Consider the following 54,863-nt stretch of genomic DNA (forward strand, 5'->3'; position numbering starts at 1 on the left):
ACCGCTTTGGATGTCGGACTGATACTTCCTCCCGCCCCTGCCGATGTGCTAACCGCATAACTGTTCAGGCTAAAACTGGCACTCACGGCACAAGCTCCCGTGATCCCCCCTGTGGTGTAAGTCGTTCCACTTAACGTGCCACCACAACCACTGACTGCACTGATGTGATAACCAGTACTCGGGGTCACTGTAAAACTGGTGCTGCTGCCATGAGTGACCGCTTTGGACGTCGGACTGATGCTTCCTCCCGCCCCTGCCGATGCACTGACTGCATAACTGTTCAGGCTAAAACTGGCGCTCACTGTACAAGCCGCTGAAATAGCTCCGGTCGTATAAGTGCTGCCACTGAGCGTTCCGCCACAGCCACTGACTGCCCCAATGCTATAGCCAGTATTGGGAGTCACCGTAAAACTGGTGCTGCTGCCATGAGTGACCACTTTGGATGTCGGACTGATACTTCCCCCCGTCCCTGCCGATGTGCTAACCGCATAACTGTTCAGACTAAAACTGGCACTCACAGCACAAGCTCCCGTGATCCCCCCGGTGGTATAAGTCGTTCCACTTAACGTGCCACCACAACCACTGACTGCACTGATGTGATAACCAGTACTCGGGGTCACTGTAAAACTGGTGGTACTGCCATGAGTGACCACTTTGGACGCCGGGCTGATGCTTCCTCCCGCCCCTGCCGATGCACTGACTGCATAACTGTTCAGGCTAAAACTGGCGCTCACTGTACAAGCCGCTGAAATAGCTCCGGTCGTATAAGTGCTGCCACTGAGCGTTCCGCCACAGCCACTGACTGCCCCAATGCTATAGCCAGTATTGGGAGTCACCGTAAAACTGGTGCTGCTGCCATGATTCACCGCTTTGGATGTCGGGCTGATGCTTCCTCCCGCCCCTGCCGATGTGCTAACCGCATAACTGTTCAGGCTAAAACTGGCACTCACGGTACAAGCTCCCGTGATCCCCCCTGTGGTATAAGTCGTTCCACTTAACGTGCCACCACAACCACTGACTGCACTGATGTGATAACCAGTACTCGGGGTCACTGTAAAACTGGTGCTGCTGCCATGAGTGACCACTTTGGACGTCGGGCTGATGCTTCCTCCCGCCCCTGCCGATGCACTGACTGCATAACTCTTCAGGCTAAAACTGGCGCTTACTGTACAAGCCGCTGAAATAGCTCCGGTCGTATAAGTGCTGCCACTGAGCGTTCCGCCACAGCCAGTGACCGACTGGATCGAATACCCCACCGCTGGTGTCACCGTAAATGTAGTAGTTCCTCCATTAGCTACAGTCCGGCTTGAGGGACTGAAGCTACCTCCACTGCCTGCAGATGTGCTCACCTGGTAATGAATAGTGTAAACTGCTGCGTTTTCAAAGCTGTCAAGCATGCCAGATTTATATGCTACCGCGCGTAAAGTCGCTGTCTGGCTTAATACCACTGGACCGCTGTACACCGGAGAACTGGCAGAAACCTGAGTATTGTTCGTTGTATAACGAATGGTCGCTCCAGCCGTACTTGTTGACAACGACACACTGACTGAGTTGGTATAAGTACCCGCTGCTACCGAAAGTGCTGGCTGTACCACCCTGGCCATAATAACAAACGGGGTACTCAACTCTGAATTAAACGAGCATTCACCTAACGAGTCACAAGCATTCACTACATATTGGTAAGTATTGCCCTCAACTCCAACAAATACGGCTCCAGGACTACTAACTGTCTGGACAAGAAACCATTGCCCATTTTTATACTGAATCACATTATAACTGACAGCCTTATTCACAGCATTCCATGAAACATTCATAGAGTTCGCTGCAACTCCAGCCGATACTGTAGGTTTTTGTGGCGCCACAGGCACAGACAACGCATGAAACGAAACAAAAATAAGGAAAAATAATGAGGTAAAACGGCAAACCGAATAAATCAGCTTCATAAGACATCCCTGTTACAGATTGTTATTTCAAGCAGCGCAAGGTTACGACGTTTTTTTGAAAATTTAATATCGTTTTTGCTTGTAACCTTTAGCGAAACCAACATAGTTAGTTTCGTCTGCCAAGTTAGCTAAACTGCTTATTGACCAACATAAAAAAATGAAAGCTCGCACCTTGCAACTTCATGCGCGCACTATTTTTAAATAAAATTTTTTAGAAAAAATTTAACAAAGAATTACTTGCCAATCAAAAATTATTCAAACTATCACAAACACATGCAAAATTAACAGAAAATTATCGTCAGTGATAAAAAAAACACATTAGGCAAACACTTCGCTTACGAAACATCGATTAGGAGGAACATTGACTCAAAACACACTCTATCAATGATCCCTTTTCGGATACACCTTGAGTTCTATCCTTCATAAGTACCATTACTCACTAATCAACCCCTTTTAGTTCCAGTAAAACTCACATCTCTGGTATCGCTTTGATTTTTCTCTTGCTTTGGCACCTCAGGCACATAGTATCAGCGCCAAAAAAGGCATTGCCAACATGAATGCCAGAGCGTCAGCTAGAACAGTTATGCGAACTACACAGCGTTTTTCAATCAATAGCAATAACCTGATCATCAGTCAGCATAGAATCAAAGCTTCACTATTCAATTAAGTCTGACTTCACCAAAACTTTCAAAAACATAACAACCAGAAATCACTGTGCAAAGTTTCAAAACAGCAAATCTAATAATTGATAGGTAATTTTGGTGTGTTGACGAGGTTCACCGATGCTTAAAATGTGTTCAGAGAATACGTTCAGGTTCACGGAGTTACAGTTCAAAAAAGGCAGTATCTGGTATTAAGCTAGTGTTTTGGTCAGTTGCTAGCTACCCACCGCAGGGCAAGATCGCGAACGTTTTTTTAAGCAGTTTCAGCTCGTGGTTTGTGTATTTTTGGGACGAAACAGGCACGTTTAGCTTCGTCTTTTCCGTTAGCTAGATCGTTTGTTAAACAACCTGAATAAAAAATTAACACTCACGCTCTAGCCCTGCGACCCACCGGGGTAGACCGAAAACATCCAGAGGTAGATTGGCCGCATCAACATAATCGCAGCTGCCTGCGTTGAGGATAACTAAATCCAGAGCCGGAATTTGTTGTGCAAGCTGTTCTATAGCAGCAGACAGCAACTCTGTGTCAGTTAAATCTAACGGAAAAGCATGAATACTACTGTGTTGTTGATGCAACTCGTTCAACGCATTAACTGAACGGGCCACAGCTATCACTTGCCAGCCAGCATCAGCATATTGGATAGCCAGCTCGCGACCTAAGCCTGAACTGGCACCTGTAATTAAACAATAACGAGCCATATACACAAACTCCTGAATTGGATGCTTGTATATACGTTCAGCAGCTGTTTTTGGATCCTTTAGTGCGACACAGCAAGCTGCGACTGATCAACAGCTTGTGTCTGGCGGCTCAGGCTACGGATCAACAGCACAAAGCCAGTAGAGAGCAATAAGGTAAATACAGCAGCCCAAATCAGCTTGTCCACCGAAGGGTTATAACAGAGGAAATACAGTAGCTGAGCAATATTCAGCACAGCTATCGCATACAACATAATTTCTTTATTAATTCGATGCAGTACATAAGCCCCCAGAGGCGCCATCAGCAATACCACAGGGTAGGCACATAACCAGGTTTGCACCTGATAGCCGGTTAAACCCTGATCAACAAAATGCCTGTAGGCGTAACCCAAAACACTGATAGCAGCCATCAGCATAATACTCATATGAGTGGCCACTTTTTCCTGCATGCGAAAACGGGTCACCAGCAAAGTGTACAAAATAATATCTGCGCCTGTGCCAAACAAGCTGGCACACATGCCACCTGCCAGTAGCATCAGCAGCAACAACACAAAATCCATAGGTTTATTCGGATCTAAAGTGGCTTTGCTGCCTCTGTGTTTGCCAAAGCTGTAGACCACAGAAAAACTGGTGATCAGGCTTAAAAACAGCGCCTGCATAATGTACACAGGCAGTTGTTGCAGCAGTTGCATGCCCAAAACGAAACCAACAAAAGCAACAGGGATAAACACCAATAAAGGCCTGTAGGTTTTTAGTCGGTTAGCTTTGTGAGTTAAGATAAAAATACTGGCACTGGTCATGCCAATACTTTGGATCATCAGGCTAAAATCCCGCGCCATAGTGCGGTCTATATTGAGGAAAATATTCAGCACCGGAAAAGCGACGGCTCCACCGCCTTCAGGAGTGACACCTGCGACAAAAGCACCGGCAACCATAATGGCCGGATAATACCAATGCTCTATTAAGAAACTGAGTTGATTAAACTGGCTAAAAAGCACAACCCACACCGCCAAAGCAGCAATAAACCACAATCGAAATACCTTGCTGTCAAACATCAGCGCCATCCATTTTTATTATTAAAAGACAGCATAAAACACAATAAAAATACTTTCATTGGTTTTGTAGTTATGAATTTTGAACTAATTGTTTCAGAGAGGAATTTAGACTTAAGCGTACAGATCCAGACTAAACATTTGCTGAACTTTTTCGCGTTTATCCTGATTGGCAAACATTTCGTAGGCATCTAAAGCCTGTTGATTACGCTGTTTGGGCTGGTCGTACATAGTACGTTTTTGCGCTTCCTGCTCGTCCAGCATAGACAAAGCTTCAGCATCAACACGCACACCGGAACCTGATGGCACCAGTGTGGTTTTATTTTGTGGTTCAGCCTCAACGGCTTTAGTTTTATTGCCCTGAAATACCAGCCCAACATGAGGACTTTGGGGTACATCACGGCTAACGGCTATTGTCATAACTGCTCGCAATCTGCCTTTATTTGATGCCAGTATAACTTAGCAAAAAATTTCGCCAAGTCGCTTTTGTTAAATCTTCATCCCCTAACCCATTCCCGTTGCAGCAAAGCGACGCTGGGGCTGGGCTTGTCCCCGCCCGTCTTGAATTCAAAGTCACTATTGCCGGCTTTACCTCCCGGGTAATTTTTGCCAGGTCACTTCGTCTCTGACATAGGTGGGTTCTGCCGTTTCTGCGGCAATAAACTGCCCCTGCCGGAACGGAATTGCCGCCAGACTCAACATATCCTGCGCTGAAGGGTACAGAATCACAGGACTATGGTGAACCGCAGCAAGATCCTCTGATCCACTGTTGCCAGTTTTGTGCCAGTCTTCCAACTGTTGTGGATAGGTTTGCCAACCTGTTCCTACAGCGCAAATATGGCCTTTTAAGACCGGACCAGGCAAGGCGGTTGGTTTAGCTGCAACTTCAGTACTTAACGCCTGCATTACACCCTGATCATCCAGCTGAAAACTGGCCAGATAAACTTCATTCATCCGGGCATCTATGGCAGATACCACCTGATGGGCCTGATGCAATCTGTGCGCGGCCTGCGCCATAGCGGCCAGCGTCGATACCCCATAAACGGGCAAATCAGCGCCAAAAGCCAGACCCTGACATACACCAACACCTATCCGCACACCGGTAAAACTGCCAGGGCCTTTGCCAAATACCAAACCATCCAGTTGCTGCAAAGTTAAACCAGCTTCAGACAATAGCTGTTGCACCATAGGCAAAATACGTTTGCTGTGCTGCTGCGGGCAAACCTCGTCTAAAGTCCAGATTTTGCCATCAACAGTTAAAGCCACTGAACAAGCTTCGGTTGAGGTATCTAATGCCAGTAATTTCAACAGACTACTCCTTTCTACATTTTTATTTGGGTAAATCTTCTAAAAACTTCACTGCAGCCTGTAAATCCCGGCTGCGGCGCATCGGCGGTAAGCTTTTCAAAAACACAGAGCCATAAGGCCGGGTGACTAATCTGTTATCACAAATCACCAAGACACCACGGTCTGATACATCACGAATTAGACGGCCAACGCCTTGTTTTAAGGTGATCACAGCTTGTGGCAATTGCACTAAAGCAAAAGGGTCCAGCCCCTTCATCTGACAATCTTCGTTGCGTGCCTGTAATAAAGGGTCGTCAGGCGATGCAAAAGGCAGCTTGTCGATGATGACGCAGCTTAAGGTATCGCCCCGTACATCAACACCTTCCCAAAAACTGCCGGTTCCAAGCAGTACCGCATGTTTGGTTTCAACAAACTGTTCCAGCAATAATCGTTTACTGGTGGTGCCCTGCACCAGCACTGGCAAAGACAAATGCTGTGGCAGTTCGTTCGCCATCCACTGCAGCATACGGTGGCTGGTAAAGAGGAAAAAACAGCGGCCCTGATTGGCTTCAATTAAAGGCACAGCCAATTTTAGCAGCGCTTTGCCCATACGGGCATCGTTGGGTTCAGGTAAATAACGAGGCACCAGCAACATGGCCTGTTGTTCATAATCAAAAGGGCTGTCGAGCAACAAGGTGTCGGCCTGCTGCAAGCCCATTTGCTCAATATAGTGGGCAAACCCCTGATCCACCGACAAAGTCGCTGAGGTAAAAATCCAGCTGCGTTTTTCTGCAAAAACCAACTCTCGGAATTTATCGGCAATACTCAAAGGTGTTAAATGCAGGCTAATGTGTTGCCGGGTGGTTTCATACCAAAAACTGACGCCGGTTTTACTGACATCCTGTAGCTTTTCCAGCTGAGTTTTAGCTAAAGCCAGCCGCTCAAAACAGTGATCCACCACTTCGTTACGGCCTAGACTGCCTTTCAATACCTGATACAACATGCCCATGGCTTCAGATACCCGGGTTAACGCCAGCTGCACATCAGGTCTTTTGCTGCTGTCCCGCCAGTTACCCCGTTCAGGTTCGTCGGACCATAACAGTCGCCAGTCCCGCACTAATGTCGCCAGCTTGTCTGCTGTTTTGCTTAACTGTGGATGATCCCTAAGCTCTGTTTTACAAATCAGTTCCAGTTCTTTACAGAGCTCCAGCAAAGTACGGCTGGACAAGGTTTCGCCAAAATACTCACTGGCGATATCGGGAATTTGGTGGGCTTCATCAAAGATCACCACATCCATATTGGGCAACAACTCACCAAAACCTGTGTCTTTCAGTGCCATATCAGCAAAAAACAAATGGTGGTTCACTACCACTAAATCGGCCTGCATGGCCTTTTTACGAGCACGTAACAGATAACAATCTTCATAGGATGGACAGTCTTTACCTAAGCAATTGTCAGTCGTACTGGTCACAAGCGGTAAAGCTTTGGAGTCTTCAGCTATATAAGTCAGCTCGCCTATATCGCCACTTTGGGTTTCGTTGGACCATTTTTTGATCAGGCTTAAATCATTAATCACAGCAGCATCTGCGGTTGGCACATGCTGGTAATGCTGATCTAAGCGAAATAAACATAAATAGTTGGAACGGCCTTTTAATAACGACGTATCGACCGGCAAAGCCAGAGCTTTTAATACTGTAGGTAAATCACGGAAATACAGCTGTTCCTGCAGGTTTTTAGTACCAGTGGATAAAATGACTTTTTTGCCGGATAACAAAGCCGGTACTAAGTAGGCATAGGTTTTACCTGTACCAGTACCAGCCTCTACCAATAACGCATTGCCGTTTTCAATAGATTTAGTGACAGAAGCTGCCATCAGCTTTTGTGGTTCACGGGCTTTAAAACCTTCAATAGCTTTAGATAAAGCTCCTTGTTCGGCAAAAGCCTGCTGCACTTGTTTTAACATAAGCAAAAAGACAAGTCAGAGATAAAGGATGAAACAGCAGACAACAGCATAAACAAGACCCGGCAAGAATTTGCGCTATTATGCCTTGGCTAGACAAAAATATCTAAGTGTCCTTCGTCATCTGCGTGTTGCTCCTCTTCCGGCGTGGTTTCTGGCGCAGCCGGATAATCGTCAGAACGGCGTCTGTCCTGACGTTTTTTTTGCTGATCTTTCAGTAAAATCAGAAAACGTTTTTCCTCTTTTTCATAAGCGCTGATTTTGGCATCTTTAAACACAGGCGCGATCATAGGTCCAGGCTGTCCAGCCGGCGTGCCTGGTGGTCGGTATAAATAGGGAAACAATACGTCCATAAACCCCTCCTCTGCCCTGTTATCGGCAGCAGATTAAATAACTTTATCTATACAACCTGATTATTTTTCACTCTATCTGTTAGAGTCTTTTTTTTATAACTTATTCAGCTTTTATCGTAAAATATTGTATAGACAACCAAATTAACCATACAAAACAAACTGATAGAACAATTTCCGAATTAAAATAAAATACAGCTGAAGCAAAAAATTCAGTTGCCTGAACGACAAAAAGCCGTTAGCTTGTATACATCTTAACGAGGAGTCACTTTCATGATTATCAACATCCACTGGCATCATCACCATCATTTATCCGACTAGCCGGTCCGTGTTGACATTGGAGGCTAGGTTATAACCAGCCTCTGGTGGAAAAGTGCAAACCAATTCCAACTGAACCCCGGGGCTAAAATCCCGGGGTTTTTGTTTTAAAATTTTTATAAGGTAATAAATAACATGACAGTCACTACCAATAGATTACGTATCGCCATTCAGAAGTCAGGCCGCCTGTCGCAAGACTCTCAGGCGCTGCTGACCAACTGCGGTTTAAAAATCAACTTACGTGAACAACGTCTGATCGCTCATGTAGAAAACATGGATATCGACTTATTGCGGGTACGTGATGATGATATTCCGGGTTTAGTGATGGATGGTGTCTGTGATTTAGGTTTTGTTGGCGAAAACGTGCTGGAAGAAGTATCACTGCAGCGCCAACTGGATAACGAAAGCTACGATTACACTGTTTTGGCCCGTCTGGATTTCGGTGGCTGCCGCTTGTCCATTGCTGTGCCGCAGGAAGAAGATTACCAGTCAATCAAAGATTTAGAAGGCCGTACTATTGCTACTACTTACCCACGTTTACTGAATCGCTATCTAAAACAAAAGGGCGTCAATTGCCGTATCGTCAATTTAAAAGGCTCGGTTGAAGTGGCTCCACGGGCAGGTTTAGCCGACGCCATTTGTGATTTAGTCTCCACTGGCGCTACGTTAGAAGCCAATGGTTTAAAAGAAGTGGAAGTGATTTACCGCTCCAAAGCCGTACTGATCCAGCGCCGCGATTTAGCAGATGAAAAACAACTGAAACTGATTAAAAAACTGATGCCACGAATTCAGGGCGTGATGCAGGCCAATGAAAGCAAATACATTATGTTGCACGCGCCACGCGCTCGTTTGCAGGAAGTGATAGCTCTGCTGCCAGGCGCAGAAAACCCAACTTTATTACCGCTGGCTGGCAATGATGATTTAGTGGCTTTGCATGTGGTCAGCAGCGAAACTTTGTTCTGGGAAACCATGGAGCAACTCAAAGGCTTAGGTGCCAGCTCTATTTTAGTATTACCCATTGAAAAGATGATGGAGTAAGGCATGTTGTATCCGATCAGCAACTGGCAACAACTGGATAAAACAACACAGCAGGCTTTATTAGAGCGCCCACTGCAGCAGGAATCCGACAGTTTAAAACAAACTGTGCGGGATATTATCCGTGCTGTGCGAAGCGAAGGTGATGTTGCTTTGCTGCGGTTTAGCCGCGAATTTGACAAGCTGCAAAGCAACCCTTTGCGTTTGGCTGATGAGCTGCAACAAAGCTTAATTGCCTCTTTATCTGATGAGCTAAAAACTGCTATTCAGATTGCGTATCGTAATATTCGCACCTTTCATGCGGCTCAGTTGCCAGAAAATATCCGTATTGAAACTCAGCCGGGAGTGGTTTGCGAGCTCAATTACAGCGCTTTGGATCAGGTCGGTTTATATGTGCCTGGTGGCAGCGCACCTTTGCCTTCGACTGTGTTAATGCTGGGTGTGCCAGCTCAACTGGCCGGTTGCCGCCGAGTGGTGTTAGTGACACCTCCGGGTCAGCCGTCGGCTTCTGATATTGCTGCTGAGATTGTTTATGCAGCATCACTTTGTGGCATTACGGAGATTTATACTTTAGGTGGCGCGCAGGCTATTGCTGCTTTGGCCTATGGCACAGAAAGTATCGGCAAAGTGGATAAGATTTTTGGCCCTGGCAACAGGTTTGTCACCGAAGCTAAACAGCAAGTCAGTCAGGATGCCCGTGGTGCTGCTATTGATATGCCAGCTGGCCCTTCTGAAGTGCTGGTGATTGCCGATGACAACGCCAATCCGGTCTTTGTGGCGGCAGATTTATTATCCCAGGCCGAACACGGCCCAGACTCACAAGTGGTGTTGGTAAGCCCTTCTGAAGCTTTACTGGTCAATACCATCAGCGAATTAAAACGTCAGACCGCTTTATTACCTCGGGCTGAAATTGCGAAAAAAGCCCTTGCCAACAGCAGGCTGATTTTAACGCCGGATTTAGCGACAGCGGCTTTGGTCAGTAACCAATACGCACCAGAGCATTTAATTATTCAAACCGCTGACGATCAGGCCTTACTTGGCAAACTGACCAACGCTGCCAGTATTTTTGTTGGCCCTTACACGCCAGAATCGGCAGGTGATTATGCCAGTGGTACTAACCACGTATTGCCGACTTATGGCTACAGCCGTAATCACAGCAGTTTAAGTCTGGCCGACTTTTATCGTCGCTATACAGTGCAGACTTTAACAGCATCTGGCATGCGCGATTTAGGCCCAACTATTGTCAAACTGGCCAAGGCCGAAGGTTTGGATGCACACGCCAATGCGGTGTCGTATCGTTTAGCAGAGTTAGAGCTTTCAGCACAAATTTCAGAGGAAAATCCATCATGAGCCGTATCAGTTCTTTAGCCAGGCAAAAAGTACAACAACTGGTGCCTTATGCCTCAGCCCGTTTAAGCATGAGCGGCGGCTCGGTCTGGCTGAATGCCAACGAAAACTCTATGGCAACAGACTATACACTTTCAGGCCAATACAACAGATACCCGGATTGTCAGCCAAAAGAGCTGATCAGCGCTTATGCATCTTATGCTGGCGTAGAAACCAATCAAGTGCTGACCAGTCGTGGCGCGGACGAAGGCATTGAACTGTTAATTCGTAGCTTCTGTGAACCTGGCCAGGATGCCATCAGCATTTGCCCGCCGACTTATGGCATGTACAAAATCAGCGCTGAAAGCCAGCTGGTGGATGTAAACATAGTGCCTTTAACCCAAGAGTTGACTTTGGATCTGCCGACCTTATTTGCACAAAAAGCCAATGTAAAATTGGTGTTTATTTGTAGCCCTAATAACCCAACAGGCGATTTAATACCCCGTCAGCAAATTGTCGATGTGCTGGAATTTTATAAAGATAAAGCTTTAGTGGTAGTCGATGAAGCTTACATTGAGTTTGCACCAGAAGCTTCTGTGGCTGGTTTATTAAACCAATACAGCAACTTAGTGGTGCTGCGCACTTTATCTAAAGCTTTTGCGTTGGCAGGCCTGCGTTGTGGCTTTACTTTGGCTGAGCCTTCAGTCATTGCAGCACTTCGCCAGATGATAGCGCCCTACCCTGTGCCAGCTCCTGTGGCTGAAATTGCAGTGTTGGCGTTATCAAGCCAGGGCCAGCAAAAAATGCGCGCCACAGTGGAGCAAATCCACAGCTTACGCGACAGCTTCAGTGCTTTTGCCAAAGATCTGAACTATGTCAGCTTTGTGTATCCTTCGAAAGCCAACTATGTGCTACTGGCTGTGCCTGATGCGGCTGAACTGGTCAGCTTTATTGCAGAGCAAGGTGTGCTTATCCGCAACCAATCCAGTCAGCTGGGTTTAGGCCAGGTGGTGCGTGTCTCCATTGGCAATGCCGCTGAAATGGCGCAGCTACAACAAATTATGTCATCTTATTCTTTATCAAAAACACAGGAGTCTTTATGAGTGCCAAAGCTATTTTATTTATCGACCGTGACGGCACTATGGTGGAAGAACCTGCTGTAGATAAACAACTGGATTCACTGGAAAAACTGGCTTACGAGCCAGATTTGGTGCCTTCATTACTCAAGTTACAGGCCGCAGGTTATTCATTGGTGATGGTAACCAATCAGGATGGCCTTGGCACCAGCAGTTTCCCGCGTGAAACTTTTGATGCACCACAAGAAAAAATGATGCAGTTGCTCAATTCGCAGGGCATTCGTTTTGATGATATTTTGATCTGCCCACACTTTGATAAAGACAACTGCAGCTGCCGTAAACCTAAGCTGGGTTTAGTTAAAGATTATCTGCAGCAAGGCAAAGTGGATTTCACCAACTCTTTTGTCATTGGCGACCGTTTAACAGACGTGCAACTTGCCGAAAATATGGGCCTGCCTTCGTTCCGTTATGACCGCGAAACCTTAGGCTGGAAAGAAATCACCAAACAGCTGTTAAGCAAAGGCCGTAAAGGCAACGTCAATCGTGTTACCCGCGAAACTGATATTCAGGTGAATGTCGATTTAGACCAACAAGGCGGCAACGTCATTGAAACCGGCGTTGGCTTTTTTGACCATATGCTGGATCAAATTGCCACCCACGGTGGTTTTAGCCTGCAATTAAAAGTGAAAGGCGACTTACACATTGACGATCACCACAGTGTGGAAGACACAGCGCTGGCTTTAGGTCAGGCGTTAAAGCAAGCACTTGGCAATAAAAAAGGCATTACCCGCTTTGGTTTTGTCCTGCCTATGGATGAATGCCGCGCAGAATGTGTGCTGGATTTATCCGGCCGTCCGCTGCTGAAGTTTGATGCCGATTTAGGCCAGGGTTCTGTTGGCACGATGAACCTGGAGATGGTGCACCACTTCTTCCGCTCTTTAAGTGATGCCATGCTGATGACGCTGCACTTATCCGTCAGCCCTGGCAATAAACACCATATGGTGGAAGGTTTATTTAAAGCCTTTGGCCGGGCCTTGGGTCAGGCTATTAAAGTGTCAGGTGAAGCGCTGCCAAGCAGTAAAGGAGTGCTTTAATGTCGCTCGTGATTGTAGACACCGGCTGTGCCAATATCAGCTCTGTGTACTGTGCTTTTCAACGTTTAGGTGTGGATGCCAAAGTCAGCCGCGATTTAAGCGTGATTAAAAACGCCAGCCGTTTATTAGTGCCTGGCGTGGGTGCTGCCCGTCAGGCGATGGCGAACTTGCGTGAACGCGATTTAATAGCCACTTTACAACAGGCAGAGCAGCCACTTTTGGGCATTTGCCTGGGCATGCAGCTTTTAACTGACCGCAGTGAAGAAGGTGATGTCGACTGTTTAGGTTTAATACCAGGTCAGGTGAAACGCATGCAAGTCGGTGATTTACGTTTACCTCATATGGGCTGGAACACCTTGCAGGTGGAAGAGAGTGCACAAAATCACCCGCTGCTTAAAGGCATAGGCGAAAAAGACTATCTGTATTTTGTCCATAGTTTTGCGGTAGCGCCGTCCGATACCACCTTAGCCCGCTGCAATTACGGCAGTGATTTTGCCGCTGTGATTGGCAAAGGAAATAAGCTGGGCGCGCAATTTCACCCTGAACGTTCAGGTGCTGTGGGCGCTCGTTTATTGCAGAACTTTTTAAATTTCAACGGTTAACCTTCTCTCTTCGGCACTGCCGTTACAGGATTAAAAGTGATTATTCCAGCTATAGATTTAATACAAGGTAAAACAGTGCGGCTCTACCAGGGCAGCTACGATAAAACCACTGAATATCAGCAAACCCCATTGCAGCTGCGTGATTTATACGCTGAAGCTGGCGCAGGTATTCTACATCTGGTGGATTTAACAGGGGCAAAAAATGCCGCTGACCGCCAGCTTGAGCTGTTAACAACCTTAATGAAAAACGCGCCTCTGCCAGTCCAGGTCGGTGGTGGTGTGCGCACAGTCGCCGATGTAGAGCAGTTACTGGCTGCCGGTGCCAGCCGTGTTGTGGTAGGCAGTGTGGCTATTCGGGAACCAGAAACAGTGCAAGCTTGGTTAAGAACTTATGGCGGCGACAAAATAGTTCTGGCGCTTGATGTATCAATTAATGCAAAAGGCGACAAAACTCTGCCAAGCCACGGCTGGATTGAAGAATCAACTATTACGCTTGAGCAGGTGCTGGATGGCTTTATTGCGGCAGGTGCGAAACATGTACTGTGCACCGATATCAGCAAAGACGGCACTTTGCAGGGCCCAAATGTGGCTTTGTATACCGAGCTGGTGCAAAAGTACCCACAAATTCAGTGGCAAGCCTCTGGTGGTGTTGGCTCTTTAGCTGACATCAAGGCCTTAAAGCCAACTGGCGTGGCTGGAGTGATTTTAGGCCGTGCCTTGCTGGAAGGTAAGTTCACCGCAGAGGAGGCAATACAATGCTGGCAAAACGTTTAATTCCTTGTTTAGACGTGCGCGATGGCAAAGTGGTCAAGGGCGTGCAGTTTCGTAACCACGAAATCATTGGCGATATAGTACCGCTGGCCAAAGCTTATGCCGAACAAGGCGCCGACGAGCTGGTATTTTACGATATTACCGCGTCCAGCGATGGCCGTGTGGTCGATAAAAGCTGGGTGCGCCGCATTGCAGAGGTGATCGACATTCCTTTTTGTGTCGCCGGTGGTATTAAATCTGTCGCTGACGCCGGATTAATTCTGGAAATGGGCGCAGATAAAATCTCTGTGAATAGCCCTGCTTTAGCGCGACCAGAACTGATTAGCGAGCTGGAACATAGCTTTGGTCAGCAATGTGTGGTGATTGGTATCGACAGCTTTTTTGATAAAGAAACAGGCCAATATCAGGTCTATCAGTTCACAGGCGATGAAAGCCGCACCCAAAAAACCCGCTGGCAAACGCTTGACTGGTTAAAGGGGGTGCAAGAGCTGGGCGCTGGTGAAATAGTACTGAACTGTATGAATCAGGATGGCGTGCGCCAGGGTTATGATTTAACTCAGTTACAACTGATACGAAACTCCTGCAAAGTGCCACTGATTGCCAGTGGTGGCGCGGGTAGCATGCAGCATTTTGCAGATGTATTTGAACAAGCCGATGTAGACGGTGCTTTAGCCGCTTCGGTATTTCACAAAGGCATTATTGCTATACCAGAGCTAAAAGCATTTTTATTAGAACGTAAGCTGGAGATCAGGCCATGAAACTGAATTTAACCAACCTGGACCAGCTGGATTTCAGCAAAGGTGATGGCTTGTTGCCAGTCATAGTGCAGCACGCCCGCTCCGGCAAAGTGCTGATGCAGGGTTTTGCTAATAAAGAGGCGCTGCAAAAAAGCCTGGAAACTGGTGATCTGACCTTTTTCAGCCGCAGTAAAAACCGCTTATGGACCAAAGGCGAAAGCTCAGGTCATACACTGAAGTTACACAGCATGGCAGCAGATTGCGACCAGGACAGTATTCTGGCTTTGGTCCTGCCTATTGGCCCCACTTGTCATGTTGGCACCGAAAGTTGCTGGCATGCAGCAGACGCCAATCAGCCCGACTTAGCCTTTTTAGACCAACTGGAACAAGTGATCCACAGCCGCTACGGCGCTGACCCAAGTTCCAGCTACACAGCCTCTTTATTTGCCAAAGGCGTAAAACGTATAGCGCAAAAAGTCGGGGAAGAAGGAGTTGAAACCGCCTTAGCAGCCACTGTAGGCGATAGAGAAGAGCTAAAAAACGAAGCTGCGGATTTGATCTATCACTTGTTGGTGTTACTGAAAAGTCAGGATCTGGCTTTGCATGATGTACTCGAGGTATTAAAACAGCGGCATCAGAAAAAAAGCTGAAGCTGAGTCTCGGATCAGTTTTTTACAAGGGCATTTATACAAGGGCATTTTCACAATGCCCTTTTTCCTGCTCGCCATTTCTCCTCATTTACAGCTATGCTCTGAAGACAAGTTTTTGTTGGAGCCGTTCAGGCATGAAGTTCAGCTGTCTTATTGTTTTTTTTAGCCTTTTTAGTTCGGCCATCTTCGCTACAGAAAAAGCCACAGACTGCATTTTATCAGCGCAAATTACCGAACAACATTATCAAAACAGCAAAGAACCAGGTTTATGGCATTTTTTGCATCTGGAATTGCTTGAGCTCTTAGCCACTACAGCCGACTGCAAACTGCAGTTAGTAAAAGTGCCCTGGTCCAGAGGACTGAGTATGTTGCAGGAAGGCCAGCTCGATTTAATGATGACTATGTCAAAAAGCCCGGAACGGGAGCTGTTTGCAGATTTTATTGGCAGTCATTATGTGGAAGAAGCTGTATTAGTGCTGCATAAAGATTATCAGATCAAAACCCAAACTCTGTCCGACATAAAGCTATTACCCGGACAAATTGGCGTGTTGCGGGAAGCCTTTTATGGTGAAGAATATCAACGGTTACAACAAAACCCGGATTTTGCCAAAAAGCTGCTGGATGCCAACACCATCTCACATAAATTGGGTTTTCTGGAGCGCAACAGAGTGCTGGGTGTAATTGAAGACAGAGCTCAGTATCAGGAATGGGCGAAAAAGCACCCGGATATAGCCAGGTTGTACAGCGAACATTTAGTGGTCAACCGCAATCCGGTGTATTTTGCCGCCAGTCGCAGTGGCATGACGCAACAGCAGCGGGATCATTTACGTCAAAGTTGGGCCAAAGTCTATGGCAGCGAAGTCCATATGGCTATATTGGCTAAATATGGCTGGTCTTTGCAGCTGGAATAAGTACAGCCCGCTCTTAATACATACGATGAAGTCAGAGTTTCACTACAGATCTCTGGAAAAATCGTCCCAAGCTAGCGTATGTTATGAACACTTCTGTTCTGAGTTTTTCTGATGAAATATAAAATTAAACAAAAGATATTCAGCCTGACTGACAGCTTTATTATTGAAGATGAACAGGGCAACGCGGCTTTTAGTGTTAAAGGGAAGTTTTTCAGTATCTCCAGCAGCCAAACCCTGTTTGACAACCGGGGTGTTGAGCTTTTAAAAATCAAACGTAAATACCTGACCATCATGCCAACCTGCCGGCTGCTCTGTGCCGATGGCAGTGAGTGGCTTATTCGTAAATGCTTTTGGCCCTTCTGGACCAGCCGTTTTACTGTTACAGGTCCAGCTGGTGAACTGGAAATGCATGGTAATTTATGGCAACACGAATACAAAATCAGCCAAAAAGGCAAAGTAGTGGCTGAAGTGTCGAAGTCCTGGTTCAGTTGGTCAGATACTTATGGTGTGGATATTTTTGCTCCCAAGCTGACAGCTCAATTGCTTGCAGCAGTGATTGTGATAGACCGTATTCAGCACTCAGGTAAAAATTCGACAATAGATGATGATTAACACAGGACAAACAAATAGTGGGGATGTTTGGGTGGCGACCTCACCAGCCGACATCCCGGCACATACGTTATCCGCTTTGGCTGCTTCCTTCCGGATCTGACCAGGTGAACGAATTAGTATTGCGGGAGGACCGATGAGGCCACCATTGAAGGTACCAGTAAAACTGGTGCGCGCATTATGCTGAAAAGCTTTTCGCTGTGCAAGAACTTAAGCGTTTTCCGGATACTTTGCGGTCATTTGCTGAAAAAATGTGCACATCTGCTGTAAATCATCGTCGAAATTTTCACCCGTAGTAAAACATGGGCCAAACACCAGTTGCTTGTGCTGGTAATCCAGTCCGACTAAACACACAGGCACATTGGCTTGCCTGGCGATAAACCAAAAACCTGAGCGCCAATGCTCCACTTTTTTACGACTGCCTTCAGGGGATAAGCCTAATAACAGCGAATCACTTTGCTCAAACTCTGCTACCACTTGCCCTACCACGCCATGCGGGTGGCTGCGGTCTACAGCTATGCCGCCTAAAGACAACAAAAGCCCTTTGAAGGGCCAGACAAAAATACTGTGTTTACCTAAAAAACGGATTTTAAGATCAAGCGCGAGAGCTGCGGCTATACCAACAAAAAAATCCTGATTTGAGGTATGAGGGGCGACAGCTATCACCATTTTTTTATGTGCGGGCAGCTCCCCCTGAATACTCCAGCCCCCCAGTAGTTTCAGCAACCAGAGGCCAAGTTTCTGGCCCAGGTTGCTGTGACGCCGTGGCAAAGTAGCAGGAACAGAGGGTAAAGCTGACATTAAGGCTGAGCCAGTACCAATTGATGGGCTTCTAATACCCGTTTCAGGCGTTTTTGATTGTCTGGACCTAAGCGGATCATCTGACGTTGCGCCAATGGTAAAGCTTCAAGTTCCGGATCAGCATAAGTGTAATAGACGTTAGGCCTGGCCAGTGTCATAGGAGGTGCTACTTCTGGTGTGGCCAACAGCACTTTAATAGCGTCCTGCAAACGCACACGGAACTGAGCATCGGTGTAACCTAACTCTGCATAAGCTTCCTGCATCAACGGATAGTAGTATTCAAATAAACGTTTCACTTCAGTCACTGAGACACTTTCCAGCAATTGCAGATAAGGCTCATAACGTTCGAAGTTAGTAGGATCAAGCTGTACAGCTCCATCTTGCGCAGCTACAGTGGCAAATTTGACTGTGATGGGCTGAAACAGTGGCTGACCTTTTGGCAGAGTGCCCTGGGCTATATTGTCTACATTCACCACAAAACGGCGGATCATATCTTCAGTGACAAAAAGTGATGCCAAGCCAGCCTTCCAGCGTAATCCCAACAAACCGGTTTTCACTTCTGTATCTGACTCATCCAGGCTGGGTAATTTGACTGTAGGCTCAACAGCCACCGCATCATCCAGCGGCGTTTCCTGCAAAGGAGTTTCATCCTGGGCCTGCACTGTTAAACTGTCTACAGGTTCCTGATCCGCTGTTAATACATCAGCAGGAGCTGGTTGCTGCAATGTAGGTACCGGAGTTGGTTCAGCATCCGGCACTACTGCATCATCGGATCGGAAGAAAAACCAGACAATAGCAATCAGGGTCACAGCCACTACAGCTAAACCTATGTAATATTGTTGCTGGCCTGCGCCAGGAGCCTTCTCGGTCATTTCTGTTTTTTCCTTTCACTAATTCGGATAACTGATATTTAAGCCGTTGAAAAACTGGCTATAGCGTTGCATTTATTTTGCTTTTCAGCAATATATAAACAGAGAGTCTGTAAAGAGTTAAGAAGTTTCAGTGACTGATAGTAAAAAAGATGAAAACACCACTAAAAAAGTTGCCTTGCTGCTAACCGGGGGGGGCGCAAGAGCTGCTTATCAGGTTGGAGTGCTCAAAGCTTTGGCTTTGCATTACCCACGCAACAGTAAAATTCCATTTGAAATTATTTGTGGCACTTCAGCAGGAGCCATCAATGCCACAGGTATTGCCTGCTATGCCTCATGTTTTCACTTAGGGGTTAGAAAAATCGAGTGGGTCTGGCGCAATTTCCATACACATCATGTGTATTATTCGGATTATCTGCGTTTAGGCTGGCATTTATTACGTGGTTTTTTAACTGCCTTTCAGGCCGACTACGCCAATAAAAAACCTGTCAGCTTACTGGACAATAAACCCCTGCGTTTACTGCTGCACAACATTCTTGATTTGCAGCGTATAGACCGCAATATTCAGGGCGGCTATTTATCCAGTGTATCTGTTACAGCGTCCAGTTATAACACAGGCGATTCCATCACCTTTTTCCAGGGCAATGACGCCAAAGAATGGCGCAGAGCAAAACGTTGTGGTCAAAGAACCTTATTAGGTATCCATCATTTATTGGCTTCAGCTTCTATACCCCTGGTATTCCCCTCAGTTCGTATTCACCAGCATTATTACGGCGATGGTTCCGTCAATCAGTTATCTCCGCTCAGCGCACCTATTCATTTAGGTGCGGATAAAATACTGATTATAGGTTTAGAACAACCCCGATCTCATGATTTAAGCCATGCTATGCCGCATCATCCGGGTTTAGCCACTGTAGCTGGCCACTTGCTGGATACCATTTTTTCGGACACTTTAAATGCCGATTTAGAGCGAATGACCAGGATCAATAAAACCATTGATACCTTAAAAGCGAACAATATTCCTACTGACTTAAAAAAGGTCGACAGCTTTTTAATCAACCCCAGCGTTAATTTTAACGAAATTGCCAGCCAGCACTTTTTAAAACTGCCCATGGCGGTTCGAAGTTTATTGCGGTTAATTGGCATTACTCAACATTCGGAATCCAGCTTAACCAGTTACCTGTTGTTTGAAAAATCCTACACCAAACGTCTGATAGAAATTGGCTATCAGGATGCGATGCAACAGATGCCGGAACTGCTGGATTTTCTGCGCACTGAGTGAAGGGCAATTTTTAGCCAGCTATTGCCGTCAAAAAAGCGTCAGTTCAAACTGCATAATTGAAAAAATCAATAAGATCATCCACTTATTAAACTGGCACAATACCTGCAAATTCCAGTCATCTTAGATCTTGTCTGGAGTATCGGCAGTGGAATTATTTGGCTTACAAGATATGGCATTAAGTGGCACCAGTTACGCTGGCATCACCAGTCAGCCACATTGGTCTGGTTTGTCTGCAGATCCGGCAACTCTGCCCGAACAGCTACAAACCAGTCTGGATCTGGCAGATCAACTACAAATTTATTCAATGGCCGCTGGCAAAGTTTTGCCTCTGCGTTCCATTCAGTTACAAACCGCAGTAGGTAAATACCTGGCTCCGGGTTCAGAAGATGGCAGTTTTGAGCATCGCAGTGTGTTGATGCTGAACGATCAATGTCTGGCTGAGTTAAGTTATCAGTCAGAACAAGCCTTTACTCCGATGATCCAGCATCAGCTGTGGCAATTGGAGCGGCAATGGTTGTATCCGCTGCGTAATACGCTGGTGGTGGTTCGTTTACAGCAATTGGCGTTAAAAGACAGTCTGACAGACCTTGGCAACAGACGGAATTTTGACGATCAGTTTGAACGGGCCGTACAGCTTGCCAACAGACGTCAGGAAGCCTGCGCTCTAATTTTGTTGGACCTGGATAATTTTAAACACACCAATGATAACTTTGGCCATCCAGCCGGTGATGATGTGCTGATTGCTGTGGCTGATGCGATGCGCCAGACTTTAAGAGCAAGCGATTGTTTATTCCGTTTCGGCGGAGATGAATTTGCTGTATTGCTGACGGCAGAAGATGCGCTGGCCGCTGAGCTGGTCGCTCATCGTCTGGTCAAAGCTATTAACCAGCATCATATCTGTAGCCAGTTTGCCGTAACCGCAAGCGCTGGCCTGGCTCATCTGGCACCTAACCAAAAATCTGCTTTATTATTCAGCCGTGCTGATGAAGCTTTATCACAAGCTAAACAGGCAGGTAAAAACGCGGTGAAAGTGGCTCTGCTTAATCAGGCTTAGAGAAGTCTGGTCTGAACCAGTTTTAGTCGTCGTACATTAGGGCTAAAGGACAGAAGATCCAAAAGCCCTTTTTTTTGCCCCCTATTTGGTTCAGCTTCGCTTTAACTTTTTTGCCAGTCGATAAAGGCATTGGCCTGCTCTGGTTCGGTATTTGACGCTAAACCAAGCACCGCCACCACCTGATTATTTTGCACCAGCACAGGTAACTGCAGACGTTGCCATGGCGGTATAGCCCATAACTTCAACCATTGTTTCAGCGCTTTGCTGTGCTTCTGACCAGCCGGTTTAAAAGGCAAACTAAACAAGCCGAAGACCAGATACAAAGGATCGTCTGTAGCCAGCAGTGCCATCCCTTTGTTTTGCTGGTTCAAACAAAACAGACCTGAATCGGTATTCACTGCCTGTCCTGGTTTTAGTTCAACAAAAACTCCGGCAGCAGGAATCTCAGTACTGTGAGTGATATAAGCTTTGTCGGCAAAACGACGGATCTGTTTGCCATCGAGTTCCAATAAAGGCTGAGCATCTGCTTTGGCGCCAATCAGCCCGGTAAAAAATCGTTCCAGCCAGTCCGTCGATGGATTAAGCGCGCTTAAAGCCAGCCAGCGGCGCACCAGCAGTTTTTGCGTAGTGAAGTCTTGCTCGGTCAAGAGTTTTAAATCTAATTCAGCTCCGTGCATTACAGCAGGTAATAGCTGCTGCAGCTGTTTTTCGACAAATTGCTGTTGTTGCTGGATATGAGTGACAGACCGAAGCGCATTTTGCCGGAATGCTGGCCAGCGCTGTTGTAACAACGGCATGATCTGCAGCCGTAAAAAGTTACGGTCAAAGCGGGTATCGCTATTGCTTTCATCTTCAATCCACTCCAGCTGTTGCTCTTTGGCAAAAACTTCCAGCTGCTCGCGGCTAAAATCCAGCAAAGGTCGTAACAACCAGCCAGCAGCAAAAGACTGCAAAGCTGCAATACCGGATAAACCGGCAGGACCGGCGCCACGTTTTAATGCCAGCAGTAAAGTTTCCAGCTGATCGTCGGCATGATGAGCTGTTAATAACGCAGTCTGTGGAGTAATAACAAAAGCAGCTAAAGCCGAATAACGGGCAGTACGGGCCTGAGCTTCAATATTGGCTGCAGGGTTCAGTTGTACTTTTTGCACTTCAAAAGCAATGTGGCGTCTAAGGCACTGCTGCTGGCAAAAATCAGCCCACTGATCGGCATTGGCACTTAAGCCATGATGAATATACACAGCTTTGAGCCCAATGCCTGTGTCTTGGGTAAGCTGATGGCATAACTCCAGCAGCACCATAGAATCCAGCCCACCGGATAACCCCAGCACCAACTGGTTTAAACCAAGCTGTTGGATAGGCTGACGCAGTGAGACTGTGAACTCTAAGCTCATAAAAACCATAGATCCTAAACAACAAAACCGCCTTGCGGCGGCTTTTATACCCTAAGTAATTGATGTTGCAGCGAGGCGACTGTAGGGGCGGGGTTTATCCCCGCCCGTTACTTTCCATGCTCGCTGACCAGCTGCAGCTTCAAGTACGACGGGTATATTAGCAATAACCAAAAGACATTAAACGTTTATAGCGTCTGTCCAGCAAGTCTTCAATACTTAACTTTTCCAGCTTGGCTAAGTCACGTAATAAGGCCTGCTTTAAGCTTTGTGCCATTTGTTCATGATTACGGTGCGCACCACCTAAAGGCTCGCTGACGATGTCATCAATCAGGTTCAGCTCTTTTAAACGTGGCGCTGTAATACCCATAGCATCAGCAGCTATAGGGGCTTTATCAGCACTCTTCCACAATATAGAAGCACAACCTTCTGGCGAAATCACCGAGTAGGTGCTGTATTGCAGCATGTTGACCTGATCGCCGACGCCTATGGCTAAAGCACCACCAGAACCCCCCTCACCTATCACAGTACAAAGCACCGGCACTTTCAGGCCAGCCATCACTTTGAGGTTACGGGCAATAGCTTCACTTTGACCACGTTCTTCAGCGCCTACACCAGGATAAGCACCAGGCGTGTCGATAAAGGTGATAATAGGCAAATTAAAACGTTCAGCCATTTCCATCATACGTAAAGCTTTGCGGTAGCCTTCAGGTTTTGGCATACCAAAGTTACGTTTGATTTTCTCTGAGGTGTCACGGCCTTTTTGATGACCAATCACCATCACAGTTTTGTCACCTAAACGGGCTGTACCGCAGACAATAGCGGTATCGTTAGCAAAAGTACGGTCACCGGCAAACTCGTCAAAGTCAGTGAAAATATGTTTGATGTAATCCAGCGTGTAAGGACGCAGCGGATGACGGGCTAACTGAGCAACCTGCCAGGCACCTAATTCTGAGAAGATCTTTTTTGTCAGAGTTAAGCTCTTTTCCTTCAGCTTGTTTACTTCTTCTTCAAGGCCGAGATCAAACTCGCCATTGCGGCTTACTTTGCGAAGTTCTTCTATTTTGGCTTCAAGTTCCGCAATCGGTTGCTCAAACTCTAAATAATTCAGCATCATCGACTGTCACTACCTAATTAATGAAAATCCAGTTGTATTGTTGCTAATTGTCGCAGTTGATGCAACAAAGCATCGGTAGGTGTTACCCACCACTCGGTGCCCAATGCCACTGTGATTTGACCTTCGTCACGCTGGTACACCAGCTTCACAGGCACTGTGCCTAATTTAAATTCGTGCATAGCTTGCTGCAGTTTTTGCAGATAATCCAGCCCCATTTGCTGCTGATGTACAGTTAAGGTCAAGGATTTTAAGCATTTTTCCCGTGCAGCTATGATGTCCACTACTTCGCGGCCGGACATTGTAAGGCCACCACTGAAATCATCAAAGCTGACCTGTCCCGACACCACCAATATTTTGTCTTTTTGCAGCAAATGCTCGAAGTTTTCGAACTGTTCGGGGAAAAAACGAACATCTAAGCGCGCAGATTTATCATCTAAAGTGACAATAGCCCAACGTCTGCCCTTTTTATTGATCATAGTGCGCACTGCTAAGACTAAACCTGCAGCATGCACCACCTGATCACGACGGCCCGGTTGCATATCCACTAAACGGCCGGAACTGTAATGCGGTAACTCAACCAGATATCGGTTGATTGGGTGACCTGTCAGGTATAAACCTAAGGTTTCCCTTTCCCCTTCCAACCAGACTTCATCCGGCCAAATTGGCACTTGCTTAAAGGCACTGGCTGCATGTTCAGGCTCTGGTGCCATTAAACCAAACAAATCAGACTGGCCCATAGCTTCAGCCTTGGCCTGTTGCTCCGCGCCTTTTATCGCTTCTTCTAAAGTTGCCATCATAGCAGCGCGGTGTGGGCCTAACTGGTCCATAGCGCCTGACAAAATCAGCTTTTCAATGACACGGCGGTTCAGCTGTTTTAAATCAACTTTATTACAGAAATCGAACAGATCCGTGAAGGTTCCATGTTTAGCGCGCGCCGTTAAGATTGCTTCAACCGGGCCTTCACCTACACCTTTGATAGCGCCTATGCCATAGACAATATGGCCCTGACGGTTGACGGTGAATTTATACAATCCTGAATTGACATCAGGCGGAATAAGTTTGAGCTTCATATGCTCACATTCATCCACCAGAATCACTATTTTATCGGTGTTATCCATATCGGCAGACATGACGGCGGCCATAAATTCAGCCGGATAATGCGCCTTCATCCACAAAGTCTGGTACGACACCAGCGCATAAGCAGCGGAGTGAGATTTGTTAAAACCGTAGCCTGCGAACTTCTCTACCAAATCGAAGATCTTCATCGACAGTTCGGCGTCAACACCGTTTTCGACAGCGCCATCACGGAAGGTATCACGCTGTTTGGCCATCTCTTCTGGTTTCTTTTTACCCATAGCACGGCGTAATAAGTCAGCGCCGCCCAGCGAATAACCAGACAAGACCTGGGCGATTTGCATCACCTGTTCCTGGTACAGAATAATGCCGTAAGTAGGTTCCAGAATAGGGATTAACGAGTCATGTTGCCAGGTAGAATCCGGATAAGATATTTCTTCACGGCCACGTTTACGGTCGATAAAGTTATCTACCATGCCTGATTGCAAAGGACCAGGCCGGAACAGCGCCACCAGGGCTATCATATCTTCGAAGCAGTCAGGTTGCAGACGACGGATTAAATCTTTCATGCCGCGGGATTCAAGCTGGAATACCGCTGTAGTATCAGCCTTCATCAGCACGTCAAAACTTTTTCGGTCGGTCAGCGGAATAGTATTGATGTCCACCAGCGGCTTGCCTTCGCGGGCCAGACGCTCATTGGTCATATTCACAGCCCACTGCAATATGGTCAGTGTGCGTAATCCCAGGAAGTCGAACTTGACCAGACCTGCATATTCCACGTCGTTTTTATCAAACTGAGTGACGGGGTTATTGCCTTCAGCGTCACAATACACAGGTGCAAAATCGGTAATTTTAGTGGGCGCTATCACCACGCCACCGGCGTGTTTACCGGCGTTTCGGGTTACACCTTCGAGCTGACGCGCCATGTCGATCAGATCTTTTACTTCCTGATCAGCAGCATACAATTCAGGTAAACGTGGCTCTTCTTTAAAAGCCTGTTCCAGTGTCATACCCGGAGTGGGTGGGATCAGCTTAGAGATACGGTCAACAAAACCATAAGGATGGCCCAGCACCCGGCCTACGTCGCGGACCACAGCCTTAGCAGCCATAGTACCGAAGGTGATAATTTGCGATACAGCTTCGCGGCCATACATGTCAGAGACGTGTTCTATCACCTCGTCGCGTCTGTCCATACAGAAGTCGACGTCAAAGTCAGGCATGGAGACCCGTTCAGGGTTTAAGAAACGTTCGAACAGTAAGTCAAATTCTAAGGGGTCAAGGTCGGTAATACTCAGGGCATAAGCCACTAAAGAACCGGCACCAGAACCACGGCCTGGGCCTACCGGAATATCGTTGTCCTTACTCCACTGGATAAACTCCATAACCACCAGGAAGTAACCGGGGAAACCCATCTGGTTGATTACGCCCAGTTCAATATCCAAACGTTCGTCGTATTCAACACGTTTTACTTTACGTACTTCTGGATCAGGAAATAACTGCAGCAAGCGTTTTTCCAGACCTTCCTGAGATTTTAACACTAAAAAGTCAGCGTCGGACAAACCACCTGTCGGGAAAGCCGGCAGGAAGTATTCACCTAAACGTATAGTGACATTACAACGTTTGGCGATTTCAACTGAGTTTTGTAACGCCTCCGGAATATCAGAAAACAGCTCAAGCATTTCTTCTGCTGAACGCAGGTATTGCTGTTCGCTGTAGTTCTTAGGCCGTCTTTTATCTTCTAAAGTGTAACCATCATGAATAGCAACCCGGATTTCATGAGCTGAAAAATCGTCAGGGCTTAACATCACCACTTCATTGGTGGCAACCACAGGTAACTGCTCTCGTTCTGCCAGTTCAACTGCAGCCTGAATATAAGTTTCTTCGTCAGGACGACCAGTGCGGGTCAGCTCAATAAAAAACCGGTTGGGGAAATGTTCACGATAAAACTGCACCAAAGCCAAAGCGCTGGGCGCATTGCCTTTAATTAAGGCTTTACCTAAAGGGCCGTCTTTAGCGCCCGACAATACAATCAGGCCTTCTTTGTATTCCACCAGCCAGTCGTGATCAATCTGCGGTTTGTGATGCACATGGCCGCGCAAATAGGCCTTGGAAAGCAACATGGTCAGGTTCTGGTAACCCATATTGTCGGACGCCAAAATCAATAAACGACAGGCATCCCCCGGAAATAGCGGATGCTGCACCCACAAATCAGCGCCAACTATCGGCTTAATACCAGCGTCATGCGCTGTACTGTAAAAACGCACCAGACCACACATATTCATCTGATCTGTTAAAGCAAGCGCAGGCATATTTAGCTCTTTCGCCGCTTTGACTATAGGCTTTATTTTTTTGATGCCATCGATCATCGAAAAATCGCTGTGCACCCTTAAATGAATAAAACCCGGATCAGCCATGAGCTGCCCCCGTAAGTGACTCCAACACATCCCTGACAGGTTTAAAACTGCGTCTGTGCTCGTTAATCACACCATGAGTTTTAATAGCGGCTAAGTGTTGTGCAGTGGGATACCCTTTGTGGCCGGCAAAACCATAGTGCGGATAAGCAGCATCAAGCTGCTGCATTTCCTGATCCCGCGCCACTTTGGCCAAAATAGAGGCAGCACTGATTTCCGGCACTAAGGCATCGCCTTTCACCACAGCACTGGCCTGAACACCTATATCTTTAGGCACACGGTTGCCGTCTATCAAAGCCCATTCAGGCTTGATATGAAGGCCCTGCACAGCACGGGTCATGGCCAGCATAGTGGCGTGGAGAATATTTAAACTATCAATTTCATGCACTTCAGCCCGGCCTAAGCTCCAGCTTAAGGCTTTGGCTTTAATTTCTTCAGCAAGCTGCAGACGTTTTTTTTCTGACAGTTTTTTAGAATCGTTTAAGCCAACAATAGGATTATTTGGATCAAGGATCACAGCAGCAGTCACTACAGCACCAACCAGCGGGCCACGCCCTACTTCGTCGACACCACAAATAAACTGCACTTGCGGTCTTTGATAAGTTTCAGCATTCAGAGCTTTACTACTCATACGGATGCTTCCATCACTTTTGCTATAGCTGCAGCAGCTTGTTCACTGGCATTACAGCGGATTAACTGATGCAGTTCAGTGAATCGACTGATACAAGCTTCTTGCGCTACAGGGTTTTGCAGCAAAGGCGCCATAGCTTTGACTAAGTTGTCGACTGTGACCTGCTCTTGCAGCAGTTCAGTCACTAAAGCTTGATCCGCCAATAAATTCGGCAGGCTGAAAAACTTCAGTGTCACTAACCATTTTGCAATCTGATGTGTCAGCCAGTTCATCTTATAGCCCACCACCATAGCGGTTTTAGCCAGCATGGCTTCTAAGGTGGCAGTCCCTGAGGCGATAAACACCGCATCAGCCGCAGTTAAGGTAGTGCGGGCTTTGCCGATTTCCAACTGCACCACTAAATCCGGAGCAACCTGCTGCTTAATCTGGTTGAAAACTTGCGCTTTTTGTTCTGTCACCATATTACAAATCAGCTGTAAATCAGGTTGCTGACGTTTCAGCTCTGCTGCAGCAAGCAGATAATCTGCCGCCAATAATTTGATTTCATTGGTTCTGCTACCCGGCATTATCGCCAGCACTGGTGCTTCAGGTTTTAAACCCAGTTCAGTCTTGGCAGCAGCTTTATCAGGTTGCAAAGGCATTTGGTCTGCCAGCGTATGGCCGACAAAGCTACAAGGCACAGCAAATTTGTCGTAAAAGGCTTTTTCAAAAGGCAATAACGCCAACACCATGTTGGTGGCTTTGGCTATTTTAAAAATACGTTTTTGTCGCCAGGCCCAAACTGAAGGGCTGACATAATGCACAGTTTTGATACCAGCAGCTTTGAGTTTTAACTCCACCGGAATATTAAAATCAGGGGCGTCTATACCAATAAACACATCAGGCTGAGTGGCAGTAAGATGCTGCAGAAGCTCTTTACGAACCTGCAGCAAACGTGGCAAGCGGCCTAACACTTCCACTATGCCCATCACTGCCAGTTCTTCCATATCAAACAAAGCGCTAAAGCCTTCGGCTTTCATGCGCTCGCCACCTATGCCATAAAATTCAGCATTTGGGTAAAGCTGCTTTAAAGCCCGGATTAAATCAGCACCTAAAATATCGCCGGAATGTTCTCCGGCGACTAAGGCGATTTTCACTGAATAAGGAGCCACTTTGGATTGCAACTCCCCCATCAGCGGATAATGCCACGGCTGGAGTTGGCGATAAAATCAGTGAAGGCTTTGACTTCCGGAAATTCAGCGGATTTTTCAGCCAGAGCATCCAAAGCTTCCTGCACTGTTAAACCTTTACGATACACTTCTTTATAAGCGCGGCGCACTTCTAAAATCGCATCGCTGCTAAAACCACGACGCTTTAAGCCCTCTAGATTTAAACCTGCTGGTACAGCATGAGAGCCATGTGCCATCAGATAAGGAGGTACATCTTTAACTACGATAGAACCACCGCCGATAAAGGCATGTGCGCCTATATGGCAGAACTGATGGATACCTGTCATACCACCTAAAATGGCCCAATCCCCAACATGCACATGACCAGCGGATTGAGCGCCGCTGGCAAATATCACGTTATCACCAATCACGCAGTCGTGGGCGACATGGGTGTTATTCATAAAGAGGTTGTTTGAACCAATACGGGTGACGCCTTTGTCCTGCACTGTGCCACGATGCACTGTACAGTTTTCACGGAACACATTGTTGTCGCCTATGATCAGTTCAGTGGGCTCGCCATTGTATTTTTTGTCCTGGCAGTCTTCGCCTATGCTGGTGAACTGGTAAAAATGATTGCCTTTCCCAATGACTGTGGGGCCTTTGAGCACCACATGAGATTCCAACACCGTATTGTCCCCTATCACCACATTAGCGGCGATGTAACAAAAGGGCCCAACTTTTACGTTCTGGCCAAGTACGGCACCTGTTTCTATCACAGCGGAAGCATGGATCATATTAAAGCTCTCTTCTGGCACACATCAGTTCAGCACAACACACAACCTGGCCATCCACTTTGGCTTCACCATAAAACTTCCACAAATTACGACGTTCTTTTAAAAATTTCACTTCCAGCACCAGTTGATCACCTGGTACCACTGGTTTTTTAAAACGTGCTTCGTCTATGGCAGCAAATAAATACAACTCGTTTTCTGAGCGTTCAGTCACTGTCTTAAAACCTAAAATGCCTGTGGCCTGAGCCAGAGCTTCCAAAATTAACACGCCGGGAAAAATAGGCATATTAGGGAAGTGACCGGTAAAAATTGGTTCGTTAATAGTGACATTTTTGATAGCTGTTAATGATTCGCCAGGAGTGTAATCCAACACTCTGTCGATCATTAAAAATGGATAGCGGTGTGGCAGCAAGGCCATGATTTCCTGTATTTCAAGGATATTCAATTGGTTAGCCAAAGTGAACCTCTTATATTTTATTCGTCTTTTGAAGGCGGCAGGGACAAAGCGGCCATTTGCTGCTCAAGTTCCCGTAGTTTTTGATACATCTGGTCCAGTTGACGAAACCGGACGCTATTTTTCCGCCATTCCAGATTAGTGCTGGCCGGAGTACCGGATGAATAGATACCTTTTTCGGTAATAGATTTAATAATCATCGACATGCCGGTGATTTGCACACCATCACAAATTTCCATATGACCATTAATAGCGCAAGCACCACCAATAATACAATAACGGCCAATTTTAGTGCTGCCGGCCACAACTGTGCAACCTGCAATGGCCGTGTGATCGCCAATCTGCACGTTGTGAGCAATTTGTACCTGATTGTCCAGAATCACGTTTCTGCCAATCACTGTGTCGCCTAAAGCGCCGCGGTCTATGGTGGTATTGGCGCCCACTTCAGTATCGTCCCCTATGATGACAGTACCGACCTGAGGAATTTTTAACCAGTTGCCACGTTCATTGGCAAAACCAAAACCATCTGCACCTATCACAGCACCGCTATGGATCAGACAATTTTTACCCAGCCTTACGCCATGGTAAAAGGTGACGTTAGGCCAGACCTTACACTGTTCACCTATCTGAACCTGTTCGCCAATAAAACAACCAGCGCCAATTTGGGTATTTTCACCTATCACAGCGCCAGCGGAAATGACCACGTTGGGGCCTATTACGACTGAATCAGGCACTGTAGCTGAAGGGTCTATCACTATATTCTGCCCCCGCCCATAAGCGGCAGCAGGTGTTGAATCTAATAACTGAGCTATTTTGGCAAAAGCCACATAAGGGTCATTCACTATCAGTGCATTGACCGGACAATAGCTTTGATCATCTGCTTTAATCAGCACAGCACCAGCTTGAGTGGACTGCAAAAATTTGCGGTACTTGCTGTTGGATAAAAAGCTGATCTGATGACTTGTTGCATCTTCCAAAGTACCAACGGCACTAATCAGTGCCGTGGCGTCTCCAACTAGCTGAGCATTTAGCTGCTCAGCTATAAAGGCCAGAGTAAGCTTTGCCATTATTTGGCTTTGCTCACCTGAGCTACAACAGCATTAGAGATGTCATATTCAGGCTTAACAAACACACCAGCCTGAGCACTTAAGATCAGGTCGTAGTTGTCTTTTTTCGCAAGAGCGTCAATGGCAGTTTTCACTAAAGCCATCAGCTTGTTACGCTCTTCGGCCTGACGATTACGGTAGTCTTCATCCAAAGGACGAGCTAACTGCTCGTAGCTGCGCATTTGCTTTTCCATTTCGTCTTGCAGATCTTTTTTCTGCTTGTCGTTCATGGTCGCGCCATCACGCTTTAATTTTTCCTGATTAAAAGCGATGTCTTTCTCCAGCTTTTGCACTGCAGCAATACGGCCTTCGAACTCAGCTTTTAATGTATTTTGAATAGTGGTGGTCTGAGGTAACTGAGCAACAATAGCTTGCACATCCACTAAACCAATTTTCATTTCTTTTGCCGCAGCAGTACCAGCCATCAACAGGCCAGCCATCAATACCAATGCAGTTTTTGCTAAGCTTTGCTTAAACATGTGTTTCCCTTTCCCATAAAATTAGAATGTAGTACCAATATTGAAACTAAAGTTCTCTTGCTCATCACCCTCTTCTTTGCGGATGACTTTCGCCAAACTGAATGTCAATGGACCCATAGGCGAAATCCATTGCACTGACACACCAGCCGAAACACGAATTAAACCAGCGTCAGAGTAATCAAGTAGCGGTGGGCTGTTGAATCCCTGGCTATTAGCCGGACTTAAATTCTTGTAACGACTAAGGTCAAACTCTGTGTCCCAGACGTTACCCGCATCCACAAACAAGCTGGTGCGTATCTGGTTCACATAATCCTCACCAACAAAAGGTGTTGGTGTGATTAACTCAAGGGTAGCAATTGCCATAGCATTACCACCCGTTGACCGTGGAGACACTAAGTAAGTGTCGAAGTTCGGAGCAGTAGGTAACCCATTGACAGGTCTGCCAACAGGATCAGGCAATCCAGGCACTGTGGTTATGGTACGGTAAATCGCATGTGGACCTACAATACGGGCTTCAAAACCACGTAAATTCTGACCACCTGCATAAAAGTTATCGGTAAATGGCAAAGTATAATCATAACCATCTTTATCACCGTAACCATTACCATAACCCAGTTCCAGCTTGCTTAAGAATGACCAGCGATGATCATTGCTCAGCGGGATATAGTTACGAGCCGAGAAAGTAGTCTTGTAATACTGCAAATCTGAGTTTGGTGTGGTCACACGGCCACTTAATACCATCTCATGACCTGCAGTAGGAAATAAACCACGGTTTAAGGTGCTTTGGATCCAACTGGCAATCAGCTCGTAGTTGGTAAACTTATAACCGCCATCCGGGTCGTTTTTATCTACAAGCACAGCTCTGAAATGACGCAACTGGTCGTATTCAGATAAGGAGTTAATTTCATTCACGGCATAGTTGGTACCGAAGTTTAGTCTGTTGTATTCATTGATCGGATAACCCACTGAAGCGCCAAAACCATAACGTTTTTGTTTATAAGCTTCTAAGTTAGACGACAAACTGGAGTAGTCCGTATCCGAATAAAATACCTGGCCACCTAAACTGATTGCATCCAGCGTGAAATAAGGGTCAGTGACAGACAACTGAATTTGTCTATTGTATTTGTTGGTACTTAAGCTGATACCAGCAGAATTCCCTGTACCAAAGAAGTTTTGCTGCTCAACACCGATCTGGAATGATAAACCCTGGAAGTCACCATAGGAAATACCGGCATTAAAGTTACCCGAAGGCTGTTCTTTAATTTTGTAAGTGACGTCTACTTTGTCATCCACACCTGGCACTTCTTTGGTTTCAAAACTTACTTTCTCTATATAAGATAATCGTTGAATACGGTCTTTTGACAATTCCAGCGCATCATTGGATAACCAGGCGCCTTCCATTTGTCGGATTTCACGGCGTATCACTTCATCTTTAGTTGACGCATTACCTGTAACGTCAAGACGACGCACATAAACACGTTTACCCGGGTCAACACTGATGGTCAAAGCAACTTCTTTGGTATCGTCATCAATATTTGGAATAGTCCGGACTTTAGAGTTGGCGTAACCAAAACGTGCCAGTAACCTGGCAATGCTTTCTTCGGTGTAAGTCACCAAAGCACCGTTATACAACTGACCCGCTTTTAAAGGTAACAACGCCTTGATAAAAGCGTCCTGACCAATTAAATCACCGACAAAATCAACATCAGTAATAGTGTATTGCTCACCTTCGGTCACGTTCAGAGTCACGTAGACAGAGGTTTTATCCGTGCTGACTGACACCTGATTGGCATCAATGTTAAAACGCAGGTAACCACGGTCTAAGTAGTAACTGCGAATTTTTTCGAAGTCACCCTGTAAGGTTTGCTTCTGGTAACGATCTGAAGATAAAAAGCGCCACCATGGCAAATCGTATTTGGACTCGATATTTTTCAGCAACTCGTCGTCACCGAATATCTCGTTACCTACAATATTGATCTGACGAACAGAGGCAGCGTCACCTTCTTCAAACTCGATTTTCAGGTTGACCCTGTTGCGAGGCAGGTAGGTCACCTTCACTTCAACTTCAGCGTTGTATTTACCTACGCCGTGGTAAAACTCTGTTAAACCGTTTTCAACTTCTTTGATTACGGTTTTATCTAAAGGCTCACCCACTATAATTTTTTGACCCATTAAACTTTCGTTCAACTGGTCTTCTTTGATGTCTTTGTTGCCATCAAACTCAATGTTGTTGATGGTTGGACGCTCTTTTAAGCGATAAATAACAGCGTTGCCATCACGAAACACCTGAATGTCGTCAAAATGGCCAGCCGCATACAGACTTTTAATACTGCGTGATAAAGTCGCATCTGTGATGGTATCGCCGATATTAAACGGCAAATTATTTAATGCTGCACCAAGCGCAACACGCTGCAAGCCTTCAACCTGAATGTCTTGCACAGTAAATGATTGTTCAGCGAGCACCGAGTTACTTAAACCAGCAAGTAACATCGCAGCTACTAATCGTTTAATTGTCATTGTTTTGGACTACTTTTGATTAGTTTATTACAAACGAGAAATATCGTTGAGCAGCGCAATTCCCATTAATGTCAGCAGCAACAGAGCTCCGATCCGGAAACCCAGCTCCTGCGCCTTCTCAGAGACAGGTTTGCCGCGTATTAGTTCCAGCACAAGATACATTAAATGGCCACCATCCAAAATAGGCAGAGGCAGTAAATTTATCACCCCAAGGTTGACGCTAATCAGTGCTAAAAAGGAGATAAAGGCGATCAAGCCAATATCTGCGCTGCTTCCAGCGCCTTGCGCTATCGAAATTGGTCCGCTTAAATGTTTGACAGAAATATCACCAAAAATGAATTTTCCAATCATAGAGAAGCTTAATCGTACCAATTGCCAAGTCTTTTCTACCCCAACCCAGGCCGCCTGTACAGGGCCATATTGCTGAGTGAACAATAAATGTTCAGGCCAGGGCAATACTTTGGGACTGACACCAAGATAACCCTGATGAAAACCATCTGCTGTTTCACGGCTTTGTGGGGTCACCAGAATATCCATCGACTGGCCTGCACGTTCAATACCAAACAGCAAGGGTCGTTCCGGACTATTCTGAACCAGACTTACCACAGAATTCCAGTCAGATACGGTTTTGCCATCAACAGAAAGCAGTTTGTCACCCAACTGCAAGCCCGCGGCTTGTGCTGCTGAGTCAGGCTGGATTTGACTGATTTCATTCAGCACCTCTGGTCTTAATGGCTCCAAGCCTAAACTGCCAAATACGCTTTGTGTATCAGGGTCAAACACCCATTGGGTTAAATCCAGTTGATAACTCTGGTCGCTGCCTTCCAGTTGCTGCACCGTAATATCAACAACTGAACTGCCCACCTGTTCCACCAGCAACAAACTGACAGCACGCCAGTCTTCGGCCTTTTCACCATTGACTGCAACAATCTGAGCATTTGACGGCACACCAGCTTTAGCGGCAATAGATTCAGCCGTAACCTGGCCTATCATCGGCTTGATATTGGGCACACCTATCAGGTACATGCCCCATAACAGCAAGATGGCAAACAGGAAATTAGCTATGGGGCCCGCCGCAATAATAGCCATACGTTGCCAGACCGTTTTGCTGTTAAAGCTCAAATTTTTGTGTTGAGGTAATACAGGATCAACCCGCTCGTCCAGCATGCGGACATAACCGCCTAAAGGGATCATCGCAATGACAAACTCTGTACCTTGTTTGTCACGCCAGCGGTAAAGTGCTTTGCCAAAACCTATAGAAAAGCGTTTTACTAACACATTATTTTTACGTGCCACCCAGAAATGGCCAAACTCATGCACTGTGACCAGTAAGCCAATAGCGACCACAAAACTGATTAAATTCCAGACAAAACCCGACATTAACTCACCTTTTTCAGTTGGTCTTGCATGTATATTCTTGCTTCTTGGTCCAGAGCCAGAATGCTTTCTAAATCAGGCGCTTTTATAGTGGCAAAACGCTCCAATGCTTTTTCGTTTAATAGTGCTATATCGGTAAACCGAATTTGCCCTGCCAAAAATGCGGCCACTGTCATTTCATTTGCTGCATTTAATGCTGTTGTTGCGCCCTGACCATAACCACAGGCTGCTATGGCCAAATATAAATTCGGGTAACGCCCAGGTTCTGGTCTGGAGAAGCTAAAGTCGACCAGTTCGAAGAAGTTCAGCGGTTTTACTTGGGTTTGAATACGTTTTGGGAAAGCCAAAGCATGAGCTATAGGAGTGCGCATGTCAGGCTGGCCTAATTGTGCCAGTACAGAACCGTCTGTGTATTGCACCATTGAATGGATAATACTCTGAGGGTGGATCACCACCTGAATATCGTCAGCGGCACAGTTAAACAACCAGCGGGCTTCAATAAACTCCAGACCTTTATTCATCATAGTGGCGCTATCGACAGAGATTTTCTGTCCCATCACCCAGTTTGGATGTGCCACAGCCTGAGCTGGCGTAATGCTTGCGAACTCTGTCAGCTCTTTACGTAAAAATGGACCACCACTGCCTGTCAGCAATAGCTTACTGATACCGTAATCAGACAATTTCTGGGTTGCAGTGTTCTGTTGTAATGCAGAAGGTAAACATTGAAAAATGGCATTATGTTCGCTGTCTATTGGCAATAAAGTAGCACCATGATGTTGCACTTTATTGATAAAAAGCTCGCCACTCATCACCAGCGCTTCTTTGTTCGCAAGTAATACAGTTTTGCCTTGTTCGACGGCAGCTAATGTAGGCAATAAACCTGCAGCGCCAACAATAGCGGCCATCACAATATCGGCGTCAGTATGGGCAGCTAAATCACAAAGCGCCCCAATACCAGCCCAGACTTCTGTACTAAGCCCGGCATCTTTGACCAGCTGTTTTAATTTATTTGCTGCCTGTAAGTCCGTCATCACGGCATAACGTGGCTTAAACTGCTGAATTTGGGCGAACAGCTTTTCAACCTGAGTTGCACCTGTCAACCCAAGCACCTGATAGTCATCCGGGTGCAGTGCCACAACATCTAAAGTGCTGCAGCCAATGGAACCCGTAGCGCCCAGGATCACGAGCGTCCGCATTACGCGAAACCTCCAATCAGAGCCACTAATACAGCATAAAGTGGCGCTGTGGCCGTCAGGCTGTCAATACGGTCTAATATGCCGCCATGACCAGGAATAATGGAGCCGCTATCTTTTAAGCCTGCCACACGTTTAAACATACTTTCGCTTAAATCACCGAAAACTGATAACACCGTCAGTACTAAAGCCGCCAGATACCAGGTGGCAACCTCTTCTGGAAAACCATGGTAATAAGCCACAGCAGTCACCAGCAGCATAACAAAGCCAACACCACCTAACATACCCTCCAGGGTTTTTCCCGGACTGACAGCTGGCAATAGTTTACGTTTGCCAAAAGGTTTGCCAATAAAATAGCCACCTATATCAGCAGCCCAAACCAAACCCAACAACAAACAAATCAACCAGGCACCTGTGTAGCTGGATTGATGAAAATCAACAGAACGTATCAATAACAAGGCGGTCCAGGCAGGAACCAAAGTCAGCCAGCCCATCAAAGCACGACGAATATTGCCTTTAGCCCAGCTTTGGCTGCTACGTGGGTAACTTAATACCAAAAGTACAGCAATCAGCCACCAGACCACGCCCAGGGCCAATAAGCTGTTGCTCAGTACATCCATTTGAAATGGCCAGTACCTTGTATCTGGTAACTGCCAATAAATCAGTGCCATGCTTGCTGCAATCACAGTAACAAAAGTGTATTGGCTGGCTTTGGTGCTGTAGCCACAAAACAGACTCCACTCCCAGGCGCCAATCAGAAAAGCAGCAGCAATAAAAATAGCGAAATAGTGTAAAGGAAGAAAAAAAACTGCGGCTAACGCTAAAGGCGCCATGATCAGGGCTGTAATAACTCGTTGCTTAAACAAATTGGTTATCCTTGTATCGGACGCATTGCCAGCTCACGGATTTGTGCTCCGGTACAACCAAAACGCCGTTCTCTGCTGGCGTAGGTTGCCAAAGCTTCCGAAAACACCTGATCATCAAAGTCAGGCCATAAAGTTTCGGTAAACCATAACTCAGCATAAGCAGCTTGCCACAACAAAAAGTTACTGATGCGTACATCACCACCGGTACGGATCATCAGATCCAGTTCCGGCTGGTCGTGCATTTGCATGCAGCCTGATAACAATTGTTCGTCAATCTGTGCAGCAGTCATTTCACCATCAGCTACTTTTTGAGCTAATTGCTGTGCCGCCTGCACTATGTCCCAGCGTCCGCCGTAATTAGCGGCAACATTCAGGGTCAAAGCTGTATTTTGAGCTGTAAGCTGTTGCGCCTCTTTAATATGTTGTTTGAGTTTGTCGCTAAAAGGAGACAAGTCTCCAATAATATTCAGCCGTACATTATTCTTATGTAGGGTTTTCACTTCCTGCTGTAACACCAGTAAAAACAGTTGCATCAAACCACTGACTTCGTCTTCAGGCCGACGCCAGTTTTCACTGCTAAAAGCAAATAAGGTAAGAGACTGGATGCCTAATTTACGGCAAAAGCTCACAGCACGACGCACTGCGTCAACGCCTTTTTTATGACCCCATACCCGGGGTCTGCCTTGCCGTTCAGCCCAGCGTCCGTTGCCGTCCATGATAATGGCGACATGTTGTGGCAACGCGTTTTGTAACGCGGTTTGCACTTCTGTCATCTGAATCTGACCTTGTCACAATAATAAAAAACGCCGCGAAGTATACCCTACACGGCGCTGTTTCCCTAATCAGGGCTGGGTTGATTAAACTTCCATCAACTCTTTTTCTTTGTCAGCTAAAACCTCGTCAACCTTCTTTACAAAGGCGTCAGTCAGCTTCTGAACTTCGTCTGCGGCTTTACGCTCATCGTCTTCACCAATTTCTTTATCTTTTAATAAAGATTTCAGTTCAGCATTAGCGTCACGACGAATGTTGCGCACCGCAACACGGGCACCTTCAGCTTCGTTACGCACTACTTTGACTAAGTCACGACGACGCTCTTCAGTCAGTGCAGGCAAAGGCACACGAATAGTAGTACCAGCGCTCATTGGGTTTAACCCCAAATCTGACTGCATAATGGCTTTTTCAACAGGCTGAACCAGAGTTTTATCAAACACACTGATGCTCAGAGTACGGGCGTCTTCCACCGACACGTTAGCAACCTGGCGTAATGGGGTGTTCGCACCGTAATAAGACACCTGAATGCCGTCTAATAAACTTGGATGAGCACGGCCGGTACGGATTTTTGACAATTGGCTTTTCAGCGCATCAACGCTTTTTTCCATCCGGGTTTTGCTGTCTTTGAGAATATCGTTAATCACTTTGGCTATTCCTTTTTTTGCTACACCAAAAAAGTGGCAGTTAGTTTACTGTAATTTTTCAGCGTGGTCGATCACTGTGCCTTCTTCTTCACCCAGCACCACACGTTTCAGTGCGCCAGGTGTATTCATATTGAATACACGAATTTGCATATTATGGTCGCGAGCCAGCGTAAATGCGGCTAAATCCATAACTTTTAATTCTTTTTCCAGTACTTCTGTATAGCTCAACTTGCTATACAGTGTTGCTGTAGGGTCTTTCACCGGGTCCGCTGAATAGACACCATCTACTTTAGTGGCTTTTAAAACCGCATCGGCTTCAATCTCAATGCCACGTAAACAGGCTGCTGAATCTGTCGTGAAAAACGGGTTACCAGTACCGGCAGAGAAAATCACCACACGGCCAGACTTTAACAGACTAATGGCTTCGGCCCAGCTGTAATTGTCACATACACCATTTAAAGGGATGGCAGACATCAAACGGGCGTTCACAAAAGCACGGTGCAGCGCATCACGCATTGCCAGACCGTTCATCACTGTAGCTAACATACCCATATGGTCACCGACCACGCGGTTCATACCCGCTTTGGCCAGGCCTTCACCACGGAAAATATTGCCACCACCTATCACTATGGCGACTTGAATACCTAATTCAACCAGCTCTTTGATTTCCTGAGCCATCCGATCCAACACTTTTGGATCTATGCCAAAGCCTTCTTCACCCATCAGGGCTTCACCACTGAGTTTTAATAAAATTCTTCTATAGGCGAGTTTTGGATTGCTCATGTGGTCCTCTTTAATCTGGAAGGTATAACCTTGCTGTTGGTCAATTTTATATACATGGGCTTATACAACAAACCCGACATACTGTACATCGTCGAAAAATTGCTCCTGCATTTTCGACGTACCGTACATCCTGTACATAAAAAAAACCGCGACAGACGAAGGTCAGGTCGCGGTTATTCTAGCTGGTTTCAAAGCATTGCTAAAGCGTAAATTACTTCTTAGCAGCAGCGATTTGAGCAGCAACTTCAGCAGCGAAATCAGTTTCAGCTTTTTCGATGCCTTCACCAACTTCTAAACGGATGTAGCTAACAGCTTTAGCACCGTTTTGCTTCAGGAATTCACCAGTAGTGATTGAAGGATCTTTTACGAACATCTGGCCAGTTAAAGAAACTTCACCAGTGAACTTGGTCATACGACCAGCAACCATCTTCTCTGCGATTTCTTTTGGCTTGCCGCTGTTGATAGCGATTTCGATCTGGATTTCCTGCTCTTTCGCAACAACTTCAGCTGGCACTGACTCTGGAGTCAGGAATGAAGGGTTGTTAGCAGCAACGTGCATAGCAACGTCTTTAGCGATATCTTCGTTACCGCCTTCCAGTACCACTAACACGCCGATACGGCCTGAGTGAGTGTACTGACCAATCACGTCACCCTGAACTACAGAGATACGACGGATGTTGATGTTTTCACCGATTTTAGTCACCAGTGTAGCGCGTGCTTCTTCAACTGTAGTGTCACCCAGCTTCGCAGCAGACAGCTCTTCAACAGTGAACAGCTTGTTGGCGTGAGCCAGATCAGCAGCAGCGTTAGAGAAAGCCAGGAAGCTTGCGTCACGACCTACGAAATCTGTTTCACAGTTAAATTCGATTGCAACAGCGTAACCGTTACCAACGCGAGTGATTACAGTACCTTCAGCAGCAATACGGCCAGCTTTCTTGGCAGCTTTAGCCTGACCGTTTTTGCGCATTAATTCGATTGCGCCTTCGATGTCACCTGCAGTTTCTTCTAAAGCTTTTTTGCAGTCCATCATGCCAGCGCCAGTGCGCTCGCGTAATTCTTTTACCATACCGGCAGTTACAGCCATGGGGAGTTCCTCGCAAAATTTTTTCGTGGACAAACAGGGGCAATTTAACTGCCCCTGTAAGTTTAAACTTGCTTTATGTAGCCTTGGTTACAAGGCTACAGAGACAATGCAATTACTCAGCAGCTACGAAGTTTTCAGATTCAGCCTGAACTTCGATGTTTTTGCTGCGGCCTTCAGTGATGGCCTGATTTACTGCGGCCAGGTATAACTGGATAGCGCGGATAGCGTCATCGTTACCTGGGATCACATAGTCAACACCTTTCGGATCAGAGTTAGTATCAACGATAGATACAACAGGGATGCCCAGGTTGTTGGCTTCTTTAATTGCAATGTGTTCGTGGTCGGCGTCGATCACAAACAGAACATCAGGCAAGCCGCCCATGTCTTTGATACCGCCTAAGCTTTTTTCCAGCTTGTCCATTTCACGGGTACGGTCTAAAGCTTCTTTTTTAGTCAGCTTGTCGAAAGTACCGTCCTGGCTTTGAGATTCCAGGTCTTTTAAACGCTTGATAGACTGGCGAACAGTTTTCCAGTTAGTCAGCATGCCACCTAACCAACGGTGGTTTACATAGTACTGGTCAACTTGAGAAGCAGCTTCTTTGATCGCTTCAGAGGCAGCGCGCTTAGTACCAACAAACAGGATTTTGCCTTTTTTAGCAGCAACAGACTGAATGAAAGACAGAGCATCGTTCATCATAGGAACAGTTTGTTCCAGGTTGATGATATGAACACGGTTACGAGCGCCGAAAATGAATGGCTTCATTTTTGGGTTCCAGTAACGTGTTTGGTGACCGAAATGTACGCCCGCCTGGAGCATATCGCGCATAGAAACTTTTGCCATTATAAATATTCCTTAGTAATGGGGTTGGGCCTCCATACACCCCATAAAACCGACCGAAACTCAATGAGTTACAGCACCCCGGATTATGTGTCGATGTATGTGTGTTGTTTAGTTAATTGCAGTTTTAATCTGCGTTTTGCGTTTTTAGCAGAATCTGATTTGCCAAATCGCGGCGCGCTTTATACCATAGACACCCTTGAAACACAATGAAATGTGTATTTTTACAGCAGAGAGAGATGGCATGGCCGCGATTATTAAAACAGCAGATCAGATCGAAAAAATGCGTGTGGCAGGCAAATTAGCAGCCGAAGTATTAGAGATGATTGAGCCATACGTCAAAGCCGGTGTCACCACCGAAGAGCTGAACACCATTTGCCACAACTATATTGTGGATGTGCAGCAAGCTATCCCTGCCCCACTGAATTACCACGGCTTTCCCAAATCCATCTGTACTTCAGTCAATCAGGTGATTTGCCATGGTATTCCGTCTGCGGAGAAAAAGCTCAAAGAAGGCGACATTATCAATATAGATATCACTGTGATTAAAGATGGTTTTCACGGTGATACCTCAAAAATGTTTGTTATTGGCAAACCCAGCATTCTGGCGGACCGTTTAATTCGTGTGACACAGGAATGTCTGTATATGGGCATTCGTAAAGTGAAGAACGGCGCCCGTTTAGGTGATATTGGTTTTGTTATTCAGCAACATGCCGAAAAACACAGCTACTCAGTAGTGCGTGAATACTGTGGTCATGGCATAGGTCAGGTGTTCCATGAAGACCCACAAGTGCTGCATTATGGCCGCCCGGGCACAGGCGATACGCTAAAAACCGGTATGTGTTTAACCATAGAGCCAATGATCAACGCAGGTGAGCGTCATAGCAAATTGTTAAAAGACGGCTGGACGGTTGTAACTAAAGATCGTAGTTTATCAGCGCAGTTTGAACACACTATTGTCGTCACAGAAACTGGCTGCGAAATTTTAACTCTGAGATCCGACGACACCATAGAACGAATAGTTACGGCCGAATAAGTCGGGTTCAGACTAAAGGCGGCCGTTTAAGATTTGAGGTAAAGCAAATGAACATGGCTCTGGCGTTTAATAAGTCTTTACCTGGTTTATGTACTCTTGATAGTTATAAAAAACATTTTGTCGAGTTTAACGACTGGCTGAAACATGCCTTTGAGCATCAGACAGTGGGCAGTCTGGTCAAAGCCCGCGCCCGTTTTATCGACGAGGTGCTGGTGTCCTTATGGCAGCATTTTGATCTGCATAAACATAAAAAAATCAGTCTGATAGCCGTAGGTGGTTATGGCCGGGGTGAATTGCACCCCTGCTCTGATATCGACTTATTACTGCTGACAGACAGCCGGCTGGATAACACGCAAAAAGAACAAATCAGCCAGTTTATTACCCTGCTGTGGGACTTACGTTTAGAAGTGGGTCACAGTGTACGCAGCGTCAAAGAATCTGTCAGCCTGGGCAAAGAAGACATCACTATAGCCACCAACCTGATGGAAATGCGCCTGCTGACGGGTAGTAAAGAGCTGTTTGATGAGCTGCAGCTGCAGGTTTGTAAAGACAGTTTCTGGACGTCTCAGGCATTTTTTCAGGCCAAACGTGATGAGCAACAACAACGTCATGCCCAATACCACGGCACCGCCTACAACTTAGAGCCGAATTTAAAAGCCAACCCTGGTGGTTTACGTGATATTCAAACCATAGGCTGGGTGGCAAAAAAACACTTTAATACCAGAACCATGCGTGAACTGGTGGCTTATCAATACCTGACCGAAGATGAATATCAGGAGCTGATGGAGTGTGAAGCTTATTTGTGGCAAATGCGTTTTGCTTTGCACGTAGAATCTGGCCGTAACGAAAACCGTATTTTGTTTGACTATCAGCCAGCCGTCGCCAAACGTTTAGGTTTTGGTGATGACGGCAAAGCGTCCGTTGAGCGCATGATGAAGCGGTTTTTCCAGACGGTGCAACGGGTGACTGAGCTAAACGATATGCTGCTGCAGCATTTTGACGGCAGTATTCTTAACAGCCAAAGCAAGCTGAAACAGCAAAAGTTGGATGACTTTTTTGAGCTGACAGGTCATTTAATCCGCGCCACCGACAATGCCGTTTTTGCCCGTCGTGAAAATATCCTGCGTCTGTTCTGGCATATAGCGAACAACTCCAATATCACTGGCATTCACTCTGACACTATTCGTTTATTACGTTTAGTCAGGCGCCGTCTGATGGGCGACTTGCAGGATTATGAAGCCTGTCGTCAGCTGTTTATGAGCATTATCCGCCATCCACGTGGCATGGACAGAGCCATTACATTGATGCATCGCCACGGTATTCTGGCTTCCTATTTACCGGCCTGGCGCAATATTGTTGGTCAGATGCAGTTCGATTTGTTCCATGCTTATACAGTGGATGAACACACTCACCGTGTGCTGAAAAACTTATACCGTTACTCACAAGCAGGTTTCGAAAACGAATTTCCACTGTGCACCGACATAGTTAAACGCATGGAAAAACCGGAGATTTTATATCTGGCTGGTATTTTCCATGATATTGCCAAAGGCAGAGGTGGTGATCACTCAGAACTTGGCTCCCTTGATGCACGTGAATTTGGCAAGCTGCATAAACTAAGTGACTTTGACAGCAAACTGCTGGCCTGGCTGGTCGAAAGTCATTTATTAATGTCAGTGACAGCGCAGCGTCGTGATATTCACGACCCGGCAGTCATTGCTGAATTTGCCGATAAAGTGCGGGACGAAACCCGGCTGAATTACCTCTATTGCCTGACCTTGGCCGATATTCGCGCCACTAATGACAATTTATGGAATGACTGGAAAGGCTCGTTATTACGTGAACTTTATTTAGGCACACAAAAAGCTTTCCGCCGTGGCCTCGAAAAGCCAATGGATTTACGCGATTTGATTCGCGAAAATCAGGCCGAAGCCATGAAACTGTTGCAAAAACAAGGCTTTAGCGAACAAGAGGTGCTGCAGTTGTGGGGCCGGATCAAAGCGGATTATTTTGCCCGCTATAACCCTAAACAAATTGTCTGGCACTGCGAACATATTCTGCGTCATAAAGATCCGTTAGAACCTTTAGTGCTGGTGGATAAAACACCGTTTCGCGGCAGCACTCAGGTTTTTATCTATACACCGGATCAGGACAACTTATTTGCCCATTTAGTGGCAGCTCTGGACAGCAAAAAGGTCAACATTTTTGACGCCCAAATCATGACCAACAAAGACGGTTATGCCATGGATACCTTTGTGGTGCTGGAGCAAAATGGTGAGCCTGTTACTTCGCCTTCACGCTTACAAAGCCTGAAGCGGGCACTGGAAACTTATATTAGCGGCAAACCGGAGCTGTCACGCGGTAAACCCCGTTTATCCCGTCAGATGCGGCCCTTTAATATAGCGCCCAAAGTGGTGTTTATTCCGGGAGCTAATAAACATCGTACTATGGTGGAAATTACCGCCTTAGATATGCCGGGATTGCTGGCTGATATAGGTTCGGTATTTCAGCAGTGTGAAATCAGTATTCACGCTGCCAAAATCACCACTATAGGCGAAAAAGCCGAAGACTTTTTTATGATTTCAACGAGACAGGATCAGGCGCTTGATGCTGATCAACAATCACAATTGCGCCGTGTTCTTGTCGAACAATTAACTCATGTGACAGAGGGATAAAGTTTTGTCAGATTTAAAATCCATTATCGAAGCCGCGTTTGAACAACGTGCATCCATTACTCCGGCCACAGTCACTGCAGAAGTGAAAGCGGCAGTGACTGCTGCTATTGAACTTTTGGACAGCGGCAAAGCCCGTGTTGCCGAAAAAGTAGCAGGCGAATGGGTCACGCACCAGTGGCTGAAAAAAGCCGTGTTATTATCCTTCCGTATCAATGACAATCAGGTGATGGACGGCGCAGAAAACCGTTTCTTCGATAAAGTACCGATGAAATTTGCCGACTACACGCACGAGCGTTTTGTGGCTGAAGGTGTGCGTGTTGTACCTCCTGCCGCAGTACGTAAAGGCAGTTTTATCGATAAAAACGTGGTGCTGATGCCTTCATACGTCAATATCGGCGCTTATGTAGGTGAAGGCACTATGGTGGATACATGGGCAACAGTAGGCTCCTGTGCTCAGATTGGTAAAAACGTACATTTATCAGGTGGCGTAGGCATTGGTGGTGTATTAGAACCACTGCAAGCCAACCCAACCATTATTGAAGACAACTGTTTTATCGGTGCCCGCTCTGAAGTAGTGGAAGGCGTGATTATCGAAGAAGGCGCTGTGCTTTCTATGGGTGTGTATATCAGCCAGTCGACCCGTATTTACGACCGTGAAACCGGCGAAATCAGCTATGGCCGAGTGCCTGCAGGCGCAGTAGTAGTGCCAGGTTCTATTCCATCAAAAGATGGTACACACAGCCTGTACGCCGCTATTATCGTCAAAAAAGTAGATGCCCAGACCCGGGCTAAAGTAGGGATAAACGCTCTGCTGCGCAGCATCGACTAAAAGCCTTCATACTTGAAGCTGCCGCTTCGTTGACCGCACTCTTTCGCCCCAGTCACATAGGTTAACTATGCTCCTGGGGCCTCTCTCGTTTGTCGCCTTGCTGCAACTCCAATTATTTTGGCTTTGCGTTGGCGAAAGCGAAAACACAAACTCCAAAGTTGAAATTAAAACTGCTGTTCTATCCAGGGTAAAGCTATATCTTCTGCCTGTAAGGTTTCGCCTGCATCAATCTCTAAGGCCGGTGCTAACGCTGTGCCTTGTAATTCTGCCAATAATTCAGAGAATTGCTTACCAGCACCACAAAAGGTATCGCCATAACCGCTGTCCCCCAAACAAATCACAGCGTAGTGTTTGCCTGTTAATAATGGGAATCTGTCTTTTACGTCGATAAAAAATGGCAGCAAGTTATCCGGAATATCGCCCTGCCCTGTGGTGGAGGTGATCACCAACCAGATATCAGGCGCAAAAGCTAATACATCATTGAGTTTAGGTTCGGCATTTAACTGAGTACTATAACCTTTGCCTTGTAAAATTTTTTCCGCTTCTTCGGCAACAAATTGAGCACCGCCGTATACCGTGCCCACCATAATAGCTACTTTTTTCATACATCCTCTGCTTTATAACTGTCATTTTATAGCGGCGTCAAAACACTAAGCTCTGACTGCTCAAAAAAATTGCTGTACCAGCTGTCATCCGCAGGCCAACTGAATTCTGTAAATAACTGTTCTACTTCACCAAGCGGTGCTTCGATCACTAAATCGATACCTGTCACCGGATGTTTTAATTCCAGTCGCTTGGCAACCAGCAACAATCTGTGGCTATTAAAATGCTCGGCAAATAAGCGGTTGTGTTTGCCTTCACCATGAGTAGTGTCTCCCACTATTGGATGGCGTAAGTGCGATAAATGCCGGCGCAGCTGATGCTTCCGCCCCGTTAAAGGCTGCAACGCGACCAGGGAATAACGTGCCACCGGATATTTACCTATAGCTATGGGCAACTCCACCTGGGCCAAAGGCCATAAAGCCGTCACAGCTTCCTGCTTGTCTTTGTCCTGACTGGCGAGTTTGTCGGCTATTTTATCCAGTTGCTCTTTTAACGGATAATCCAAAATGCCCGCTTGTTTAACAAAGCCGCGGCAAACCGCCAGATAAAACTTGCGCCAGTGCTGCTCTGTTAACTGTTCTGTCAGTAAACGGGCAACATCGGCAGATAACGCAAATAACAACACACCAGAGGTGGGTCTGTCGAGCCGGTGTACTGGAAACACATGCTGACCTATCTGGTTACGCAAGGTTTGCATCACAAATACAGTTTCGTGTCGGTCTAAAAAAGAGCGATGCACCAGCATGCCAGCAGGTTTATCGATCGCTACCAGATACTGATCCTGGTATAAAATCGTCAGTACAGGAACTGCTATTAACTCAGGCTCTGGCACTACTTTGCTCACGTTTACCACTTAATAATTCATCCAAATCCGCAATACGATTAATCAGCAACAAAGTACGATGATCTAAATGTTTAAACGCCTCTTCGGCCATAGGGCAGACCGCAATTTGTTGCGGCAAAGGCAAACGCCCTTCCACTAAAGCACGCATACGCGGTAAAAATACAAACTGCAGCCAGTTTTCCAATGGCATGGTATCGCAAAAAAATGGCGCTGTGCTTTGCATAGCTTCAACACTGGGTGCAGTTAAGGTCCAAAGCCCGCAAGACTTTAACTCTGCCTCAATCTGATTTAGCAATATGGCGACCTGGGTATACATTATTCTGCTCGTCCGGCGAAAATTCCGGTTGATTTTATCACAGCCAACACCAGACCCGCCTTGCAAAAACACCTGCCCGTCGCCATTATGCTTGTTCATAACAAAGGAGTCGTGATGGATTTTGTCTGGTTATTATTGTTAGGTATGGCTTTTGTCTATGCGTTTTTACTGCAACGTAAGCAGGATGAAACAGCTGTGAAGCTCGCCAAACATCTGTGTAAGCAACAGGAATTACAGTTTCTGGAATGCGCCAGAGGCAAACATCAGTTTTCAAAACTGGATAACAGATGGCGCTGGTTTACCAGCTATCAGGTAGATTTTAGTGGCGATGGCGAAAGTCGGTATCAAGCCGAATTACGTTTATCCGGCCTGCGTTACCTGAGTTTTCAATTGCCACCCTACAGAGTTTAAGGCAACTGCTGTAATTTCTGCTCCAGCTTTCCGGTCAGAAAATCCTTATACATCACCCAATCCGCTGCCAGACTATAAAAGGGATATTTAAAGGTGGCGGGTTTATTATGTTCAAACTTAAAGTGGCCAACCCATGCAAAACCATAACCAGCCACTAACATCAGCCACCAGTAACTCCATAAGCCTGTAACTAACAAAGTGGCCAAAATCGCCAGCACTAAAGTAGAGCCTATGTAATGCAAAAGGCGACAAACTGGATTTTTATGTTCAGATAAATAATAGGGATAAAACTCAGAAAAACTACGAAAGCCAGACATCTGTTATGACTCCACCAACGTTAAAGGGCTACTTTGCCTTGGTCTGAACATTAAAGTACCTTTGACTTTGCTGAAACTCAACTCTGTGACCTGCTGATAATGATCCGAACTAAAAAAAGCTTTGTTTTTATCCAGAGTCACAAAAACGCCAATGCCCAAAGAAGCCGGATTTTGTTCTACTATTGAATCCACGGCATGCATTAAATAATGGCCTAAACCCAGATGCTGATACTTGGGAGCAATAGCGATAAAAGCCAGCATATGGTAATGCTTTACCGGCATAGCTGCATGAATTCGTTGTTCTTTTTCCAATAGCTGTTTGGTTGAGACAAAACCTGCAGTCAGTAACATTTTTAGCCGCCAATGCCAGAATCTGTCACCACTCAATTTAGAACCTGGTTCTGTAACACAAGCCACACCTAACAACTGCTGATCAATAAAAATACCTATCACAGGTTGCTCTTCCTGCCAGAACACATTCAGCTCTTCACGGATGGCCGCTCTTAAGCGTTGTTCATAGTCACCTTTGTCAGATTGAAAAATATCCATAAAGACTGGATCGTCGTGATAAGACTGATACAACAAAGAAGCTGCTATTTTCAGTTCATCGGGGGTTAACAACTGTGCTTTAAGCTGGCTAAGATCAAGAGCAGGTTGGTTTGGCATCATATGTCCCTGTTATTTATTGTAGTTTGAGTATCAACATAGCAGCGAAGAGACGGATTGCCAATGCGTCGGCCCGATCAACCAACTATAGTAAACAGAACACAACAGAGGGATTTCATTATGGATATGACCACTCACGATATGGCCACTTTATTTGCTCAGCTTGGTTTGGAGAATAGCCCTTCCGCCATCACAGCTTTTATCGCCAATCATAAACTTCCCGCAGAATTATCTTTATCTGAAGCTGCTTTCTGGACAGAGGCTCAGGCAAACTTTCTTAAAGAAAACTGGAGGCAGGACGCTGACTGGTGTGCTGTGATTGATCAGTTAAATGTGCAGTTAAGGCATTAGGCCGCTGATAAAGGGAAGTGCAGCCGTAGTGGCAACACTTCCCTGGTCCGGGGATTGTTACAGCTGGCGATAGGCTTTTTCACCCCAACCAGTTAACACAGCGTTTTTAAATACCAACGGAGTGCATTCATCTTTAGTGGTTTCACCGTCGCTATGCTGGTGATGAGTGCGGTAAAACAGCACTACAGTTTCGTTGTCGCCTTCTCGGAACGACTCACTGAAATCAGGTGTGCCTAACTGACCACGCACTGAATCTAATGCAGTGCCCAAATTTAACTGGCTGATCACCTGATTATTTAATTTTTGCGCCTTTTTCCAGGACGAATTATTGCTGCTGCTATTCTCGTCCTTGCCACCTATAGCCACAACACAACCAGATAATGCCATCATGGCTGTAGCTACTGTTAATACCTTTAAATAGTTCATTGCTTGTCCTTAGAGTTTTAACTTGTTGATAGCCAAAAGCAAAACTGGGGCCAACTTTTAAAATCATTACAAAACAACAACTTAAAAAATCACACTAGTGATGAAAGCAATTTAGGTGGTAAATTTCACTAAAATTTAGCGAAATAAGAAAATAATGGAACAACTTAGCCAACAAGTCGCAAAAATTGCTGCTCAACTGCAGCAAGAAGGTAAAGAACCCAGTCTGGCTTTAGTTAAAGCCCGTTTAGGCATAGCCACTATGAGCCCGGCTTTATTACAGGCCTATCAGGCCTGGCGTAATGGGGTTGTTAGTGTACCAAACACTGCTGAGCCGCTGAGTGAACAGCCTTCAGATCTGCAGGCAGATCTGGCACGCATTGAAGCCAAACTTGATTTGATTATCAAAAAGCTGGGGATCTGATGTTAGTTGCAGAGCTGGAATTTAAAATTATTGCCGACACCAGCTTTGACCAGGCGGAACAGGGTATTCGCCGCTATCTGGAAAAGTTGATTTTTCAGGGCCAAATTTTAGGCCGTGAATTCCCGACTTACCAGGCCAAAGACAGTTTTTTCAGCCGTGTCGTCTTGCCACAAGCTGATGCTTTGGATAAAAAATCGCACAGCACAGCTGGCCTCAGTGCTTTAGAGCAACTGCAACAGGTGGGGTTAAGTTATCCCAAGCTGACGGTTCTTGGCGATGATTTAATGTCAAATCATACCGACCCCTGCCCCAGTCACTCTGCTTTGATTTTATTTTGTAGTTTTTCTGCCACCAACTCGGTGCTGTACTGCGCTGAACATTTTGCCCCTGTGCCTTTGTATCAAGCAGGCAGAAGCAGTGGTGAAGATTTTGAGCCCTTAGTACGTTGGCAATTGCAGTATCAGGCGCTGGATGAAATTCAGATGCAGGAAACAAGAGTGCTGTTTAAAAGTGCAGAACAAAGTGTGCAGGGTTTTTACAGTGGCCTAAACCAACAAGGTTATAAACAGGCCAAAGCGCTGAGCAAAGAGCTGAACAAGCCGGTTTATTATTATCTGTACAGTGGCAGCAGTGCCGACTGTGCAACTGAAGCAGAGAAAAAATGCCCTTGTTGTGGCGCAGACTGGAAATTAGCTCAGAGCTGGCATGGCCTGTTTGATTTTTGCTGTGAACCTTGCCAACTGATATCGAATATAGCTTTTGACTGTCAGCCTTAAGACTTGGATCAGAAACTTAGCTGCTGTAAAAAAGTGGCTAAGTCCGGTGCCAGCAGGTCTTTAACTTCCATACCTACTTTTTCCAGATACACTTCGCCTGTCGCCACTAACACTGAAATTAAATAATCGTCGTGATCGGTGGCGGCAATAAATACAGTTTCACGCTGCTTTAAGCGTCTTTTCATCAGAATATGCGCGATGATATTTTGCTGCAGCCGCTCAAAATCGGCCTGATGCCAGCTCATCAACAGCTCCAGCTCTCCCCTTTCGTGCTGAACCTTTAAACCGCCACCAAAATAGCTGGTGTAAAACTCTGTTAATTGTTCAGGAAATTCCAGCTCCAAAGCATGCTGAGTTTTAGCTAAATCTAATTTGGGTTCAGCTTTCACCGGACGCCAATGCACTTCACCGTCCACCACATCACCATACTGACAAGGGGAATGATGTTCAGGGTCAAGCCAACTGAGAAGTGTCGGATGTTGTTTTTGATAAGACTCTACAAATTGTGCAAATTGCTGATGGAATTGGCCCGGCATGGTGATTCGCTTCTGTGCTAAAATTGCCGCCATTCTAACTTGGTTGTTGGTGTTATGACAAAAATACAAACAGAACAATTATCTGGGCTGACCTTAGGCCAGGCCACTGCTTATATTGATCACTACAGTCCTGAGTTATTACAGGCTGTGCCACGCACTTTAGGTCGTCAGGCCATAGGTTTAGGCGAAGAACTGCCTTTTGTTGGTCAGGATACCTGGCACGGCTACGAGTTGTCATGGCTGAGCCCTAAAGGTAAACCTATGGTGGCTTTAGCTACTTTTGTGGTGCCTTTTAATACGCCGAATCTGATTGAGTCGAAATCTTTTAAACTGTATTTAAACAGCTTAAATCAAACTAAATTTGCCGATATCAGTCAGTTATACCGCACTATGAAAACTGATTTATCAGCCTGCGCCGGTGGCCCTGTGCAAGTGACTCTGCATAACGTCAATGAGCTGACCGCCTTTCAACCCACCTGGTTGCCAGGCCGTTGCATCGATGATTTGGATATTGAAGTTGAGCATTACGACTACAAACCAGAACTGCTGCAACTAAACCCTACAGGCGCTTTGGTGGATGAAAAGCTGCATTCGCATTTGCTGAAATCCAACTGCTTAATCACCTCCCAACCCGACTGGGCAAGTGTTTATATTCATTACAAAGGTAAGGCGATTGATCATGCTTCTTTATTGAAGTATCTGATTAGCTTCAGAAGCCATAATGAATTTCACGAACAATGTGTAGAGCGGATTTATCTGGATTTATGGAATTTGTGCCAGCCAGAATTTCTAATGGTATACGCCCGCTACACCAGAAGAGGCGGCCTGGATATCAACCCACTACGCAGCACCGAACCTTGTGACCAGCCAAATTTGCGGTTAACACGGCAGTGATTGATGTGGGGGTAGGTTTTATTGCCCCCCAAAGTGACGCTCAGAGTTTCTCGACTGTCTCAATGACAGTTTGTAAGTGGGCAATTTGTGGATCACGTTCGTGAAACCAGACTACAAAAGCACGACTTACAAGATTGAAGAGTGGCAAGCCCCAGGGCTTGCCATCGAGTAGCCGCAAGCGGTTGTCGGCTATAGGGTGGGAACTGTGCCGCCGTCGATTCTATACTCTGCCCCAGCGATAGAAGCGGATCGTGGGGATGCCAGGAAGGCAATTAAATCGGCAACCTCGTTTGGCTTGGCTGGTCGGCCTAACGGGATCCCACCCAGCCAGTCCATAATGAGTTTCTTGCCACCCTCGTAGTCCGTTCCGGCCTCGGCAGCCATCCGCTTTGCGAATACTACGGAAGCCTCGGTCTCAATCCACCCCGGAGCAACGCTCAGCACACGAACTCCCTTTGGCGTCACCTCTCTTGCCAGCGACTTGCTATAGGTAGTGAGAGCACCCTTGGCCGCGGCGTACGCGGTAGTGGACTCGGGCAGAGGCAACACGCGCTGGATGGAGCTAACGTGGATGATGACACCCGAACCTTGCTCCAGCATTGTTGGCAGAAGTGCACGATCCAAGCGTACTGCAGGCATCAGGTTCAGATTCAACTCGGCGAACCAGTGCTCATCACTAATGGCAGCGAAACCACCACCGGGAGTCTTTGAACCACCAAGCACGTTGATCAAGATATCTACACCACCCCAATCCTGCAGGACGGTCTGAGCAAGATGACTCACACCTTCCGCAGTTGACAGATCGGCAGCTACGTAGGTTACCCCCTCTACCGGCTGTGCTGGCAAAGTGCGCGCGGATGTCGCCACCCGGGCACCAGCCTCCACAAGAGTTTTCACGACTGCAGCGCCAAGGCCCAGCGTGCCGCCGGTAACAACTGCCCGAAGGCCATTCAGATGAAGGTCGAAGCTCATACTGTTATCTCCAGTGATGCGATCAGGCCGCGTTCCAGGCGAAAGCGGTAGGACAGAACGATCGGGCTGCCAGGGAAATTGCCGCTGACGTTGGCGCGGACGAGTTGGAAGCCGTCCTCCCGCTCAATGGCGAACGGCACGCTCGTCGCACTGTACTTAGCCGATGCCTCGGCCATAAAGGTCTTGATGGCGTTGATCCCCCTGTAGGTGTGACCGACGTCCTTCATGACGGCTTGCGCCGTGAAGCAATGCGCCAAGGCCTCAGGGTTGTGTTCGGCCGCAAAATACGCGGCAATTGGTTCGGGCAAAGTTAAAGCTGACATGATGAACTCCTTGGTTGGGAAAGTTCACAATATGCTCCCTTGCATTACATTAGTGAATACAACACAATCAGGATGGGTTATGTAGGGAATTATATATAATGCGTGGATCCGATTTTGCTGAGCTAAAGGCCTTCGTAGCGGTCGTAGAGCGTCAGAGCTTTGCCAGAGCGGCAGAGCATCTGGGCCTATCGCCTTCCGCTCTAAGCCAAACCATTCGACAGCTGGAAGGCCGCATCGGCGCACGTCTTCTGAATCGCACTACCCGAAGTGTTGCACCATCGGCAAGTGGCGAACTGCTCTATATGCGTATAGCTCCATTGTTTCGGGAGATGACAGATGCTGTCGCTGAAGTCAGTGAGGCAACGGGACAGGTGAGCGGCACACTTCGCATCAACACGCTGGGGATCGCTGCGAGAACTATCATTGCCCCCAGGCTTGCACGCTTCCATCAAGTACACCCTGACGTGATTCTCGACATAGTTGTCGACGACTCGCTGACTGATATTGTCGCTGGCCGCTTTGATGCAGGCATTCGCGTTGGTGGAAAGCTGGAGAAAGACATGGTTGCCGTCCGCCTCACACCAGACCTGAACATGGTTGCTGTAGCATCCCCGGTGTTACCAACAATGCAAAACTGATCCACTCCAACAATTGAAATCTGATCCACTTGTTTTCACTATGGTGCCTTTTCGGAGGCACTTTGATCACAA

Annotated in this window: 57 protein-coding genes and 1 other RNA gene; 21 read left to right on the plus strand and 37 right to left on the minus strand. The window is 46.5% G+C overall.

Features of this window, described 5'->3' with window-relative positions:
- The 7 genes from J2W69_RS18295 to J2W69_RS18325 all read right to left on the minus strand — a co-directional run.
- Positions 1-1,943: chitobiase/beta-hexosaminidase C-terminal domain-containing protein (locus tag J2W69_RS18295; protein WP_310281186.1), on the minus strand; the 1,943-nt coding region annotated here is incomplete at its 3' end.
- Between the two features lie 1,022 nt (positions 1,944-2,965).
- On the minus strand, positions 2,966-3,304 hold the full coding sequence (locus tag J2W69_RS18300; protein WP_310281188.1) for an SDR family NAD(P)-dependent oxidoreductase: 339 nt from the start codon (positions 3,302-3,304) through the stop codon (positions 2,966-2,968).
- Between the two features lie 59 nt (positions 3,305-3,363).
- Positions 3,364-4,356 (minus strand): sulfite exporter TauE/SafE family protein, encoded by a 993-nt coding sequence (locus tag J2W69_RS18305; protein WP_310281190.1) that lies wholly within the window; start codon positions 4,354-4,356, stop codon positions 3,364-3,366.
- A gap of 111 nt (positions 4,357-4,467) precedes the next feature.
- A complete protein-coding gene (locus J2W69_RS18310; protein WP_310281194.1) occupies positions 4,468-4,773 on the minus strand; it encodes a hypothetical protein in 306 nt (101 codons plus the stop codon).
- Positions 4,774-4,941: 168 nt separating this feature from the next.
- On the minus strand, positions 4,942-5,661 hold the full coding sequence (gene tsaB / locus J2W69_RS18315) for a tRNA (adenosine(37)-N6)-threonylcarbamoyltransferase complex dimerization subunit type 1 TsaB (RefSeq protein ID WP_310281196.1): 720 nt from the start codon (positions 5,659-5,661) through the stop codon (positions 4,942-4,944).
- Between the two features lie 22 nt (positions 5,662-5,683).
- Positions 5,684-7,603 carry a DNA repair helicase YoaA gene (locus J2W69_RS18320; protein WP_310281198.1) on the minus strand — a complete coding sequence of 640 codons (1,920 nt, stop codon included), beginning with the start codon at positions 7,601-7,603 and terminating at the stop codon, positions 5,684-5,686.
- Between the two features lie 89 nt (positions 7,604-7,692).
- The gene (locus J2W69_RS18325) at positions 7,693-7,953 is read right to left on the minus strand and encodes a hypothetical protein (protein ID WP_310281200.1); all 261 of its coding nucleotides are present in this window, start codon (positions 7,951-7,953) and stop codon (positions 7,693-7,695) included.
- A 450-nt stretch (positions 7,954-8,403) separates the two neighbouring features.
- On the opposite strand from J2W69_RS18325, the gene hisG reads away from it, so the two are divergent.
- The 10 genes from hisG to J2W69_RS18375 all read left to right on the plus strand — a co-directional run bounded on the left by hisG (position 8,404) and on the right by J2W69_RS18375 (position 17,082).
- Entirely contained in the window at positions 8,404-9,306 is a 903-nt protein-coding gene (gene hisG, locus J2W69_RS18330) for an ATP phosphoribosyltransferase (RefSeq protein ID WP_310281202.1), read from the plus strand.
- Positions 9,307-9,309: 3 nt separating this feature from the next.
- Positions 9,310-10,653 (plus strand): histidinol dehydrogenase, encoded by a 1,344-nt coding sequence (gene hisD, locus J2W69_RS18335; RefSeq protein WP_310281204.1) that lies wholly within the window; start codon positions 9,310-9,312, stop codon positions 10,651-10,653.
- Positions 10,650-11,732, plus strand: a complete 1,083-nt coding sequence (gene hisC, locus J2W69_RS18340; RefSeq protein WP_310281207.1) for a histidinol-phosphate transaminase — start codon at positions 10,650-10,652, stop codon at positions 11,730-11,732. The genes hisD and hisC overlap by 4 nt, the downstream gene beginning before the upstream one ends.
- Positions 11,729-12,799, plus strand: coding sequence for a bifunctional histidinol-phosphatase/imidazoleglycerol-phosphate dehydratase HisB (gene hisB, locus J2W69_RS18345; RefSeq protein ID WP_310281209.1), 1,071 nt, complete (start codon positions 11,729-11,731; stop codon positions 12,797-12,799). Before hisC ends, hisB begins: the two co-directional genes overlap by 4 nt.
- Positions 12,799-13,401, plus strand: coding sequence for an imidazole glycerol phosphate synthase subunit HisH (gene hisH, locus J2W69_RS18350; RefSeq protein ID WP_310281211.1), 603 nt, complete (start codon positions 12,799-12,801; stop codon positions 13,399-13,401). The genes hisB and hisH overlap by 1 nt, the downstream gene beginning before the upstream one ends.
- Positions 13,402-13,437: 36 nt before the next feature.
- Positions 13,438-14,175 (plus strand): 1-(5-phosphoribosyl)-5-[(5-phosphoribosylamino)methylideneamino]imidazole-4-carboxamide isomerase, encoded by a 738-nt coding sequence (gene hisA, locus J2W69_RS18355; RefSeq protein ID WP_310281213.1) that lies wholly within the window; start codon positions 13,438-13,440, stop codon positions 14,173-14,175.
- Entirely contained in the window at positions 14,157-14,930 is a 774-nt protein-coding gene (hisF, locus tag J2W69_RS18360) for an imidazole glycerol phosphate synthase subunit HisF (protein ID WP_310281215.1), read from the plus strand. The genes hisA and hisF overlap by 19 nt, the downstream gene beginning before the upstream one ends.
- Positions 14,927-15,559: a bifunctional phosphoribosyl-AMP cyclohydrolase/phosphoribosyl-ATP diphosphatase HisIE gene (gene hisIE / locus J2W69_RS18365; protein ID WP_310281218.1), complete on the plus strand. Its 633-nt coding sequence runs from the start codon at positions 14,927-14,929 to the stop codon at positions 15,557-15,559. Before hisF ends, hisIE begins: the two co-directional genes overlap by 4 nt.
- 134 nt (positions 15,560-15,693) lie before the next feature.
- A complete protein-coding gene (locus J2W69_RS18370; protein WP_310281220.1) occupies positions 15,694-16,470 on the plus strand; it encodes a substrate-binding periplasmic protein in 777 nt (258 codons plus the stop codon).
- 111 nt (positions 16,471-16,581) lie between these two features.
- Entirely contained in the window at positions 16,582-17,082 is a 501-nt protein-coding gene (locus J2W69_RS18375) for an LURP-one-related/scramblase family protein (RefSeq protein WP_310281222.1), read from the plus strand.
- Positions 17,083-17,120: 38 nt separating this feature from the next.
- Here the strand turns inward: J2W69_RS18375 and ffs are convergent.
- From ffs to J2W69_RS18390, 3 genes are all read right to left on the minus strand, one after another.
- An RNA gene (ffs, locus tag J2W69_RS18380) (signal recognition particle sRNA small type) lies at positions 17,121-17,218 on the minus strand.
- A 71-nt stretch (positions 17,219-17,289) separates the two neighbouring features.
- Positions 17,290-17,880, minus strand: a complete 591-nt coding sequence (locus J2W69_RS18385) for a 1-acyl-sn-glycerol-3-phosphate acyltransferase (RefSeq protein ID WP_310281224.1) — start codon at positions 17,878-17,880, stop codon at positions 17,290-17,292.
- Positions 17,880-18,752: a DUF3014 domain-containing protein gene (locus tag J2W69_RS18390; protein ID WP_310281226.1), complete on the minus strand. Its 873-nt coding sequence runs from the start codon at positions 18,750-18,752 to the stop codon at positions 17,880-17,882. Before J2W69_RS18390 ends, J2W69_RS18385 begins: the two co-directional genes overlap by 1 nt.
- A gap of 130 nt (positions 18,753-18,882) precedes the next feature.
- Here J2W69_RS18390 and J2W69_RS18395 point away from each other — a divergent pair, with 130 nt between their 5' ends.
- On the plus strand, positions 18,883-20,031 hold the full coding sequence (locus J2W69_RS18395) for a patatin-like phospholipase family protein (protein ID WP_310281228.1): 1,149 nt from the start codon (positions 18,883-18,885) through the stop codon (positions 20,029-20,031).
- A 145-nt stretch (positions 20,032-20,176) separates the two neighbouring features.
- Positions 20,177-21,085, plus strand: coding sequence for a GGDEF domain-containing protein (locus J2W69_RS18400; protein WP_310281230.1), 909 nt, complete (start codon positions 20,177-20,179; stop codon positions 21,083-21,085).
- 101 nt (positions 21,086-21,186) lie between these two features.
- Here the strand turns inward: J2W69_RS18400 and tilS are convergent, their stop codons facing one another.
- From tilS to rpsB, 18 genes are all read right to left on the minus strand, one after another.
- Positions 21,187-22,479, minus strand: a complete 1,293-nt coding sequence (tilS, locus tag J2W69_RS18405) for a tRNA lysidine(34) synthetase TilS (RefSeq protein ID WP_310281232.1) — start codon at positions 22,477-22,479, stop codon at positions 21,187-21,189.
- Between the two features lie 157 nt (positions 22,480-22,636).
- On the minus strand, positions 22,637-23,593 hold the full coding sequence (accA, locus tag J2W69_RS18410) for an acetyl-CoA carboxylase carboxyl transferase subunit alpha (protein ID WP_310281234.1): 957 nt from the start codon (positions 23,591-23,593) through the stop codon (positions 22,637-22,639).
- Positions 23,594-23,610: 17 nt separating this feature from the next.
- Positions 23,611-27,081, minus strand: coding sequence for a DNA polymerase III subunit alpha (dnaE, locus tag J2W69_RS18415; RefSeq protein ID WP_310281236.1), 3,471 nt, complete (start codon positions 27,079-27,081; stop codon positions 23,611-23,613).
- Positions 27,074-27,709 (minus strand): ribonuclease HII, encoded by a 636-nt coding sequence (gene rnhB, locus J2W69_RS18420; RefSeq protein WP_310281238.1) that lies wholly within the window; start codon positions 27,707-27,709, stop codon positions 27,074-27,076. Before rnhB ends, dnaE begins: the two co-directional genes overlap by 8 nt.
- Positions 27,706-28,881 (minus strand): lipid-A-disaccharide synthase, encoded by a 1,176-nt coding sequence (lpxB, locus tag J2W69_RS18425; RefSeq protein WP_310281240.1) that lies wholly within the window; start codon positions 28,879-28,881, stop codon positions 27,706-27,708. Before lpxB ends, rnhB begins: the two co-directional genes overlap by 4 nt.
- Positions 28,881-29,651 (minus strand): acyl-ACP--UDP-N-acetylglucosamine O-acyltransferase, encoded by a 771-nt coding sequence (gene lpxA / locus J2W69_RS18430; RefSeq protein WP_310281242.1) that lies wholly within the window; start codon positions 29,649-29,651, stop codon positions 28,881-28,883. The genes lpxB and lpxA overlap by 1 nt, the downstream gene beginning before the upstream one ends.
- A 1-nt stretch (position 29,652) precedes the next feature.
- Entirely contained in the window at positions 29,653-30,105 is a 453-nt protein-coding gene (gene fabZ, locus J2W69_RS18435; protein WP_008900620.1) for a 3-hydroxyacyl-ACP dehydratase FabZ, read from the minus strand.
- Between the two features lie 17 nt (positions 30,106-30,122).
- A complete protein-coding gene (gene lpxD / locus J2W69_RS18440) occupies positions 30,123-31,169 on the minus strand; it encodes a UDP-3-O-(3-hydroxymyristoyl)glucosamine N-acyltransferase (RefSeq protein ID WP_310281244.1) in 1,047 nt (348 codons plus the stop codon).
- A complete protein-coding gene (locus tag J2W69_RS18445; RefSeq protein WP_008900622.1) occupies positions 31,169-31,687 on the minus strand; it encodes an OmpH/Skp family outer membrane protein in 519 nt (172 codons plus the stop codon). The genes lpxD and J2W69_RS18445 overlap by 1 nt, the downstream gene beginning before the upstream one ends.
- A 21-nt stretch (positions 31,688-31,708) precedes the next feature.
- Positions 31,709-34,204 (minus strand): outer membrane protein assembly factor BamA, encoded by a 2,496-nt coding sequence (bamA, locus tag J2W69_RS18450; RefSeq protein ID WP_310281247.1) that lies wholly within the window; start codon positions 34,202-34,204, stop codon positions 31,709-31,711.
- Between the two features lie 27 nt (positions 34,205-34,231).
- The gene (gene rseP, locus J2W69_RS18455) at positions 34,232-35,584 is read right to left on the minus strand and encodes a sigma E protease regulator RseP (RefSeq protein ID WP_310281249.1); all 1,353 of its coding nucleotides are present in this window, start codon (positions 35,582-35,584) and stop codon (positions 34,232-34,234) included.
- Positions 35,584-36,777, minus strand: a complete 1,194-nt coding sequence (gene ispC / locus J2W69_RS18460) for a 1-deoxy-D-xylulose-5-phosphate reductoisomerase (RefSeq protein ID WP_310281251.1) — start codon at positions 36,775-36,777, stop codon at positions 35,584-35,586. The genes rseP and ispC overlap by 1 nt, the downstream gene beginning before the upstream one ends.
- The gene (locus tag J2W69_RS18465) at positions 36,777-37,640 is read right to left on the minus strand and encodes a phosphatidate cytidylyltransferase (protein ID WP_310281253.1); all 864 of its coding nucleotides are present in this window, start codon (positions 37,638-37,640) and stop codon (positions 36,777-36,779) included. Before J2W69_RS18465 ends, ispC begins: the two co-directional genes overlap by 1 nt.
- Positions 37,641-37,645: 5 nt before the next feature.
- A complete protein-coding gene (gene uppS, locus J2W69_RS18470; protein WP_008900627.1) occupies positions 37,646-38,413 on the minus strand; it encodes a polyprenyl diphosphate synthase in 768 nt (255 codons plus the stop codon).
- 84 nt (positions 38,414-38,497) lie between these two features.
- Complete coding sequence (gene frr, locus J2W69_RS18475) at positions 38,498-39,055, minus strand: ribosome recycling factor (protein WP_310281256.1); 558 nt, start codon at positions 39,053-39,055, stop codon at positions 38,498-38,500.
- 45 nt (positions 39,056-39,100) lie between these two features.
- Positions 39,101-39,838 carry a UMP kinase gene (gene pyrH, locus J2W69_RS18480; RefSeq protein ID WP_008900629.1) on the minus strand — a complete coding sequence of 246 codons (738 nt, stop codon included), beginning with the start codon at positions 39,836-39,838 and terminating at the stop codon, positions 39,101-39,103.
- 211 nt (positions 39,839-40,049) lie between these two features.
- A complete protein-coding gene (gene tsf / locus J2W69_RS18485) occupies positions 40,050-40,922 on the minus strand; it encodes a translation elongation factor Ts (RefSeq protein WP_233009625.1) in 873 nt (290 codons plus the stop codon).
- A gap of 112 nt (positions 40,923-41,034) precedes the next feature.
- On the minus strand, positions 41,035-41,763 hold the full coding sequence (rpsB, locus tag J2W69_RS18490; protein ID WP_310281259.1) for a 30S ribosomal protein S2: 729 nt from the start codon (positions 41,761-41,763) through the stop codon (positions 41,035-41,037).
- A 241-nt stretch (positions 41,764-42,004) separates the two neighbouring features.
- On the opposite strand from rpsB, the gene map reads away from it, so the two are divergent.
- The 3 genes from map to dapD are packed head-to-tail and all read left to right on the plus strand — an operon-like array spanning position 42,005 to position 46,297.
- Positions 42,005-42,796 (plus strand): type I methionyl aminopeptidase, encoded by a 792-nt coding sequence (gene map, locus J2W69_RS18495; RefSeq protein ID WP_008900632.1) that lies wholly within the window; start codon positions 42,005-42,007, stop codon positions 42,794-42,796.
- A gap of 47 nt (positions 42,797-42,843) precedes the next feature.
- A complete protein-coding gene (gene glnD, locus J2W69_RS18500; RefSeq protein ID WP_310281262.1) occupies positions 42,844-45,468 on the plus strand; it encodes a [protein-PII] uridylyltransferase in 2,625 nt (874 codons plus the stop codon).
- A 4-nt stretch (positions 45,469-45,472) separates the two neighbouring features.
- Entirely contained in the window at positions 45,473-46,297 is an 825-nt protein-coding gene (gene dapD, locus J2W69_RS18505) for a 2,3,4,5-tetrahydropyridine-2,6-dicarboxylate N-succinyltransferase (protein WP_310281266.1), read from the plus strand.
- Between the two features lie 164 nt (positions 46,298-46,461).
- Here dapD and J2W69_RS18510 read toward each other — a convergent pair whose 3' ends face one another.
- Genes J2W69_RS18510 through J2W69_RS18520 form a run of 3 tightly spaced genes read right to left on the minus strand, consistent with a single transcriptional unit; the run spans position 46,462 to position 48,060 of the window.
- A complete protein-coding gene (locus J2W69_RS18510) occupies positions 46,462-46,902 on the minus strand; it encodes a flavodoxin (RefSeq protein ID WP_310281268.1) in 441 nt (146 codons plus the stop codon).
- 26 nt (positions 46,903-46,928) lie between these two features.
- On the minus strand, positions 46,929-47,744 hold the full coding sequence (gene truC / locus J2W69_RS18515; protein ID WP_310281272.1) for a tRNA pseudouridine(65) synthase TruC: 816 nt from the start codon (positions 47,742-47,744) through the stop codon (positions 46,929-46,931).
- The gene (locus tag J2W69_RS18520; protein ID WP_310281275.1) at positions 47,719-48,060 is read right to left on the minus strand and encodes a YqcC family protein; all 342 of its coding nucleotides are present in this window, start codon (positions 48,058-48,060) and stop codon (positions 47,719-47,721) included. Before J2W69_RS18520 ends, truC begins: the two co-directional genes overlap by 26 nt.
- Positions 48,061-48,174: 114 nt before the next feature.
- Here J2W69_RS18520 and J2W69_RS18525 point away from each other — a divergent pair, with 114 nt between their 5' ends.
- Positions 48,175-48,471, plus strand: a complete 297-nt coding sequence (locus J2W69_RS18525; RefSeq protein WP_300928274.1) for a DUF3301 domain-containing protein — start codon at positions 48,175-48,177, stop codon at positions 48,469-48,471.
- Here J2W69_RS18525 and J2W69_RS18530 read toward each other — a convergent pair.
- Both J2W69_RS18530 and J2W69_RS18535 read right to left on the minus strand, forming a co-directional pair.
- Positions 48,468-48,788, minus strand: coding sequence for an Mpo1-like protein (locus J2W69_RS18530; protein WP_310281278.1), 321 nt, complete (start codon positions 48,786-48,788; stop codon positions 48,468-48,470). The genes J2W69_RS18525 and J2W69_RS18530 overlap by 4 nt on opposite strands.
- 3 nt (positions 48,789-48,791) lie before the next feature.
- Positions 48,792-49,454 (minus strand): GNAT family N-acetyltransferase, encoded by a 663-nt coding sequence (locus J2W69_RS18535; protein WP_310281279.1) that lies wholly within the window; start codon positions 49,452-49,454, stop codon positions 48,792-48,794.
- 120 nt (positions 49,455-49,574) lie between these two features.
- Here J2W69_RS18535 and J2W69_RS18540 point away from each other — a divergent pair, with 120 nt between their 5' ends.
- On the plus strand, positions 49,575-49,805 hold the full coding sequence (locus J2W69_RS18540) for a DUF2789 domain-containing protein (RefSeq protein WP_310281280.1): 231 nt from the start codon (positions 49,575-49,577) through the stop codon (positions 49,803-49,805).
- 57 nt (positions 49,806-49,862) lie between these two features.
- On the opposite strand, the gene J2W69_RS18545 is transcribed toward J2W69_RS18540, so the two are convergent.
- Positions 49,863-50,231, minus strand: coding sequence for a DUF3192 domain-containing protein (locus tag J2W69_RS18545; RefSeq protein ID WP_310281282.1), 369 nt, complete (start codon positions 50,229-50,231; stop codon positions 49,863-49,865).
- A gap of 154 nt (positions 50,232-50,385) precedes the next feature.
- On the opposite strand from J2W69_RS18545, the gene J2W69_RS18550 reads away from it, so the two are divergent.
- Together J2W69_RS18550 and J2W69_RS18555 are read left to right on the plus strand one after the other, a co-directional pair.
- Positions 50,386-50,652: a hypothetical protein gene (locus J2W69_RS18550; protein WP_310281284.1), complete on the plus strand. Its 267-nt coding sequence runs from the start codon at positions 50,386-50,388 to the stop codon at positions 50,650-50,652.
- Positions 50,652-51,428: a Zn-ribbon-containing protein gene (locus J2W69_RS18555; RefSeq protein ID WP_310281286.1), complete on the plus strand. Its 777-nt coding sequence runs from the start codon at positions 50,652-50,654 to the stop codon at positions 51,426-51,428. The genes J2W69_RS18550 and J2W69_RS18555 overlap by 1 nt, the downstream gene beginning before the upstream one ends.
- 8 nt (positions 51,429-51,436) lie before the next feature.
- Here the strand turns inward: J2W69_RS18555 and syd are convergent, their stop codons facing one another.
- Positions 51,437-51,964 (minus strand): SecY-interacting protein, encoded by a 528-nt coding sequence (gene syd / locus J2W69_RS18560; RefSeq protein WP_310281288.1) that lies wholly within the window; start codon positions 51,962-51,964, stop codon positions 51,437-51,439.
- Between the two features lie 54 nt (positions 51,965-52,018).
- Here syd and queF point away from each other — a divergent pair, with 54 nt between their 5' ends.
- The gene (gene queF, locus J2W69_RS18565; RefSeq protein ID WP_310281290.1) at positions 52,019-52,858 is read left to right on the plus strand and encodes an NADPH-dependent 7-cyano-7-deazaguanine reductase QueF; all 840 of its coding nucleotides are present in this window, start codon (positions 52,019-52,021) and stop codon (positions 52,856-52,858) included.
- Between the two features lie 189 nt (positions 52,859-53,047).
- Here the strand turns inward: queF and J2W69_RS18570 are convergent, their stop codons facing one another.
- Both J2W69_RS18570 and J2W69_RS18575 read right to left on the minus strand, forming a co-directional pair.
- The gene (locus J2W69_RS18570) at positions 53,048-53,830 is read right to left on the minus strand and encodes an SDR family oxidoreductase (protein WP_310281291.1); all 783 of its coding nucleotides are present in this window, start codon (positions 53,828-53,830) and stop codon (positions 53,048-53,050) included.
- Positions 53,827-54,153 carry a nuclear transport factor 2 family protein gene (locus J2W69_RS18575; RefSeq protein WP_310281293.1) on the minus strand — a complete coding sequence of 109 codons (327 nt, stop codon included), beginning with the start codon at positions 54,151-54,153 and terminating at the stop codon, positions 53,827-53,829. Before J2W69_RS18575 ends, J2W69_RS18570 begins: the two co-directional genes overlap by 4 nt.
- A gap of 98 nt (positions 54,154-54,251) precedes the next feature.
- On the opposite strand from J2W69_RS18575, the gene J2W69_RS18580 reads away from it, so the two are divergent.
- Positions 54,252-54,791: a LysR family transcriptional regulator gene (locus J2W69_RS18580; RefSeq protein WP_310281296.1), complete on the plus strand. Its 540-nt coding sequence runs from the start codon at positions 54,252-54,254 to the stop codon at positions 54,789-54,791.
- Positions 54,792-54,863: the final 72 nt, after the last annotated feature.

The organism is Rheinheimera soli (genome assembly GCF_031457405.1).
GTDB lineage: Bacteria > Pseudomonadota > Gammaproteobacteria > Enterobacterales > Alteromonadaceae > Pararheinheimera > Pararheinheimera soli_A.

Coding starts and splice junctions, on each gene's coding strand:
- J2W69_RS18300 (WP_310281188.1), bottom strand. CDS start 3,304: ATGGCTCGTTATTGTTTAATTACAGGTGCCAGTTCAGGCTTAGGTCGC.
- J2W69_RS18305 (WP_310281190.1), bottom strand. CDS start 4,356: ATGTTTGACAGCAAGGTATTTCGATTGTGGTTTATTGCTGCTTTGGCG.
- J2W69_RS18310 (WP_310281194.1), bottom strand. CDS start 4,773: ATGACAATAGCCGTTAGCCGTGATGTACCCCAAAGTCCTCATGTTGGG.
- J2W69_RS18320 (WP_310281198.1), bottom strand. CDS start 7,603: ATGTTAAAACAAGTGCAGCAGGCTTTTGCCGAACAAGGAGCTTTATCT.
- J2W69_RS18325 (WP_310281200.1), bottom strand. CDS start 7,953: ATGGACGTATTGTTTCCCTATTTATACCGACCACCAGGCACGCCGGCT.
- hisG (WP_310281202.1), top strand. CDS start 8,404: ATGACAGTCACTACCAATAGATTACGTATCGCCATTCAGAAGTCAGGC.
- hisD (WP_310281204.1), top strand. CDS start 9,310: ATGTTGTATCCGATCAGCAACTGGCAACAACTGGATAAAACAACACAG.
- hisC (WP_310281207.1), top strand. CDS start 10,650: ATGAGCCGTATCAGTTCTTTAGCCAGGCAAAAAGTACAACAACTGGTG.
- hisB (WP_310281209.1), top strand. CDS start 11,729: ATGAGTGCCAAAGCTATTTTATTTATCGACCGTGACGGCACTATGGTG.
- hisH (WP_310281211.1), top strand. CDS start 12,799: ATGTCGCTCGTGATTGTAGACACCGGCTGTGCCAATATCAGCTCTGTG.
- hisF (WP_310281215.1), top strand. CDS start 14,157: ATGCTGGCAAAACGTTTAATTCCTTGTTTAGACGTGCGCGATGGCAAA.
- hisIE (WP_310281218.1), top strand. CDS start 14,927: ATGAAACTGAATTTAACCAACCTGGACCAGCTGGATTTCAGCAAAGGT.
- J2W69_RS18370 (WP_310281220.1), top strand. CDS start 15,694: ATGAAGTTCAGCTGTCTTATTGTTTTTTTTAGCCTTTTTAGTTCGGCC.
- J2W69_RS18375 (WP_310281222.1), top strand. CDS start 16,582: ATGAAATATAAAATTAAACAAAAGATATTCAGCCTGACTGACAGCTTT.
- J2W69_RS18385 (WP_310281224.1), bottom strand. CDS start 17,880: ATGTCAGCTTTACCCTCTGTTCCTGCTACTTTGCCACGGCGTCACAGC.
- J2W69_RS18390 (WP_310281226.1), bottom strand. CDS start 18,752: ATGACCGAGAAGGCTCCTGGCGCAGGCCAGCAACAATATTACATAGGT.
- tilS (WP_310281232.1), bottom strand. CDS start 22,479: ATGAGCTTAGAGTTCACAGTCTCACTGCGTCAGCCTATCCAACAGCTT.
- accA (WP_310281234.1), bottom strand. CDS start 23,593: ATGATGCTGAATTATTTAGAGTTTGAGCAACCGATTGCGGAACTTGAA.
- dnaE (WP_310281236.1), bottom strand. CDS start 27,081: ATGGCTGATCCGGGTTTTATTCATTTAAGGGTGCACAGCGATTTTTCG.
- rnhB (WP_310281238.1), bottom strand. CDS start 27,709: ATGAGTAGTAAAGCTCTGAATGCTGAAACTTATCAAAGACCGCAAGTG.
- lpxB (WP_310281240.1), bottom strand. CDS start 28,881: ATGGGGGAGTTGCAATCCAAAGTGGCTCCTTATTCAGTGAAAATCGCC.
- lpxA (WP_310281242.1), bottom strand. CDS start 29,651: ATGATCCATGCTTCCGCTGTGATAGAAACAGGTGCCGTACTTGGCCAG.
- lpxD (WP_310281244.1), bottom strand. CDS start 31,169: ATGGCAAAGCTTACTCTGGCCTTTATAGCTGAGCAGCTAAATGCTCAG.
- J2W69_RS18445 (WP_008900622.1), bottom strand. CDS start 31,687: ATGTTTAAGCAAAGCTTAGCAAAAACTGCATTGGTATTGATGGCTGGC.
- bamA (WP_310281247.1), bottom strand. CDS start 34,204: ATGACAATTAAACGATTAGTAGCTGCGATGTTACTTGCTGGTTTAAGT.
- rseP (WP_310281249.1), bottom strand. CDS start 35,584: ATGTCGGGTTTTGTCTGGAATTTAATCAGTTTTGTGGTCGCTATTGGC.
- ispC (WP_310281251.1), bottom strand. CDS start 36,777: ATGCGGACGCTCGTGATCCTGGGCGCTACGGGTTCCATTGGCTGCAGC.
- uppS (WP_008900627.1), bottom strand. CDS start 38,413: ATGACAGAAGTGCAAACCGCGTTACAAAACGCGTTGCCACAACATGTC.
- pyrH (WP_008900629.1), bottom strand. CDS start 39,838: ATGAGCAATCCAAAACTCGCCTATAGAAGAATTTTATTAAAACTCAGT.
- tsf (WP_233009625.1), bottom strand. CDS start 40,922: ATGGCTGTAACTGCCGGTATGGTAAAAGAATTACGCGAGCGCACTGGC.
- rpsB (WP_310281259.1), bottom strand. CDS start 41,763: ATGGCAAAAGTTTCTATGCGCGATATGCTCCAGGCGGGCGTACATTTC.
- map (WP_008900632.1), top strand. CDS start 42,005: ATGGCCGCGATTATTAAAACAGCAGATCAGATCGAAAAAATGCGTGTG.
- glnD (WP_310281262.1), top strand. CDS start 42,844: ATGAACATGGCTCTGGCGTTTAATAAGTCTTTACCTGGTTTATGTACT.
- J2W69_RS18510 (WP_310281268.1), bottom strand. CDS start 46,902: ATGAAAAAAGTAGCTATTATGGTGGGCACGGTATACGGCGGTGCTCAA.
- J2W69_RS18520 (WP_310281275.1), bottom strand. CDS start 48,060: ATGTATACCCAGGTCGCCATATTGCTAAATCAGATTGAGGCAGAGTTA.
- J2W69_RS18525 (WP_300928274.1), top strand. CDS start 48,175: ATGGATTTTGTCTGGTTATTATTGTTAGGTATGGCTTTTGTCTATGCG.
- J2W69_RS18530 (WP_310281278.1), bottom strand. CDS start 48,788: ATGTCTGGCTTTCGTAGTTTTTCTGAGTTTTATCCCTATTATTTATCT.
- J2W69_RS18535 (WP_310281279.1), bottom strand. CDS start 49,454: ATGCCAAACCAACCTGCTCTTGATCTTAGCCAGCTTAAAGCACAGTTG.
- J2W69_RS18540 (WP_310281280.1), top strand. CDS start 49,575: ATGGATATGACCACTCACGATATGGCCACTTTATTTGCTCAGCTTGGT.
- J2W69_RS18545 (WP_310281282.1), bottom strand. CDS start 50,231: ATGAACTATTTAAAGGTATTAACAGTAGCTACAGCCATGATGGCATTA.
- J2W69_RS18550 (WP_310281284.1), top strand. CDS start 50,386: ATGGAACAACTTAGCCAACAAGTCGCAAAAATTGCTGCTCAACTGCAG.
- J2W69_RS18555 (WP_310281286.1), top strand. CDS start 50,652: ATGTTAGTTGCAGAGCTGGAATTTAAAATTATTGCCGACACCAGCTTT.
- syd (WP_310281288.1), bottom strand. CDS start 51,964: ATGCCGGGCCAATTCCATCAGCAATTTGCACAATTTGTAGAGTCTTAT.
- queF (WP_310281290.1), top strand. CDS start 52,019: ATGACAAAAATACAAACAGAACAATTATCTGGGCTGACCTTAGGCCAG.
- J2W69_RS18570 (WP_310281291.1), bottom strand. CDS start 53,830: ATGAGCTTCGACCTTCATCTGAATGGCCTTCGGGCAGTTGTTACCGGC.
- J2W69_RS18575 (WP_310281293.1), bottom strand. CDS start 54,153: ATGTCAGCTTTAACTTTGCCCGAACCAATTGCCGCGTATTTTGCGGCC.
- J2W69_RS18580 (WP_310281296.1), top strand. CDS start 54,252: ATGCGTGGATCCGATTTTGCTGAGCTAAAGGCCTTCGTAGCGGTCGTA.